The organism is Rhizobium sp. BR 314 (assembly GCF_047445805.1).
Taxonomy (GTDB): domain Bacteria; phylum Pseudomonadota; class Alphaproteobacteria; order Rhizobiales; family Rhizobiaceae; genus Rhizobium; species Rhizobium lusitanum_B.
On the sequence record NZ_JARWLA010000005.1, the window covers coordinates 1 to 57,671 of the forward strand.

At 59.4% G+C, this 57,671-nt stretch carries 51 protein-coding genes and 1 pseudogene (1 of these 52 running past the window's edge); 25 read left to right on the forward strand and 27 right to left on the reverse strand.

Annotated elements, in window-relative coordinates; genetic code table 11:
- The 6 genes and pseudogenes from QD461_RS08765 to QD461_RS08790 form a co-directional block, all read left to right on the forward strand.
- A pseudogene (locus tag QD461_RS08765) lies at window positions 1-370 on the forward strand (methyl-accepting chemotaxis protein); the annotation flags it as partial.
- A complete protein-coding gene (locus QD461_RS08770) occupies window positions 371-880 on the forward strand; it encodes a chemotaxis protein CheW (RefSeq protein ID WP_414087381.1) in 510 nt (169 codons plus the stop codon).
- Between the two features lie 39 nt (window positions 881-919).
- Window positions 920-1,744, forward strand: a complete 825-nt coding sequence (locus QD461_RS08775; protein ID WP_414087382.1) for a CheR family methyltransferase — start codon at window positions 920-922, stop codon at window positions 1,742-1,744.
- A 4-nt stretch (window positions 1,745-1,748) separates the two neighbouring features.
- Window positions 1,749-2,831, forward strand: coding sequence for a protein-glutamate methylesterase/protein-glutamine glutaminase (locus QD461_RS08780; RefSeq protein ID WP_414087383.1), 1,083 nt, complete (start codon window positions 1,749-1,751; stop codon window positions 2,829-2,831).
- A 144-nt stretch (window positions 2,832-2,975) separates the two neighbouring features.
- The gene (locus QD461_RS08785) at window positions 2,976-3,695 is read left to right on the forward strand and encodes a ParA family protein (protein WP_414087384.1); all 720 of its coding nucleotides are present in this window, start codon (window positions 2,976-2,978) and stop codon (window positions 3,693-3,695) included.
- 131 nt (window positions 3,696-3,826) lie between these two features.
- On the forward strand, window positions 3,827-4,720 hold the full coding sequence (locus QD461_RS08790) for a hypothetical protein (RefSeq protein WP_414087385.1): 894 nt from the start codon (window positions 3,827-3,829) through the stop codon (window positions 4,718-4,720).
- Window positions 4,721-4,820: 100 nt separating this feature from the next.
- Here QD461_RS08790 and QD461_RS08795 read toward each other — a convergent pair whose 3' ends face one another.
- Both QD461_RS08795 and QD461_RS08800 read right to left on the reverse strand, forming a co-directional pair.
- Window positions 4,821-5,978, reverse strand: coding sequence for a patatin-like phospholipase family protein (locus QD461_RS08795; protein WP_414087386.1), 1,158 nt, complete (start codon window positions 5,976-5,978; stop codon window positions 4,821-4,823).
- Between the two features lie 35 nt (window positions 5,979-6,013).
- Window positions 6,014-6,760 carry an acetoacetate decarboxylase gene (locus tag QD461_RS08800; protein ID WP_414087387.1) on the reverse strand — a complete coding sequence of 249 codons (747 nt, stop codon included), beginning with the start codon at window positions 6,758-6,760 and terminating at the stop codon, window positions 6,014-6,016.
- A 317-nt stretch (window positions 6,761-7,077) separates the two neighbouring features.
- Here QD461_RS08800 and QD461_RS08805 point away from each other — a divergent pair, with 317 nt between their 5' ends.
- The 3 genes from QD461_RS08805 (at window position 7,078) to QD461_RS08815 (ending at window position 10,290) form a co-directional block, all read left to right on the forward strand.
- Complete coding sequence (locus tag QD461_RS08805; protein WP_414087388.1) at window positions 7,078-7,866, forward strand: 3-hydroxybutyrate dehydrogenase; 789 nt, start codon at window positions 7,078-7,080, stop codon at window positions 7,864-7,866.
- 99 nt (window positions 7,867-7,965) lie between these two features.
- On the forward strand, window positions 7,966-8,880 hold the full coding sequence (gene ppk2 / locus QD461_RS08810; protein WP_414087389.1) for a polyphosphate kinase 2: 915 nt from the start codon (window positions 7,966-7,968) through the stop codon (window positions 8,878-8,880).
- 126 nt (window positions 8,881-9,006) lie between these two features.
- Window positions 9,007-10,290 carry a cystathionine gamma-synthase family protein gene (locus QD461_RS08815; protein WP_414087390.1) on the forward strand — a complete coding sequence of 428 codons (1,284 nt, stop codon included), beginning with the start codon at window positions 9,007-9,009 and terminating at the stop codon, window positions 10,288-10,290.
- Window positions 10,291-10,511: 221 nt separating this feature from the next.
- On the opposite strand, the gene QD461_RS08820 is transcribed toward QD461_RS08815, so the two are convergent.
- A complete protein-coding gene (locus tag QD461_RS08820; RefSeq protein WP_184703447.1) occupies window positions 10,512-11,369 on the reverse strand; it encodes a MurR/RpiR family transcriptional regulator in 858 nt (285 codons plus the stop codon).
- A 54-nt stretch (window positions 11,370-11,423) separates the two neighbouring features.
- The gene (locus tag QD461_RS08825) at window positions 11,424-12,467 is read right to left on the reverse strand and encodes a spermidine/putrescine ABC transporter substrate-binding protein (protein WP_414087391.1); all 1,044 of its coding nucleotides are present in this window, start codon (window positions 12,465-12,467) and stop codon (window positions 11,424-11,426) included.
- Between the two features lie 163 nt (window positions 12,468-12,630).
- On the opposite strand from QD461_RS08825, the gene QD461_RS08830 reads away from it, so the two are divergent.
- The 4 genes from QD461_RS08830 to QD461_RS08845 are packed head-to-tail and all read left to right on the forward strand — an operon-like array spanning window position 12,631 to window position 16,612.
- Window positions 12,631-13,725 carry an ABC transporter ATP-binding protein gene (locus QD461_RS08830; protein ID WP_414087392.1) on the forward strand — a complete coding sequence of 365 codons (1,095 nt, stop codon included), beginning with the start codon at window positions 12,631-12,633 and terminating at the stop codon, window positions 13,723-13,725.
- Window positions 13,725-14,624 (forward strand): ABC transporter permease, encoded by a 900-nt coding sequence (locus QD461_RS08835; RefSeq protein ID WP_414087393.1) that lies wholly within the window; start codon window positions 13,725-13,727, stop codon window positions 14,622-14,624. The genes QD461_RS08830 and QD461_RS08835 overlap by 1 nt, the downstream gene beginning before the upstream one ends.
- 10 nt (window positions 14,625-14,634) lie before the next feature.
- Entirely contained in the window at window positions 14,635-15,465 is an 831-nt protein-coding gene (locus QD461_RS08840) for an ABC transporter permease (RefSeq protein ID WP_184703451.1), read from the forward strand.
- A 1-nt stretch (window position 15,466) separates the two neighbouring features.
- The gene (locus QD461_RS08845; RefSeq protein WP_414087394.1) at window positions 15,467-16,612 is read left to right on the forward strand and encodes a P1 family peptidase; all 1,146 of its coding nucleotides are present in this window, start codon (window positions 15,467-15,469) and stop codon (window positions 16,610-16,612) included.
- Between the two features lie 140 nt (window positions 16,613-16,752).
- Here the strand turns inward: QD461_RS08845 and QD461_RS08850 are convergent, their stop codons facing one another.
- A complete protein-coding gene (locus QD461_RS08850) occupies window positions 16,753-17,655 on the reverse strand; it encodes a LysR family transcriptional regulator (protein WP_414087395.1) in 903 nt (300 codons plus the stop codon).
- A 135-nt stretch (window positions 17,656-17,790) separates the two neighbouring features.
- Between QD461_RS08850 and QD461_RS08855 the strand changes: the two genes are divergently transcribed.
- Window positions 17,791-18,564: an SDR family oxidoreductase gene (locus tag QD461_RS08855; RefSeq protein ID WP_414087396.1), complete on the forward strand. Its 774-nt coding sequence runs from the start codon at window positions 17,791-17,793 to the stop codon at window positions 18,562-18,564.
- 75 nt (window positions 18,565-18,639) lie between these two features.
- Here QD461_RS08855 and QD461_RS08860 read toward each other — a convergent pair whose 3' ends face one another.
- From QD461_RS08860 to QD461_RS08910, 11 genes are all read right to left on the reverse strand, one after another.
- Window positions 18,640-20,844, reverse strand: a complete 2,205-nt coding sequence (locus QD461_RS08860) for a DUF1217 domain-containing protein (protein ID WP_414087397.1) — start codon at window positions 20,842-20,844, stop codon at window positions 18,640-18,642.
- A 215-nt stretch (window positions 20,845-21,059) separates the two neighbouring features.
- Complete coding sequence (locus QD461_RS08865; protein ID WP_414087398.1) at window positions 21,060-22,796, reverse strand: pilus assembly protein TadG-related protein; 1,737 nt, start codon at window positions 22,794-22,796, stop codon at window positions 21,060-21,062.
- Entirely contained in the window at window positions 22,796-23,218 is a 423-nt protein-coding gene (locus QD461_RS08870) for a TadE/TadG family type IV pilus assembly protein (protein ID WP_414087399.1), read from the reverse strand. The genes QD461_RS08865 and QD461_RS08870 overlap by 1 nt, the downstream gene beginning before the upstream one ends.
- 579 nt (window positions 23,219-23,797) lie before the next feature.
- On the reverse strand, window positions 23,798-24,007 hold the full coding sequence (locus QD461_RS08875) for a hypothetical protein (protein ID WP_414087400.1): 210 nt from the start codon (window positions 24,005-24,007) through the stop codon (window positions 23,798-23,800).
- Window positions 24,008-24,080: 73 nt separating this feature from the next.
- Window positions 24,081-24,881 carry an ABC transporter permease gene (locus QD461_RS08880; protein WP_414087401.1) on the reverse strand — a complete coding sequence of 267 codons (801 nt, stop codon included), beginning with the start codon at window positions 24,879-24,881 and terminating at the stop codon, window positions 24,081-24,083.
- Window positions 24,878-25,732: an ABC transporter permease gene (locus QD461_RS08885; RefSeq protein ID WP_414087402.1), complete on the reverse strand. Its 855-nt coding sequence runs from the start codon at window positions 25,730-25,732 to the stop codon at window positions 24,878-24,880. Before QD461_RS08885 ends, QD461_RS08880 begins: the two co-directional genes overlap by 4 nt.
- Before the next feature lie 91 nt (window positions 25,733-25,823).
- Window positions 25,824-26,996: an ABC transporter substrate-binding protein gene (locus QD461_RS08890; protein ID WP_414087403.1), complete on the reverse strand. Its 1,173-nt coding sequence runs from the start codon at window positions 26,994-26,996 to the stop codon at window positions 25,824-25,826.
- Window positions 26,997-27,043: 47 nt separating this feature from the next.
- Entirely contained in the window at window positions 27,044-28,141 is a 1,098-nt protein-coding gene (locus QD461_RS08895; protein WP_414087404.1) for an ABC transporter ATP-binding protein, read from the reverse strand.
- Between the two features lies 1 nt (window position 28,142).
- Window positions 28,143-30,206: a hydantoinase/oxoprolinase family protein gene (locus tag QD461_RS08900; protein WP_414087405.1), complete on the reverse strand. Its 2,064-nt coding sequence runs from the start codon at window positions 30,204-30,206 to the stop codon at window positions 28,143-28,145.
- Window positions 30,203-31,882 (reverse strand): hydantoinase B/oxoprolinase family protein, encoded by a 1,680-nt coding sequence (locus tag QD461_RS08905; protein ID WP_414087406.1) that lies wholly within the window; start codon window positions 31,880-31,882, stop codon window positions 30,203-30,205. Before QD461_RS08905 ends, QD461_RS08900 begins: the two co-directional genes overlap by 4 nt.
- Before the next feature lie 112 nt (window positions 31,883-31,994).
- The gene (locus tag QD461_RS08910; RefSeq protein ID WP_414087407.1) at window positions 31,995-34,562 is read right to left on the reverse strand and encodes a LuxR C-terminal-related transcriptional regulator; all 2,568 of its coding nucleotides are present in this window, start codon (window positions 34,560-34,562) and stop codon (window positions 31,995-31,997) included.
- A 407-nt stretch (window positions 34,563-34,969) separates the two neighbouring features.
- Between QD461_RS08910 and QD461_RS08915 the strand changes: the two genes are divergently transcribed.
- The 4 genes from QD461_RS08915 to QD461_RS08930 all read left to right on the forward strand — a co-directional run bounded on the left by QD461_RS08915 (window position 34,970) and on the right by QD461_RS08930 (window position 39,071).
- Window positions 34,970-36,346 carry a DUF882 domain-containing protein gene (locus QD461_RS08915; protein ID WP_414087408.1) on the forward strand — a complete coding sequence of 459 codons (1,377 nt, stop codon included), beginning with the start codon at window positions 34,970-34,972 and terminating at the stop codon, window positions 36,344-36,346.
- 203 nt (window positions 36,347-36,549) lie between these two features.
- Window positions 36,550-36,897 carry a hypothetical protein gene (locus QD461_RS08920; RefSeq protein ID WP_414087409.1) on the forward strand — a complete coding sequence of 116 codons (348 nt, stop codon included), beginning with the start codon at window positions 36,550-36,552 and terminating at the stop codon, window positions 36,895-36,897.
- 51 nt (window positions 36,898-36,948) lie between these two features.
- Complete coding sequence (locus QD461_RS08925) at window positions 36,949-37,623, forward strand: response regulator transcription factor (RefSeq protein WP_414087410.1); 675 nt, start codon at window positions 36,949-36,951, stop codon at window positions 37,621-37,623.
- Window positions 37,620-39,071: a sensor histidine kinase gene (locus QD461_RS08930; protein ID WP_414087411.1), complete on the forward strand. Its 1,452-nt coding sequence runs from the start codon at window positions 37,620-37,622 to the stop codon at window positions 39,069-39,071. The genes QD461_RS08925 and QD461_RS08930 overlap by 4 nt, the downstream gene beginning before the upstream one ends.
- Before the next feature lie 97 nt (window positions 39,072-39,168).
- On the opposite strand, the gene QD461_RS08935 is transcribed toward QD461_RS08930, so the two are convergent.
- The 8 genes from QD461_RS08935 to lysA all read right to left on the reverse strand — a co-directional run bounded on the left by QD461_RS08935 (window position 39,169) and on the right by lysA (window position 48,266).
- Complete coding sequence (locus tag QD461_RS08935) at window positions 39,169-40,728, reverse strand: D-aminopeptidase (protein ID WP_414087412.1); 1,560 nt, start codon at window positions 40,726-40,728, stop codon at window positions 39,169-39,171.
- A 3-nt stretch (window positions 40,729-40,731) separates the two neighbouring features.
- On the reverse strand, window positions 40,732-41,241 hold the full coding sequence (locus QD461_RS08940; protein WP_414087413.1) for a L,D-transpeptidase family protein: 510 nt from the start codon (window positions 41,239-41,241) through the stop codon (window positions 40,732-40,734).
- An 11-nt stretch (window positions 41,242-41,252) separates the two neighbouring features.
- Entirely contained in the window at window positions 41,253-42,227 is a 975-nt protein-coding gene (locus tag QD461_RS08945; RefSeq protein WP_414087414.1) for an ABC transporter ATP-binding protein, read from the reverse strand.
- Window positions 42,224-43,237 (reverse strand): ABC transporter ATP-binding protein, encoded by a 1,014-nt coding sequence (locus QD461_RS08950; protein ID WP_414087415.1) that lies wholly within the window; start codon window positions 43,235-43,237, stop codon window positions 42,224-42,226. The genes QD461_RS08945 and QD461_RS08950 overlap by 4 nt, the downstream gene beginning before the upstream one ends.
- A 4-nt stretch (window positions 43,238-43,241) precedes the next feature.
- Window positions 43,242-44,138: an ABC transporter permease gene (locus QD461_RS08955; protein ID WP_414087416.1), complete on the reverse strand. Its 897-nt coding sequence runs from the start codon at window positions 44,136-44,138 to the stop codon at window positions 43,242-43,244.
- Window positions 44,138-45,073: an ABC transporter permease gene (locus QD461_RS08960; RefSeq protein WP_184703474.1), complete on the reverse strand. Its 936-nt coding sequence runs from the start codon at window positions 45,071-45,073 to the stop codon at window positions 44,138-44,140. The genes QD461_RS08955 and QD461_RS08960 overlap by 1 nt, the downstream gene beginning before the upstream one ends.
- A 157-nt stretch (window positions 45,074-45,230) precedes the next feature.
- Entirely contained in the window at window positions 45,231-46,802 is a 1,572-nt protein-coding gene (locus QD461_RS08965) for an ABC transporter substrate-binding protein (RefSeq protein WP_414087417.1), read from the reverse strand.
- Between the two features lie 132 nt (window positions 46,803-46,934).
- A complete protein-coding gene (gene lysA, locus QD461_RS08970) occupies window positions 46,935-48,266 on the reverse strand; it encodes a diaminopimelate decarboxylase (RefSeq protein ID WP_414087418.1) in 1,332 nt (443 codons plus the stop codon).
- A gap of 115 nt (window positions 48,267-48,381) precedes the next feature.
- Between lysA and QD461_RS08975 the strand changes: the two genes are divergently transcribed.
- The gene (locus tag QD461_RS08975; protein ID WP_414087419.1) at window positions 48,382-49,302 is read left to right on the forward strand and encodes a LysR family transcriptional regulator; all 921 of its coding nucleotides are present in this window, start codon (window positions 48,382-48,384) and stop codon (window positions 49,300-49,302) included.
- Between the two features lie 96 nt (window positions 49,303-49,398).
- On the opposite strand, the gene QD461_RS08980 is transcribed toward QD461_RS08975, so the two are convergent.
- The 3 genes from QD461_RS08980 to QD461_RS08990 all read right to left on the reverse strand — a co-directional run bounded on the left by QD461_RS08980 (window position 49,399) and on the right by QD461_RS08990 (window position 51,896).
- Complete coding sequence (locus QD461_RS08980) at window positions 49,399-49,704, reverse strand: hypothetical protein (protein WP_414087420.1); 306 nt, start codon at window positions 49,702-49,704, stop codon at window positions 49,399-49,401.
- A 119-nt stretch (window positions 49,705-49,823) separates the two neighbouring features.
- Window positions 49,824-50,936 carry an HPP family protein gene (locus QD461_RS08985; RefSeq protein ID WP_414087421.1) on the reverse strand — a complete coding sequence of 371 codons (1,113 nt, stop codon included), beginning with the start codon at window positions 50,934-50,936 and terminating at the stop codon, window positions 49,824-49,826.
- Window positions 50,937-50,990: 54 nt separating this feature from the next.
- Window positions 50,991-51,896, reverse strand: coding sequence for a LysR substrate-binding domain-containing protein (locus QD461_RS08990; protein ID WP_414087422.1), 906 nt, complete (start codon window positions 51,894-51,896; stop codon window positions 50,991-50,993).
- Between the two features lie 450 nt (window positions 51,897-52,346).
- Between QD461_RS08990 and QD461_RS08995 the strand changes: the two genes are divergently transcribed.
- The 6 genes from QD461_RS08995 to QD461_RS09020 all read left to right on the forward strand — a co-directional run.
- Window positions 52,347-52,517: a hypothetical protein gene (locus QD461_RS08995; RefSeq protein ID WP_184703480.1), complete on the forward strand. Its 171-nt coding sequence runs from the start codon at window positions 52,347-52,349 to the stop codon at window positions 52,515-52,517.
- 430 nt (window positions 52,518-52,947) lie between these two features.
- Complete coding sequence (locus tag QD461_RS09000; protein WP_414087423.1) at window positions 52,948-53,385, forward strand: SH3 domain-containing protein; 438 nt, start codon at window positions 52,948-52,950, stop codon at window positions 53,383-53,385.
- A 241-nt stretch (window positions 53,386-53,626) separates the two neighbouring features.
- Entirely contained in the window at window positions 53,627-55,033 is a 1,407-nt protein-coding gene (locus tag QD461_RS09005) for a TolC family protein (protein ID WP_414087424.1), read from the forward strand.
- A 2-nt stretch (window positions 55,034-55,035) separates the two neighbouring features.
- Entirely contained in the window at window positions 55,036-56,172 is a 1,137-nt protein-coding gene (locus tag QD461_RS09010) for an FtsX-like permease family protein (protein ID WP_414087425.1), read from the forward strand.
- 4 nt (window positions 56,173-56,176) lie between these two features.
- A complete protein-coding gene (locus QD461_RS09015; RefSeq protein WP_414087427.1) occupies window positions 56,177-56,905 on the forward strand; it encodes an ABC transporter ATP-binding protein in 729 nt (242 codons plus the stop codon).
- On the forward strand, window positions 56,898-57,671 hold the 5' portion of the coding sequence (locus QD461_RS09020; protein WP_184703484.1) for an HlyD family secretion protein. 153 nt of this gene lie beyond the right edge of the window; the window shows 774 of its 927 coding nt (coding positions 1-774); its start codon is at window positions 56,898-56,900; its stop codon lies beyond the right edge, outside the window. Before QD461_RS09015 ends, QD461_RS09020 begins: the two co-directional genes overlap by 8 nt.

Here is a 57,671-nt window from a genome sequence, read left to right on the forward strand (position 1 = left end):
GATCAACGAGATCAACGAGGCGATCCAGCAGCTCGACAAGGTGACGCAGCAGAACGCCGGCGCTTCCGAAGAGATGTCGGCAACCTCGGAAGAACTCGCCGCTCAAGCCGAAGAGCTGCAGGCCTCCATCGCCTTCTTCAAGGTCGATCAGGCCAATGCCCGCAAGACCCAGCCGGCGCACAATCCCATCCATCATGCGCTGGGTGCGGCCAAGGCCAAGCCAGCCGCCAGGGCGCCGGTTGCCAAGGCACCTGCCGCGCGTGCCGACAACAGTGTCGCCGCCCAGCAGGCCCGCCTCAAGGGCTTCACCCTCGACATGTCCATGGGCGGACCGGACGCCGACGACAACGACTTCAAGGAGAGCGCATAAATGGTTGCGACCAGCACGGAAGCTCAATATGTGACGTTCGGCCTCAGCGAAGAATGCTTCGCCGTTCCGGTCGAGGTGGTCCGGGAGATCCTGGATCACCAGGATGCCTTTCGCATTCCGCATGGGCCGGATTATCTCCTCGGCCTGCGCGATGTGCGAGGTCAGGGCGTGCCGGTCATCGACCTACGCCTTCGGCTTGGCATGTCGGCCACAGCCAAGACGCCACATACGCGCATTCTCGTGATCGACATTCCGATTGCGGAGAAGGTGCTGACGCTCGGTCTGGTCGCCGATCGTGTTTTCGAGGTGACCTCGTTCAAGCATCAGGCGATCGAAAGCGCCCCCGATATCGGGGTGCGCTGGTCTTCCGAATATATTGCAGGCGTGGTGCGCCGTGAAAACGATTTCGTCGTCATCATCGACCTCGCCAAGCTGTTCTCGTCCTCCGACAAGGTGTCGCTGATGGGTGTTGGCGTGGGTCGAAACGCTTCAGAATTTGCCGCCGTTTGAGTGAGACGTAACGTGCCAGCGCAGGATGCAAGAGACTACATGGACAACGGGCTGAGCCGGCGGAACTTCGACCAGCTCGCCCGCTATATCTATGATTACAGCGGCATCAAGATGCCCCCGGCCAAGCGCACTATGCTGGAGGGCCGCTTGAGACGGCGGCTGAGGGCGACCGGCATCGTCGACCTCGACGACTACTGCGACTATCTCTTCAAGCACGGCGGCATCGACCGAGAGGCCATTCACCTCATCGATGCCGTTACCACCAACAAGACGGATTTCTTCCGCGAGCCGAAGCACTTCGAACACCTCGAACGGTCCGCATTGCCCGAACTCATGGCGGCTGGCCACAATCGCCTGCGCATCTGGAGCGCCGCCTGCTCCGTCGGTGCCGAACCCTATACAATCGCCATGGTGCTGGAGGATTATCGCGAGGCTCGCGGTGCTCCGGACTACAGCATCCTCGCCACAGACCTGTCCACCGACGTTCTTAAGGCAGCGCGCAAGGGCATCTATCCAGTCGGGATGATCGATCCGGTCGATCATCAGAAGCGTACCCGCTACGTCATGGAGTCGCGCGATCCGCAGCGCGGCGAAGTTCGCATCCATCCCAAGCTGCGCGCGAAGATCGGCTTTGGCCGTCTCAACCTGATGGACCGCGCCTACGAGATCGGCGACAAGGTTCATATCGTCTTCTGCCGCAACGTCCTGATCTATTTCGACAAGCCGACCCAGGAAAAAGTGCTGGCGCGGCTCTGCGACAAGCTGGTGACCGGGGGCTTCCTTTATGTCGGCCATTCCGAGACGATCAGCGGGCTGAACCTGCCGGTGAAACAGGTTGCCAACACCGTGTTCAGGAAGGTGTGAGGCCATGGCCAAGAAGATCCGCGTACTCATCGTCGACGATTCCGCCAGCGTGCGTCAGGTCATGACACAGGTATTGTCGGCAGATCCGGATATCGAGGTGATGGGTGCCGCGGCCGATCCCTTTATGGCTGCGAAGAAGATTCAGGAAGAAATTCCCGACGTCATCACGCTCGATGTCGAAATGCCGCGCATGGATGGCATTACCTTCCTCCGAAAGCTGATGACGCAGCGCCCTATTCCGGTCGTCATGTGCTCCTCCTTGACCGAGGCCGGTTCGGAGACGCTGATGCAGGCTTTGGAAGCCGGCGCCGTCGATATCATCCTGAAGCCCAAGATCGCCGCCGCCGACCATCTGGCGGAGACGGGGGCAATGATCCGGGAAGCGGTGAAAGGTGCTGCCGCAGCCCGGCTGGGAACGGCACGTAAACGCGTGATCGCGTCGACTGAGCCGACGGCCAAGCTGACGGCCGATGTCGTACTTCCCCCGCCCACCGGCCGGGCCATGGCGAAAACCACTGAAATGGTTGTCTGTGTGGGGGCCTCCACGGGCGGCACGGAAGCGCTTCGCGAATTGCTTACTGCCCTGCCGGCCAACACGCCCGGAATGGTCATCGTGCAGCACATGCCGGAAAAATTCACCGCGGCTTTCGCAAAGCGCCTGAATAGCCTGTGCGAAGTGGAGGTCAAGGAAGCCGAACACGGCGATCCCGTGCTGCGCGGCCATGTGCTCATCGCTCCCGGCGGCAAGCATATGCTGCTCGAGCGGCAGGGCGCGCGCTATGTCGTCGCGATCAAGGACGGTCCCCTCGTTTCCCGGCATCGGCCCTCTGTGGACGTGCTCTTCCGTTCTGCCGCACGATCTGCGGCCGGGAACGCCATGGGCGTCATTATGACCGGCATGGGCGACGATGGCGCACGCGGCATGAAAGAGATGCATGACGCAGGCGCCTTCACTGTCGCCCAGGACGAGGAAACATCCGTCGTCTTCGGCATGCCCAAAGAAGCGATCGCCCATGGCGGCGTCGACCGGACGGTGTCGCTGGATCATATCGCCCGCGAAATCCTGGCCGCCGACAAGCGGCATTGACCGACGACCAAGGTGCAGGCTGGCCCCCCCGCAGCCCCACCTAAAATGGTTTGTTAACCATAAATGCGTAACCATCTCCGCGAGCCATGACAGCCCTTCGCCTACCCTATTGAGTTGCCACACCGACCAGCCCAGGAAGCACCTATGGCCGTTCTGACCTTTGCCAACACCAAAGGTGGCGCCGGCAAGACCACCGCCGTCGTCATCGTTGCCTGCGAGCTTGCCAGAATGGGCTTTTCCGTGGCCGTTCTCGATGCGGACCCGCAGCTCTGGATCTCCAAATGGCATGAGCGGCTGGGCGAAAGGGCACCAGCCTCTCTCTCCGTCGTTCCCTATGTAACTGCAGCCAATCTCGGCCAGCATGCACGCAAGCTGCGCGACGAAGTGGATTTCCTGCTCATCGACCTGCCGGGCGCGCGCAGCCCATTGCTGGCCCAGGCACTCGGCTATTCCAACTACGTGCTCATTCCCGTGCAGGGCTCCGCCATGGATGCGGAAGGCGCCACCAATGTCATCGAGCTGCTGCAATATCTCGAAGATCGCGCCGACATCCGCATTCCCCATTCGGTCGTACTCACACGCGTCAATCCGATGGTGACGACGCGCGCGCTGCAATCGGTGAAGGAGCTGCTGTACAGCCGTCGCGTCCATGTTCTCTCCACGCCGATCATTGAACGCGCCGCCTATCGTGAAGTCTTCGGCTATGGCCAGACCCTCTATACGATCGACACGGATAGCGTCAGCAATCTCGACAAGGCGCAACAGAATGCCCAGGCGCTTGCACAAGAGGTTCTACGTCGCGTCCTGCCCTACAGCGGTCGCGGCGAACGGACAAAATCCGATCAGTTGAAGCTCTCGGCCTGACCTCCGCCCATCCACAACGTCAACCAAGGCGAGAAAGACTGAGGACGAGGCATCGTGGCTTGACATATGCCGCCCCGGCAGAAACATGAGGCGGCTATTTGCCGATCTCCTCAAACAGATGGACGTGAACAATGCGCCCCCTCCTCCTGTTTCCCTTTCTGCTGTCGCTCGCCCCTCTTTCTGTCGCAGCGGCCGAAACGCCTTGCGCCGATCTCGTGAATGGCAGCGACATCATTCAGCATATGGATGGCTTTGCCGTATCCGAACTCCACGATGGCTGTGCAGTGACGAACGGGCTTTTCAAATCCGGCATCCGCCTGGGATGGTCGTTCGATCGTGCCGAGTTGAAGGGTGACGATCTCGTCGCCTTCCTCAAATCCATTTCGGCCAAGCCCGAGCATTTGCCCAGCTGGGGACGTTTCTCCGTCGAGGGTATACGCTTCGCCCCGATGATGGACAATGCCTTTGCGAACTACATTGCTTCTGTCCAGCAGTGGCCGATGGATATTTCCGGCTCGTTTCACTTCGATGCCAAGGATGGCTATCTCGATATTCAGGACGTGCAACTGACCAATCTGCGTCTCGGCAAGGCAGCGCTGTCGGCCGAATTTATCCTGCCCAAAAACACGAATGTGCAGTCTTTCGCGGAAGGCGGCTCTGCCGGCTTGACGCATCTGCGTTTCCGGCTCGACAATCAGGGACTGTTCGAGGGAATGGCGGTGCCGTCACTTGCTTCGTTCCTCCAGCAGATTACCGGGTCTGATGATCCTGCGCAGGGTATCAACCAATTGCGTAACAATGCCTCAACGGCGCTGCAGATGGTTCCGAACAGCCAGATCGATGCGGAATCCAAGAAGGCGCTTCTAAAGTTCCTGCAGGATATTCCCCACCCCGCCGGCTTCTTCACACTCGATCTTGCCTTCTCCAAGCCTTTGCAGATTGGCTCGCTTGGTCTTGACCCTGCACAGCTAGCGCAGACTGCCCTGGCCAACGCGAAGATTTCCGTGACCTATAAGGCTCGCTGATAGCGTAGCCTTGGATAGACTTCACCACACCCCAAGCCTTGCGAGGTGAACGTGACCACCAACGGGTGCCAGGCGGCACCCATTGTTCCCAATCGCAACCTCACACCGGATCTTCGCGGTGCAGATCATGGATCGCGACTGCGTCGTCCATCAGCGGCGGCAACAGCCATTCGGTGTGACGCAGCGTGCGCTTGGTATCTTCCAGGCCCATGTCCCAATGTTCGCGCATCGAGGTGCCGGAAAACTCGTAGTCCTTGGCGTGGCCTTCGTAGTTCTTATGCTGATAGATCAGGTGTACGATGTTGACGACACCGGCGTCGGAATAGTCAGCAATCAGTGCTTCTTCTTCCTGTGTCAGCTGATCTTTCGGCACACGCTTCAGCGCATTCAGCAACTTCATCTTGAGGCCGTGGATGCGCTTGAAGTTATCGGTGTTCTGCCGGGTACGGCTGGAATACATGATGTCCTTGTGACGCGACAGCACGTCGGGCATGCTGCGTGGCAGAACGCCACGGGCGCTGAACAGATCGACCTGGAACACCAGCGAGCTGCGATCCTCGTCCTGATCGAGCAGATATTGCAACGGCGTGTTGGAGACGATTCCGCCATCCCAATAATATTCGCCTTCGATGCGGATGGCCGGCAAGGCAGGCGGCAAGGCGCCGCTCGCCATGATGTGCTCGGGGCCGATGCGGATATGGTCGGTGTCGAAATAGACGAAGTTGCCCGTGCGGACATTGACCGCGCCGACACTGAAGCGCTTCTTGCCGTCGTTGAGCACGTCGAAATCGATCAGCATCTCCAACGTCTTCTTCAATTCCGCCGAATCGTAGAAGCTGGTGGCTCCTTCGGCACCTGGCAGTTCGAACCAGGGGTTGGGAAAACGCGGCTTGAAGAAGCCGGGCTGGCCCATCGTCATGGTCATCCATGAACTCGTGCGATTGCGAATGTCGCGGAAGACATCGCCTTCCGGCGTGTAGGCCCAGATCTTGCGGCCGGAGATGATCTGCCAGAATTGCTCGAGACGCTGCAGGCGGCGGCTCGGCTCGTTGCCGGCGATGATCGCGGCGTTGACGGCTCCGATGGAGACGCCGGAAAGCCACGTAGGTTCGCATCCAGCCTCGGCAAGCGCCTGATAGACGCCGGCCTGATAGGCGCCGAGTGCGCCGCCGCCCTGAAATACCAGGGCGACGCGATCATATTGCACGGCAATTTCCGGAATTGTCGGCGCTGCGGCCTTGAGGTTTCGTTCGAGCACGGTTGGTCTCCAGCAAAGGGAAAAATAGGGCTCTGTTACCGACGTTCGGCGAGGTAGTCGTGAACGACTTCACCCAATCCGAGCGTCAGATTAGCGGTGAAGTGCACAGCGGAGACCACCTCCAGAACCGGCAGCCGGGCGACATCGGCCATGACATGCGGCCTGAGGTCGAGGGCGGCGGGCGAGGTCCAAGCCTCCTTGATGGTGATGTCAGTAAGGTAGTAGCGCACCAGCTCACAGATGCGCGGCGTGGCGTCGACATGCGGCACGATCTTGATGAGGTAGTTGGGCTCCGACAAGGCGGCGAGAAGCGGCCCCTGATCGACCGGCTTGTGCTTGTAACCCATCGTTCCTGTGGCGCAGAGGACGCTGCCATAATGCAGCGTGCCGACGATGACTTCACCTTCGTTGACGATCTTCGGGTTGGCGAGTTTCTTCGGAAAGCCCCAGATCTCGCGACCTCCGGTGATCGGCGCATCGTCGTCGAGATACATCGAATGAACATAACCGCCGGCTTGCCCGCGATATCGCACGGGAATGACCTGTCCCGTCTCGGTATAGTCGCCGAATCCCGTGGAATCGGGCATGCGGATGAATTCGTATTTCACCAGCGGCTCGTCGATTTCGAGGGGCTCTGGCACGACCGTCTCCAGGGCCTCACGCGTGGTGCGATAGGTGATGATGATGTATTCGCGATCGAAGAATCGATAGGGTCCTGGCGGGTAGGAGGGGTTGGTCAGCGGCATTGCATAGGCATGCTTGAGTATGTCTTCGACCTTCATCGCATTTTCCGTCGTTAGAGAAAATAGCTGTGCGCCGCGGCGAAAACTTGCACGGTTGCATGACAGCGAAGTGTCAGTTGCCGGATGGTTGTCGCCGGAGCCGGATGATTTTAGGTCCGTCCGACCCAAAATCATCCGGCTCCAGAATCAAAGAAGTAGAGTGTGATGTGGTCCGAAAACCACCTACGCCTCTCGGCGTCACGCTCGAATGCCCGGTCGCACCTGTTATCAAAGCGACATACGACGCTGGCAGTGTGCGCTCACCTCGGCATTTTCAATTTACTCAACCTTGTCATAGAGATTGCGGGAGTTGCATCATGGGTTCGTTGACATCGAAGAATGCGCTGGTTACCGGTTCGACGAGCGGTATCGGGCTTGCGATTGCGCGTGCCTTTGCCGCTGAAGGCGCGAATGTCACCATCAACGGCCTTGGCGACGCCGACGCAATCGAAAAGGAACGTGCCGCCATCGAAGCCGACTTCGGCGTGAAGTGCCGTTATTCCGGCGCCAACATGATGAACGGCGAGGAAGTCACCGCCATGGTGCGACAGGCGGAAGAGGCCTTCGGCAGCCTCGACGTGCTCGTCAACAATGCCGGCATCCAGTTCGTTGCGCCGATCGAGGAGTTTCCCGACGACAAGTGGGAAGCGATCATCCGCATCAACCTGCTTGCCGCCTTCTACGCCATCAAGGCGGCCATCCCCGGCATGAAGGCGCGCAAATGGGGCCGCATCATCAACACGTCCTCGGCACATGCCCTGGTCGCCTCGCCGTTCAAATCGGCCTATGTTTCGGCCAAGCACGGCATTACCGGCCTGACCAAGACCGTCGCTCTCGAAGCCGCACGGGACGGCGTCACCGTCAATTCCATCGCGCCCGGCTATGTCTGGACGCCGCTCGTCGAAAAGCAGATTCCCGAAACAATGAAGGCGCGCAACATGACGGAAGAGCAGGTCAAGCACGACGTGCTGCTGGCCGCGCAGCCGACGAAGGAATTCGTGACCGTCGATGAGGTTGCCGCCATCGCCGTCTTCCTGTGCAGCGACGCCGCCAAGCAGATCACCGGCACGACGCTGTCCGTCGACGGCGGTTGGACCGCTGAGTAATAATCAGATCGTGGCCGGCGGATGCAGAACGCATATTTGCCGATCATCCCTCGGTCGCCGATTGCGACATCAACATGAAAACAGGGCAGGAGACGCTCAATGACCGACGAAACCCAGGATCCGCTCAGCCGCATCAAGGATGAAATCGTCGATAGTTTCGATGAAGAGCTGGAGATGCAGCTCGAAGAGGATCGCCTCGACGAGCTGGTTGCCGAGGGCCTGATCAGCGAAGGCGAGGCAACGCTTGAGCGCCGGGTCTATTTCCGCGAACTCTTCCGCCTTCAGCATGAGCTGGTGCGCTTGCAGGACTGGGTTCAGTACAAGAAGCTCAAGGTCGTCGTTCTGTTCGAGGGCCGCGATTCCGCCGGCAAGGGAGGCGCCATCAAGCGCGTGACGCAGCGTCTCAACCCGCGCGTCTGCCGCGTGGTCGCGCTGCCGGCACCGACCGAGCGCGAGCGGCACCAGTGGTATTTCCAGCGCTACACCGCTCACCTGCCGACAGCAGGCGAAATGGTGCTCTTCGACCGCAGCTGGTACAATCGCGCCGGCGTCGAACGCGTCATGGGCTTCTGCTCGTCGGAGGAATTGGAAGAATTCTTCCGCTCGGTTCCCGACTTCGAACGCATTCTGGTGCGCTCCGGCATCATCCTGATCAAGTATTGGTTTTCGATCACCGATGAAGAGCAGGAATTCCGCTTCAACATGCGCATCCAGGATCCGCTGAAGCAGTGGAAACTATCGCCGATGGACCTGCAGAGCCGCGTGCACTGGGAAGAATACACCAAGGCCAAGGAAGAGATGCTCGAACGCACCCATATTCCGGAAGCGCCATGGTGGGTCGTCCACGCCGTCGACAAGAAGCGGGCACGGCTCAACTGCATCGCGCATCTGCTGACACAGATTCCCTATGAAAACGTGCCGAAGCCAGAAATCATCCTACCGGAGCGCATGCGCAACGCCGACTATCATCGCACGCCAGTGCCGCCCGAAATGTACGTGCCGGAAATCTACTGACGCTATCAACCGGACGAGTCCGCTCGCGGCGGACTCGTCAATCAGCCAAAGACTATGGCATGCAACTACCTCGAGTGATGATATAATACGAATCTAATGTTCGTGTCGTCGGTTGAGGAGACCATCATGACTGCGCCGCATCCCTCGAAAACGCATATCGGCAACCACGCGCTTCACCCCGAAACCCAGATGTTGAACTACGGCTACGACCCGGAACTTTCCGAGGGCGCGGTCAAGCCACCCGTTTTCCTGACCTCCACCTTCGTCTTCAAATCCGCCGAGGATGGGCGCGACTTCTTCAATTACATATCCGGCCGCATCGAGCCGCCAAAGGGCGCCGGCGTCGGCCTCGTCTATTCCCGCTTCAACCACCCAAACAGTGAGATCGTCGAGGATCGCCTTGCCGTTTACGAGCGCGCGGAGAGCTGTGCGCTGTTCTCATCGGGCATGTCGGCAATTGCCACTACGCTGCTTGCCTTCGTTCGTCCCGGCGATGCAATTCTGCATTCGCAGCCGCTTTATGGCGGCACGGAAACGCTGCTTGCCAGGACATTTCTCAATCTCGGCGTTTCAGCAGTCGGTTTCGCAGATGGCGTCAACGAAGCCTCGGTGACGGCGGGCGCGGAAGAGGCAATGGCAAAAGGCCGTGTCTCGCTCATTCTCGTGGAAACGCCCGCCAATCCGACCAATAGCCTCGTCGATATCGCCATGATCCGCCGCGTCGCCGATGCCATCGGCGAAAAGCAGGGCCATACGCCGATTGTCGCCTGCGATAACACTCTGTTGGGGCCTGTCTTCCAGCGACCGATCGAGCATGGTGCCGATATTTCCCTCTATTCTCTGACGAAATATGTCGGCGGCCATTCCGACCTGATCGCCGGTGCCGCACTCGGCTCGAAAGCTGTGATGAAGCAGGTCAAGGCTTTGCGCGGGGCGATCGGCACGCAGCTTGATCCGCATTCCTGCTGGATGCTCGGCCGTTCGCTGGAAACGCTGCAGATCCGCATGGAACGGGCAAACAGCAATGCGCGTGCCGTCGCGGATTTCTTGCGCGACCACCCAAAGGTCGAGCACATTCACTATCTCGCCTATGCGGATCCGGCATCGGCCACCGGCCGGACCTTCGCCAAGCAATGCAGCGGGGCGGGCTCCACCTTCTCCTTCGACATCAAGGGCGGCCAGTCGGCTTCGTTCAAATTCCTGAATGCGCTGCAGATCTTCAAGCTGGCCGTCAGTCTGGGCGGCACGGAATCGCTTGCCTCACATCCGGCGACGACGACACATTCCGGCGTGCCCGTGGACGTCCGCCACCGGATCGGTGTTCTGGAATCGACGATCCGCCTGTCGATCGGGATAGAGCACCCCGACGACCTGATCGCCGATCTGACGACAGCGCTCGAAACCGCCTGACGACACGTTCATTTGCCGAAGCTATGTGCCGACGATATCAGGGCGTCGTCGGACACGGCACGTGTTTGAGCCAGCACCAAATGGACGCCTACTGCGAGAGCGCAGGCGGAGAGAAAGAGACGAGAAGGCCAGTTCTTGAATCCATTGTTCGGAACGGAACGTGGTCGAGCGTTCAAACTACGCCATGGTTCGTTACGGGAGCAAGACGCTCGCGCCGGCAGTCAGCTCTCGAAATCGCCGAATACGTCCTGCAAGCGGGTCAGCAATTCGACACGCTCACCCACCTTACCACTCAGCACGACAATGATGTTGCTGAGAAGGAGGTCCATCACGGCGGTCATCGTCGCGGCGCCATCCCAGAGAGGACCGTGCGAACCGGGAATGACCAGCGAGATGTCCGACACGTCTTCGGCCCAGGGGCAGAACTCATCCGTCAAGAGAATGACCTTTACGCCGGCGCGGCGCGCCTCTTCGGCGAGCGGTCTCGCTTTGGCTGCAAAGCGGCGGACATCATGGAGGAAGAGCACGCGACCTTCGACCGCTCCGTCGAGCAGTTCGGCATAGGTGCCATTCAATCCATCCATGAAGGAGACGCGTGACCTCGTGTAGGAAAGCTGGGCGGCGAAATACTGAGCGATGCCACGCACATTCTGGTAGGCGGCGACATAGACTTCGCTTGCTGCGATCAGCGCATCGATCGTCTGCTGCCATTGCGGCGCGGTCGTCAGCTCATAGATCATGCCGAGATTTTCGACCTGCTGTTGCAGCAGACCCGCGAGGAATTTGCCGTCGCGCAGATCATCCTGGAAGCGATCGAGAGACCCCTTGATCTGCCAGGCGGGATTCGAGCGGCCACCGCGCCGCAAAGCCGTCTTGAGCTCGTCGAGACCATCGAAGCCAAGCCGTCGCAGATAGCGACCGACGGTCATCTGCGAGATCTCCAACCTGGCTGCAATGGATTTCGCTGTCTCGAAGGGAAGTTCGGCGATGTTGCGCTCGATATAGCTGGCGATCAGCTTGTCGGATTTCGACTTGCGCATGTCAGCGCTCTGCACAAGCTTCAATATATCCTTCGACAATCTTCCCTCCGATGAAGCTCCGCCCGGGGCCGGACGGAGTATCGCACTATGACGTTACTGCGCTGTCTTGACTTTCGTCCATACGCGATCGAATTGACGGAGACCCGGTCCGAGATTCTCGAAGATCTGCAGACGTTTCATGGTTTCGTCAGTCGGATTGATTTCCTTGCTATTCTTGATGTTTTCCGGCGTCAATTGGCGAGCTGGCACATTGGGCGTGCCGTTTGTCTGCTGCGCGACATTCAGCGCTGCAACGTCCGGGCGGGTATAGAACTGCAGGAACTTGGTCGCGTTCGTCTTGTTGGGCGCGGTTTTCAGCACACACATGTCTTCCTGATACATGGTCGCGCCCTCCTGCGGGATGACATAGCCTAGATCCTTCGGATTGCCGAAAACGTTGATCATCGAGCCGACGAAGAAGTGAGCAGCGGCGATATCACCCGACTCCACCATCGGGCGGGAGTCGTAGGTGAAGGCCGCCACATAGGGCTTCATCTCGATGACCGTGTCCGCTGCCTGCTGGAGGTCCTCCGCCTTGATCGAATTGACCGAGTGCCCGTTGAGGATCAGGCCCATCCCAAGCACTTCGCGCATGTCGTCGAGCAGCGTGAACTTCAGGTGCTTCTCCTTGACGGTTGCGACCAGGTCCTTCCAGCCGGTAATGTCCTTGCCGAGAACCCGACGGTTGTAGAGAATCCCGACTGTACCGAAGGCGTAAGGTAGGCAATATTCACCCTTCGGATCGCTCTTAGCCCTCAGGAATTGAGGATCGATGTTCTTGAAGCCCCCGTAAGTGTTGATGTCAGTCTTTTCCAGGAGGTTCAGCTTCGCCATGATCTCCTGCATATGAATGGAAGGAAAGACGATGTCGTAGCCGGTCGCGCCACCCTGGATCTTGGCAAGCATTTCCTCGTTGGAAGAGTAGGTCGACAGATTGACCTTGATCTTGGTCTCCTCCTCAAACTTCTGGAGGACAGCCGGATTGATGTATTCGCCCCAGTTATAAATATTGAGCTCGTCGGCAAGAACCGTGGTCGGCAGCAATGCCGTAAGCGCAACAAGGCTCAGGCGCCGGAACGCGCCCTTCAAAATCGTCATTTTGGTTCCCCTTAATAGGATTATTATCCCTTCGGCGCGCTAGGCTCGGCCTCTGTGGAAGCTAAAACCGACCGCGTTGAGGGCGTTGACTTCGACGAAAAAATGATATCAACATATCGAAATCACGCAAGAGTTAATTTAATAACATTTCGGGGAACGAAGCATGCGAGATGCAATCGTGCGGCTGGCTTCAGCCGCAAAGGCCTTTTCGACTCCTGAGGGTCGGCAGGTCAAGGCGCTTGACGGTATCGATCTGGAGATCGGCCGCAACGAATTCATTACACTTCTGGGACCATCTGGTTGCGGTAAGACCACGTTGCTGCAGGCGATCAGCGGCTTCGTCGAGCTTGATGCCGGGCGCATCGTCATCGATGGAGAGGACATGACCGACCGGCCTCCCTATCGCCGTCCGGTCAACACCGTCTTCCAGAATTATGCGCTCTTCCCGCACATGAGCGTGGGCGAGAATACAGGCTATGCGCTTGAAGCCGTTGGTGTCGGCAAGGCCGAACGGATCGAGCGGGTTCGCGCCGTGCTGAAGATGGTCGGGCTCGAAGATATGGAAGGACGGCTACCGCGGCAATTGTCGGGCGGCCAGCAACAGCGTGTGGCCCTTGCCCGTGCCATCGTCGCACGTCCCAAGGTGCTGCTACTCGACGAACCGCTTTCAGCCCTCGATCGCCATCTGCGCGAAGCCATGCAGCTGGAGCTGAAGAACCTGCAGCATGAACTTGGCATCACTTTCATCTTCGTGACGCACGATCAGCAGGAAGCGCTGACCATGTCCGACCGCGTTGCCGTGCTGAACGGCGGCCGGATCCAGCAACTCGACTCGCCGCGGCAGATCTACGACCACCCCGCCAACACATTCGTCGCAAGCTTCATCGGTGCGAGCAACCTATTCGAAGGCCGCAGCGACGGCCAGGATTTCGTCACCGGCGAAGGTACGGCGATCCGCCACGCGCCGAATGCGGCAATTGCGGATAAGGAGCCGGCTGTGGCGCTGATCCGCCCGGAGAATTTCTTCCTCGCCACCTCTACCAGCACTTGCCCGGCCATCGACGTCACCGTGGAACAGATCGTCTATGTCGGCTCGTCCTTTGAAGTCTTCGGAAGAACGGCAGATGGCCGCAAGCTTCTGGCCCATGTTCCAGCTGCCCAGCGTGTGGCGGTCGGCCAGCTTGCCGCGGGCCAATCGGCGCGCTGGCACTATGATCCCGACAGTGTCCACCTGATCGCCACGAGAGGGGAAGCCTGATGACGATTGCTGCACGCCGGCGTTTCCAGCTCGGGCTACTGCTCGGTCCGGTCACGCTCTTTCTGCTGATCTTTTTTATCGTTCCCCTCGGCATCATGATGGTAACGAGCTTTCTGACGCCAGGCCTCTATGGCGGCGTCGAATGGGGATTCTATCCCGACAATTTCGGCCGCATCCTCGGCTTCGCCAATCCGGAATTCGAGGAATATGATCCGGTCTATATCGGCATCTTCTTGCGTTCCCTCCGAATTGCCGCCGTAACTGTGGCGGCGACGCTGATCGTCTGCTACCCGGCCGCCTTCTACGTCAGCCAGTTGCCGGACAAATGGAAGAATTTTTGCCTCTTCCTGATCACCTTGCCGTTCTTTTCCAGCCTCATCGTGCGGCTCTTCGTCTGGGTGATGATCCTGCGCCCGACGGGCCTGATCAACAATGCTCTGATGGCAACGGGCGTGACCTCCGCACCACTGGAGATGATCTACACGGACGGCGCGATCATCCTCGGCATGGTCTATGTCTTCGTGCCATTCATGTTCATGCCGGTCTATGCCAGCATCGAAAAGCTCGATTGGAGGCTTATCCAGGCATCGCTCGATCTCGGGGCTGGCCCGATCCGCACCTTCTTCCGTATCATCGTGCCGCTGACGACCCCAGGGATCATCGGCGGTTCGATCATCGTCTTCATCCCAGCTCTCGGCAATTTCGTCGTGCCGGCGGTTCTTGGCGGGGCCAAGGTCATGATGCTGGGCAATCTCATCGAGGCGCAGTTCCTCTCCGCCCGCAACTGGCCGTTCGGTTCGGCGCTCGCGATGATGGTCATGGCCGTCATGCTGGTCCTGCTCGTCGCCTATGTCATCGTCTCCGGCCGCCGCAATGCGACCGCAGCACTGACGGTCTGAGGAGGGGATCATGAAAATTGCACGCACCCTCTTCAACGGCGGTCTGGCGCTTTACACCATCCTGTTCTTTGCCTTCATCTATATCCCGCTCGTCCTGATCGCCGTCTATTCGTTCAATTCGAACCCGGTCAACATGATGAGCTGGAGCGGTTTCACGACGGACTGGTACGCCCAAGTCTTCGGTTTCAAGACAGCCTCTTCCGAAAGCGCGCTCTACATAGAATCGACCGATCAATTAATCGCCGCCGTCTTCAATAGTCTCAAGATCGCAATCTCCACCACAGCAATCTCGACCGTGCTTGGCACGGCCATGGCGATCGCGCTGCACCGGTTCAACTTCCTCGGCAAGCGCTTCTACCAGGTCGCCATGTTCATGCCGATGCTGATGCCCGATATCGTCCTTGGCATCGCACTCCTCATCTTCTTCGTCAGCGCCGGCATAAAACTCGGGCTCATGACGATCATCATCGGTCAATGCACCTTCCTGACGTCCTATGTTTTCATCGTCGTCTCAGCACGACTGGCCGGCATGGATCGGACGCTCGAAAATGCATCGGCCGATCTCGGCGCCAACGAGTGGATGACGTTCCGCCGCGTGGTGCTGCCACAGCTCATGCCGGGCATCCTCGGCGGGGCGCTGCTTGCCTTCATCATCTCGATGGATGATCTGGTGATCACCTACTTCATCGCCGGTGTCGACGTCACGACCTTGCCGATGTTCATTTTCGCTATGCTCCGTCGCGGCATCAAACCAGAGATCAATGCGATCGCAGTGATGATGCTGACCTTCTCCTTCCTCGTGGCCTCCCTTGGCCTTTATCTTCGCTCCCGGCAGAAATGACATGACAACAAAAACAAATACCCGCAAACCCCGCGGCCGCCAGCTAGGCCTGCCCTTTACCGGTCGCACCGGCGCAAACAATGCCATAACGGATGTGGCCGGCGTAGGCGTAGGCTTTCAAACGATCATCGAGAACGAGCCTCGCCCCGGCCGCGGTCGGCCGACGCGCACCGGCGTGACCGCGATCCTGCCGCACATGGGGTCTGAAACACCGGTTCCCGTCTATGCCGGCGTCCACCGCTTCAACGGCAATGGCGAAATGACCGGTACGCACTGGATTGAAGACGGCGGCTACTTCCTCGGACCTGTCGTTATCACCAACACCCATGGCGTCGGCATGGCGCACCACGCTACCATCAAGTGGATGATCGACCATTACGCCTCGACCTATCAGACCGACGATTTCCTCTGGATCATGCCTGTCATCGCCGAAACCTATGACGGAGCGTTGAACGACATCAATGGAATGCATGTCAGCGAGGCTGACGTGCGCGCCGCCCTCGACAACGTTGCGGCAGGCCCGGTGCAGGAGGGCAATTGCGGCGGCGGCACAGGCATGATCACCTATGGTTTCAAGGGCGGCACGGGCACCTCGTCACGCGTTGTCGAGTTCGACGGGCGGACCTATACGATCGGAACGCTGGTGCAGGCCAATCACGGCCAGCGCGACTGGCTAACGATCGCAGGCGTGCCGGTCGGCAAGCACATGCGAGACGGCACCCCGCAGAGCCAGCTTCAGGAGCGCGGCTCGATCATCGTCGTCATCGCTACCGACTTGCCGCTGGCTCCGCATCAGCTCAAACGTCTCGCGCGCCGCGCCGCTATAGGCATCGGCCGCAATGGCACGCCGGGCGGCAACAATTCGGGCGACATCTTCCTGGCCTTCTCCACCGCCAATGCGCACCCTATGGCACATAAGGCCGACGGGCACCTTCCCCTGCAAATCGTTAACGACGAGCCGCTCGACCCCGTCTATATGGCAGCGGTCGACAGCGTCGAAGAAGCCGTGGTCAATGCGATGCTCGCGGCCGAAGACATGGGCGGCACGCCTCACGACCGTTTTCTCATCCGGGCGATCTCACATGATCGGCTCGCGGGACTGGTGCAACAATATGGAAGGATGGAGCCGGAAGGTGTCCAATCCTAGTTCGATGGTTTGAAATGGGCTGCCGGTACGCTGGTTTCATCCGGTGCCGGCCGCCCTCGACAATGATGCCGCAAGCCCCGCCGCATCTCATGGCGTTGAACCCGCCTAGGGTGTGCAGCCTTGTGTTCAGGTGCTGTCGATTAGACCAGGATCGCGTCCCTCATCAGGGCTTGCAACCAATCGGAAAAAACCTGGACACGAAGCGAAAGATGCCGGCGGTGCGGATAAAGCAGCGTCATTTGCAAGGGTTCTGCGCGAAAATCCGGCATGACCTCCGCGAGTTCACCCGCCTGCAGATGTTGCTGGAGATCATAGGCGGGGTTCTGGATCAGCCCCAAACCGGCGATGCAACAGGCAATATAGGCTTCGGCGCTGTTGACTGTGACGCGGCCTCGCATTGGTACGCTCTGCAGCGAGCCTTCATGGATCCATTCCCAGGGCTCAATCCGCCCTGACGAGGGCGAGGCGTAGTTGACGGCCCAGTGGTGGGTAAGATCTTCCGGCCTCAGCGGGATACCGTGGCGAGAAAGATAGTCCGGACTGGCGACATTGATGAGTGGTAGCCGGCCGATCGGCCGCGCAATCAAGCCCGAGTCGCTCAACGGCCCGACGCGCAGCACGCAGTCGACGCTGTCCTCGACCAGATTGACGGCGCGGTCGGTGATGCCGAGGTCAATCTCGATATCCGGGAACCGATCGAGGAAAGACGGCAGCGCCGGAGCGATGATCAACCGCCCAATCCGGCCCGGCACATCGGCCCGCAGCTTGCCTGAGGGTTTCGCGCCACTCTGGCGAAACAGGTTTTCCGTTTCCTCAACGTCGGCAATCACCCTGAGGCAACGCTCGTAGAAGGCAGTGCCATCCTGCGTGGGCGATACTTTGCGTGTGCTGCGGTGGAGCAGCCGCGCACCGATACGGCCCTCCAGCTCAATAACCGCTGCCGACACGGAGGACCGGGGCAGGCCAAGAGTGTCGGCCGCGCGGGTAAAACTACTGCATTCCACGACGCGGGTGAAAATCCTGAAAAGGTCGATCCGGTCCAAGCCTAAAGCCACCCATTGTCCGTGGATTCTGACAGATGATGTCAAACTAGCCCGCTTTATCAGCGAAATCCAGACGATAGATTGGCCTCATGAACGGCAGCACGGTGTTGCCGCATCGCCCAAGGAGGCTCATCCATGACCGACCATTCCATCAAGGGGAAGACCGTCATCATCGCCGGAGGTGCCAAGAATCTGGGCGGCCTGATCGCCCGGGATCTTGCCGCTCACGGTGCAAAGGCCATTGCCGTCCATTATAACAGCGCGGCGGCGAAGGCCGACGCCGATGCGACCGTGGCGGCAATCAAGGCAGCAGGCGCCGAAGCCGCAGCTTTTCAGGCTAACCTCACCACCGCAGGCGCGGTCGAAAAGCTGTTTGCCGATGCCACCGCCGCTTTTGGCCGGCCCGACATTGCGATCAACACCGTCGGCAAAGTGCTGAAGAAGCCGATCGTCGATATCTCGGAGACAGAGTACGACGAAATGAGCGCCGTCAATGCTAAGTCGGCATTTTTCTTCCTGAAAGAAGCCGGCAGGACGCTCAACGACAACGGCAAGGTCTGCACGCTCGTCACCTCATTGCTTGGGGCATTTACGCCCTTCTATGCAGCCTACGCCGGTACGAAAGCGCCGGTCGAGCACTTTACTCGTGCCGCCGCCAAGGAATTCGGCGACCGCGGCATCTCGGTAACCGCGATCGGCCCCGGCCCGATGGACACACCGTTTTTCTATCCGGCGGAAAGCGCTGACGCACAGGCCTATCACATGGGAGCCGCCGCACTTTCGAAATTTACGAAGACCGGGCTCACCGACATCCATGACATCGTTCCCTATATCCGCTTCCTCGTCTCCGACGGTTGGTGGATGACGGGCCAGACCATCCTCGTCAATGGCGGCTATACTACCAAGTGAAGAGATCGAGCCGGCTTCCTCCCGCAGGATGGAGCCGGCCCGATCCAATCGCCTAAATGGATGAAGCTGATATCGCTACCGCGACTTGAGCTGAGCAATCGACAGCATCAGGTCACCGCTTATGCCGCCAGCGGAGCCACGAGTCAGGATCGACGAAGCGAGTGAATTCGTGTTCACGCCGTTCGCCGCGTCGTAAACCGCGGCAAAGCGCTTCAGGAGGTTGTTGACCTTGCCTGCGTCGTGCAGATCCTTTACCGAAACCATCTTTTCCAGCATCTTAGCCTGCCGGGTCACATCCATATTGGACATGGAAGACGGCAAGGAAAATGTGGTCTTGATGACGTTGTAGAGCGCGGGATCCGCCATGATATCGTAGACGGAATTGATCTGCGGCGCCTTCCGTTGGAAATAAAGCGCAAGCCGGACGCCATCGTTCGATTCCCCCTGCTGAGATTCCAGCGTCTGGTGAAGATAGAGGGTGTCCGTGGCAAGACGCGCGCCCTTGTTCTGGCTCGCCTCGATCTTGGTCGTCGTTAGATTTCCCTTGGAATCGAAGTTGAAGACGCTCACCATCGTTTTGAACTGCTGACCGGCCGGCGTATTCAAGAAGCCCTTCGCATCCTCGGGATCGGATGCAAAAGCCTTTTTAAGGGTAGCTTTATCGACCGTCTTGGGGTCGATGTTGTTGGCCACAAGGATGAAATTCGTCAGCTTCTTATCCGCCAGAAGATCGTCCACGGATTTGACCTTTCCGATCGACTTGATGAACTCGTTGGCGTCGTCCTTCACGTCCTTGACGGCTTTTTCTCGCATCTGGCCGGTCAATCCGAAGGTTTTCACCTTGGAATAGGATGAGATGAAGCTGTTCATCGAGGCCAGCGGCAGGGCCTCGACAGGCGAACGCAGATTGCCCTTGCTGTCGAAGTTGAACGCCTTTGCGAGCTCCAGGAATCTGGGATCTTTGAGGGTTGAGACGTAGCTCTTGCTGTCGTAAGGGTCGCTCTCCAGTACTTTCCTGAGCTTTTCTCTCGTTACCTCACTCTTGTCGATCCCGAAAGCTCGAAGCGCCATATCCTGCAGCGTCGGAAGATCCGCGTACTTGCTCTCGTTGGCGGCAAAGAAGTCAGCGATCGTCTTTATCTTGCCGACCCGCGTCTTGTAGTTGGCTTCGGCGTCCTTGAACAAGGTCTGCCGATTATCCGTGTAGTGCACCATGTACTTCTCAGACGTCGCCTTGATGCTATCGGCTGTCTGTGGTGGTTCGCCGGCTGGAAGCGATCCGTCCGGTGAGAACTTGAACGCGGCGATCATCTCGCCCATTCCCATGACGGAGGCATAGATTTTGTCGGAAACCGCCAGATTAAACTGCTTCGCCGTGATCTTCTGGCTGAGCCCGAACGCCGTCTTGATATAGGAGAACAGCCTGTTATCGCCGGTGAGGTCATCAGCCGATCGGACATTGCCGATGTGCTGTCGATAATAGTCGTCATTGCTGGTGGCCGAGGCCGAGAGGATCAGGGTCGGCACCGTGTTGTCGTAACGCGATATCAGCGCCTCTTTCTGCGCGGCAGTCTGGGCACTGGCACCGGAGAGTGTGCCATCCGGCTTAAAGCCGAATTCCGATGCGATAAGCTTGTATGTTGCCTGGGCGGAGCCCGACGCGAAATTGCTTGCTGTATTGACGAAGCTGTTGGGATCATTGACATCGCTCGTCAGGACAGACTTCAGAAAGCTCTTCGAAATGTGGGTCGCATCGAGGCCGTGAGCGGTCAGAAGGTATTCCCGCATCCTGGTGTTGTTGACGATGTCATCGACATTCGTCACCTGGTCGATCCACTTGCTGTAAAATGCGCTTTCCTTCTTGGCCAACGTCGTTTCATTGGCGAAGGAGCGCTCGTAAAGGCCGATCGTATCATTCTTCTGCGCGTCGCTTTGAGCCGTTGGCTTGGTGGAATTGGCAGTGAAATTGAACGCGGCCGCAAATTGCCGGTAGCGATTATCGGTCAGCTTGTTCGCAAAGCTCGTGCCATTGCTGAGATCGCTCGTCAGCACCTTCTTCATGAAAGCTTTGGCATAGGTCATATCCTCAAGGCCATAGGCCTTCATCGCATAGCTGTAGAGCTTGTGATCCGCGAGGAATTCATCGACATTTTTGATCTTGCCGATGTGAGTATCATAATACTGTTGATCGCTTTTGACAGTGGCCTGCTTGGCGATGCGCGCAAGCGTCGACGCCATATCCTTTGTCGCAGTCACGTAGCCGAGATAGGTTGAAATCATGGATCGCCCCCACAGCGCGCAATTCACCAACATTAGCCCCGGCGCGCACAATCGCAACCAGACCTTGCGCGAAGCTAGATCGGCAATCTCCAGGCCGGCTTCCGCCTCCCGTTTGAGGACAGGGATGCGGAGGCGACATCGTCTCACGGGTTGCTCGCCCGCCATGGTTCCGGCGGAGCTAGCGCAGATTAGCCGTGCGTCTTTAATCTCGGCCGTTATTGTACCAGCACCGGCTGCATGCATCGCGCATCGGTGACCTGTATGTCGGCCTGTCCGATACCGATGCCGAGAAGCCCGAGAAGATTGTAGAGAAGCTGGTCGACGGGCGCGGTGACGAGGGAAAGCGTGTCGGCGAGCGACGACAGCACGCCGCTCGGCGTTCCGATGGTGATGATCAGCAGCTGTATGCTGATATTGGCGTTCTTCAAGAGAGACGTGACCAGGGAGGTCGTGACATCCTTGGTCGAAACCGTCTTGACGGTACCGGCGGAAATCTCCGAGGGCTGGAAGGTCAGCCGCGTCGGGCTCATGTTGGCTATATCGATTTGCGCGCTTGCAAGAATTCTCAGCAGTAGGGAATCGATGATGGCAGCCTGAGTGACGCGTGGCTTCGTGCCGAAGTTCACGAAGGCCGAAGTATCAACATCGCCCAACGCGATCTCGGCGATACCCGGCACGGCATCAATTCCAACCACGGCATTCGGCATGTTACCGCCGACGCAGGTAATGGATGCCAGCCGAGCTTCGGCGGGGGCAAGCTCGACATAGAGCGGCACTCTGAGCTTCAATCCGGCGATCAAGGACAAGCCGGTAACCGAAACCTCGATGGCAGCCCGCACCTGCGGCGTACGAACAGTGGTGCCTGGTGCGCCCACGGCCGCGGACGGCGTTTGCTTTGCCATTTCGCCGATCGCCAACGTCAATTTGGCCGTCGCAAGATCGGGCAGTGCAACTCCCAGGTCGACGGCGATCTGCTTTTGCTGGTTGGCCGCCATCGCAGTCAAAGACAGAAAGCTCATCAGGCTGATATTGGAGTTCAGGTTCGGACCAGTGCCGATGATATTCTTGCCCTCGGGACCGAGGTTCAGGATATCCTCGAGTTTGAGGGTAAGCTTGGTGGTGCCGAGTGACTTGCCGAGGCCGTTGACGATGCTAACAACAGCAGGCGAGAGGCTCGTCATCTTACCGAGCGTACCCAGAACCTTGTCGTAGGGAACGCTGGTTGCCAAAAGATCGTTGTAGCTCCCCGCCGTAAGATTGAGATCGGTTGCCAGCAGGTTGAGGAAGCTCAGTAGGTTGACCTTCGCCCCGACCAGCGATTGGTAGTCGACGAGCTTGAGGGATATCTGCGTTCCAAGAAGGGATCCCAACAGCTGATTGAGGATGCCGCCATTGAGGCTCGCAAGCCGCGATCCGATGGAAAATGCCGCCACTGTATCGCTCGCTGCGGTACCGGTAGCGCTAAGTGTCGGCGAGTCGGCGAAGGACGACGCAAAGGGCATCACGGCTTTTTGCGTGAGCGTCACCTTTACAGCGTCATAGGGAGAACTCCCCGAGGAAGAAAAGCGGTTCTGAGGGGCAATCGTCGCATCCGCGGTGTAGGTTCCGAGAACCATGTTGGCGAGCGTTTCATACTGGCCCGAATTGGCCGCACTCGCCGTGATGGTACCGTTGGAAGTCAGATAGCTGCTGCCCGCCGCAAGCGCTGCCGTCGTTCCGTTCGACTGGAGATTGTTCAAAAGCGCGGTATTGGCGTTCGCAATATTGGAAGCTGCCGTGATCGCACCGATATCGCTGAGCTGCTGAAGGCGTTGCTGTTGCAGGGTCATCATGCCGTAGTCGATACCCAGGCCAAGGCAGTAGAGGATCAGGGGCGAGATGAGCGCAGTGGTGATCGCAACATTCCCTCGCCTGTCGCGGCAGAAGGCAAGACGCCTGAGAAGCTCATTCATTACATTCCCCCGATCCTGATGGTAGAATAGCGACGGATCGTCTGATCCGGCATCGCGAATGTATAGAGATTCCAGATCGGAAGGGCTGATGCGTCGTAGCTGGCGCTGACCGTAAACTGGTTGGCATTGGCCGGATCGGTCGCAACCGTGACGGTGAGCTTGTCCTTCGTCAGAAATGCATCGTTGATCGTCGAGCGATTGACGAAGTCCTGAACGAGCTGCGTCCGCTCATCCGCAGAAATGCCCGCGATCGCCGTCCGCGCGGCATCGGCCGTAAGCTGCTGCAGCGAGTGGGCCGCGGTTAGATAGATGGCGAAAGCAATAAAAGTGAGAAGCATGAGGAGGAAAAGCGGCGCGATAAGTGCAAATTCGACGGCGGCTGCGCCCCCCTCGGCCCTCCTGAAATCAGAAGCGCGTGTCATGATTCTATCTCCCTCAATCAACGTTCATCCGTGACGATGACGATCACGGAAAACCTTAGATTGCGGTCGTTAATTTTATATTTCTAAATATACTATTTTCTAATGTTTATATAACTAAATCATACAGGTTTGATTGGTAAAAGTTGATGTAAATTGCCGCTATCGCAGTATCTTCGGTAAATTGATCGAAAGACTTTTCTATTGAAGCAATCAAGGAATTTAATCGCATTGATTGCATCACTATCTTACACAATCATGCATCACTCAATGCCTAGCAGCCGACTGAGAAGCGACCGCCAGCGCTCAACTCATCGCCTTGGTGCAGTCCGGCCTATTGTTGATGGTGGGATGCTGGGAAATGTTACCCAACCATTCGACCGCAGAGAAATTGAAGCTGGCAAGGAGCGCCGACCCACTGCCAGAAAGAGAGAGGAATCGGGAGGATGGAGGCCACCTCTCTCTCGAAAAAAAGCGGAAACGCGCTAAGGGACTTCGGTTGCGGACTGGTCCCGCCAGCAAGGCAGGTGATCGGTCACGGGTGTTGGAACAACACGCAGACCATCATGTGCACCAAAGAATCTATTTCTTCTTCGGCACCAGATCCCAGCCGCCCTGCGTATTCCGCACAAAGCGATGATTGCCCTTGTAGTAGGAGACAGCACCCGTTCGACCCACCTTGACCGCCGTGGGCAGCAGTTGCGCGGCCGACTTCAAGCGTTCGACCATATCGAATGCCTCCTGTCGTTTTCCGGCACGGATCAACGTCATCAGCTTGGATTCCTGTTTCATCCTCTGTACTCCCGTTCATCGAGGATTAGGGGCGGACGGAATTTGCGGCTCGTCGTTCGTAACTGCATATCGATCATCTCACTCGGCGTTGCGTGAGCAGCGCGCGCAGGGCCACGGCCACCACGCAAACGCTGGAAAAAAGAAAGATTGCGCCCGACATCGCATAGATCGTCGGCGAGGCACCGGCGTTCATCTTGCCGAACAGCACCACCGGCAACGTGTTCTGCCGCCCCGCCAGGTAGAATGCCCGCGTGAACTCATTGAGCGACAGCAGGAACGAAAAAATGAAGGCGCTGATCAGACCCGGGCGGATGAGCGGCAACGTGATGTCATAGAATTGCCGGAACCGGCTGGCGCCAAGATCATCCGCCGCCATCAGATAGGTTCGTTTTACGGCCGCAAAACTCGTGAGGATCACGATGAAGGCGAAGGGCATTGCCCATAGCAGATGACCGGCAATGACAGTCAGAGCCGAAGCCTTCACGCCGATGCGACTGATAACGGTTGAAAGCGCCAAGCCCTGAATGACACCTGGTACGAACATCGGCAACAGGACGGTCAGGAACCATATGCTTCGGCCGCGTTGAAGCTCTCGATAAGCCAAGGCGGCACCGAGCGACAGCGCCGTCGCGATGACGGCAGTAGCAAGAGCAATAATGAGCGACTGGACGAGAGCGGCAACAAGCGCGTTTTCTCCTCCGAGCGCCATGTACCATTTCAGGGTCAGGTCCGAAAAATGCGGTAGACCCGGCTGCAGCGAAGGATTGAACGAGACGCCGAGCAGATAGAGCGGCGGCGCATAGATCGCCACCAGACCGAAAATTGTCAGTGCCCAGATGATGATACGTGGGCTCGTTCCTTCCCTGACGATCATTGGCTACGGTCCTCGAACAGGGAGGAGAGCCCAAATACCGCGTCGCCGAGCAGCACGAGTCCGAAGACTATCGCGAGCATCAAGGTCGAAATCGCGAAGGCCAGCGGGAAGTTCGCGACCCGCATGACGTCGTTGATCATCACCGACACAATCGACGCACCGGCACCCCCGAGCATCTGCACCTCCGTCGAAGAGCCCGCAACCATGACGAAGACAAACAGAAACCCTGCGAAGACACCGGAATAGGTCAAGGGCAGCAAAACGGTGCGCACCATGGTCCAGAAGCCGGCGCCGAGATCCCGCGATGCCGCGAGCGCGATAGGATCCACGCGGCGCATGGAGAGCAGCACCGGGAAGGTTGCAAACGGCAGGTAGGAGGCGACAAGCCCGACGATTACGGCGAAATCGCTGAACAGCAGCCAGTCTAGCGGCGCATCCGTGATACCAGCCTGCTGAAGCAGCGCGTTGATCACGCCGGTGCGCCCAAGCAACAATCGCCAGGAGAACGAGCGAATGAGATAGGAGGTGAAGAACGGGATCGTCAGAAGCGCCGCAAGCAGAACCGACAGCCGACGCCCCGCAAGGAAGTACATCGCATAGGCGGTGGGATAGGCGATGATGAGACAAACGCCCGCTGTTAGAAACGCCTTTCCGAGTGTGGACAGAAAGACGCTCCAGCGCCCTGCCTCCAGGATCGCGCCATAGGCAGCGAAACTGAGTTCGGGCTTGATCCAATAAGTCGCAGGATCCCAGGCGCAGAAGCTCCAGACCACGACGAGAACCAACGGCGCGAAGCCAAGCAGGAGGATCGCTGCAAGCGGAACAGTCATCAACAGGACTGATGTCTTCATTGTCTCGTTCCTTTCCTCTCGGCGTTGATCCCATCGGCGCGGGGCCGGCCTGTCCTTGGACAAACGAGCCAGCCCGCTCCATCCCGTCACATCAGGCGTTGCGCAGCTTCTGCCACCATTCTTCGTAGAGTTGGAAGTTGTCCGGGCGGCAATTCTGCCAATAGACTTTGCCGGAGAACTTCGCCTTCACATGGTCGGCGAGCTTGGTGACGTCGTCGGCCTTGTATTCATCCGGATGAGCCTTGGCATAGGCGAGATTGTTGTCGGTCGGCACAAGATAACCCCGCGCCTTGCCAAGTTCGCAGCCATAAAGACCGGCAAGCAGAGCATCGACAAACTTGTGGGCCGCATCTGCCTTGCCGCGCTCGGCAGCGCCCTTGAGCAGCACCGTATTGTTGCCCCAGCCCTCATAGCCTTCGACAGGAGCAGCGTACTCAACCTGAAGCCCGCGCTTGCGGCCTTCATAAACGATCGGCTCCCAGCCGGTCATGGCGTCGACTTCTTCGTTGGCGACAAGCTGAACGCCCTGCTCCCAACCATTCCAGAAGGTACGGAACTGGCCGTCCTTCTTGTGCTTGATCAGGAACTCCATGACGAGGCCAAGTTCGGACTCGGAAAGATTGCCTGGATCCTTGATCGGCTGGTTCTCGGCGCCCTTGAGATAGATGGCGGTGAAGATGGCGCTGTTGATCCAGGCATCTTCCATCGCAACGCGGCCCTTGAGCTTTGGATCGAAGATGACGCCGTAGCTGTCGACCTTGCCGAGCTTGTCAGGGCGATAGATGATAGAATCGGCGTTAACGACAGTCGGAATGCCGTATTGCTTACCTTCGTAGGTCAAGGTCGGTATATCCTTGGCCCACGGCCAGATGCCGCCAAAGTTCGGAATCTTCGAGACATCCCAAGGCGCAATCAGCCCTTGTTTGGCCAGTTCGCGCTCGGCACCGCCTTGGAAGCCGCCGACGTCAAAAAGGTCATTGGCGTTGCCGGCAGCCAGACGAGCGACGACCGGACCGACATCGTTACCATTATCGGTGAATTCCGGCGAAACGCCACTCTGGCGCGCAAATTCCTGCCATTTCTCGCCGATATCGAGGGTCGCCGTTGCCCAGAACGCAACCGTCGCATCATCGGCCATTGCGCGCGTTGCCCCAAGCCCGCCCACAGAAAGAGCGGCCGCCCCCGCCCCCATAAGCTTCAGCATGTCGCGACGCTGTATATTGCTCCTCAAGGCAGAGGAGACGAGATCATTGTGCTTGTTCATCGTGTCATTCCCTTCCCTCATTTTTGCTTGTATCGGCTAATCGGATTCTATTCGTCGGCTCCAGCCAGGGGCCGCATTCCGGAACGATCAATCAAGAGCGCAGCACCCGGCTTCAGATACACGCGCACGTTTTCGCCCGGCGAGGGCGGAGTTGCATCCGCGCTAGTCGTCAACACCACACGCTGGCTGTCGGCAAAAGCAAGCGTAACGTTGTGGCTCAATCCGCGATAGATGCTTTCGACAACCTTAAGTTCAATTATTTCTGCCGCATCTTCACCACCTGGCACGAGTTCCATCCGATCGGGACGGATGGCGACGAGAGCGTCCGATGGCGGTGTGGCCCCCGAAAAGGTTGCCGTCACCCGTTGGCCGGCAATTGTCGCAACGGCGGTGTGAGCGGACGCCGCGACACTTTCGGGCTTCAGGAGCGTATCGATGCCGACGAAACGGGCGACGAAAGCATTGGCTGGCGCATCGAAAAAACGTGCCGGCACATCGGTTTGCTCGATGCGTCCTTTGTGCATAACAGCCATACGATCGGACAGGCTAAGCGCCTCGTCCTGATTGTGAGTGACCAGAATGAAGGTCGCTCCCGTGCGTTTGTGGAGCCGCCCGAATTCGTCACGCATCTGCTGGCGCAGCCGCTCGTCCAAACCGGTCAAGGGTTCGTCAAGCAGAAGGATGCCCGGCTCCATGACGAGCGCCCGAGCGAGCGCGACACGCTGGCGCTGACCGCCGGAGAGAATATTGACATCGCGCTCGGCAAAGCCGGAAAGCTCGACGAGTTCGAGCGCGTCCTCAACCTTCGCCTTCAATGAGCCGCTGGAGAGACCCCGCAACTTCAATCCGTAGCCAACGTTCTGAGCGACGTTCATATGCGGGAAGAGCCCGAGCGACTGGAAAACGGTATTGACCGGCCGGCGATTGGCCGCAACGCCGGCCATATCCTTGCCGTCGAACTGCACCCGACCCGCCGTGGGCTTATCAAAGCCGCCGATGAGCTTCAAAAGCGAACTCTTGCCACAACCCGAGGAGCCGAGAAGAGTGAAAAACTCCCCCGCCCTTATATCGAGCGTCACATCATCCACCGCCCGCACAGGCCCATAGCTTCTGACGATATGGTCGAGGCCGATCGCTATCGCCATATCAGATGTCTCTCCCACCTGATTCACGAATAAGCAGCAGACCCTCTTCGGTTACTTCGAGCTCCTGCCCGGCAACGACCAACGACGTCGCCGTTGCCTCCTCGATGATGAGCGGACCGGCAATACCCTTCAGGGGAGGCAGTTTTGCACGCTCGTAGACCGGGCATGATAGCCAACCCGCCTCGCCACCAAAATAAACTTCGCGGCTGCCCTTCGAAGCCACATCCAGAGACCGATTGGCAGAGGACAATTTCGGTATGGCTATGACCGGCCCGTGCAAGATCGCTTCGAGATGAATCATGGTGATCTCGATCGGCGAGGCCCGCAGGCAAAATGCGTAAGCCCGCTCATGGACCGCATGAAAGCGCTCGGCAAAGCTCTCGACATCGTCCTCAAGCTCGAAGCGCGCAAAGACGCCGTGCTCCTGACCCTGATACCGGGCTTCCACACGGCAGGCATAATGAATGTCGGCACCATTGCCCTTGGCAAAATAGGTAATTGCTTCGCGCTTCAATTCGTCGAATCGGCCTTTCAGATCGCTGACGGCCTCCGGCATGAGGGCGGAGAACCAGGTGCCGCGGAAATCGGCACGCGGCTCGGCAGCCAACATCCCCCAGGCCGAGAAGATGCCGGGATGCAGCGGCACGACCGTCGTCTTCACGCCGAGATCGCGGCCGAGACGCGCGGCAAGAGCAGGCCCGGCGCCACCGGAAATCACGAAAGCCGCGTCGCGCGGGTCGTGGCCACGCTGAACGGTCACGAGCTTCAGCGCATTGATCATGGATGCATGGGCAATCTCGACGATGGCAAGTGCTGCATCCTCAACGGATAGTCCAAGCGGATCTGCGACGGTTGCGATCGCCGCCACAGCCTTGCTCTTGTCGAGCTGCATCTGGCCGCCGGCAAAGCTGGCGGGATCGAAAATACCAAGGGTCAGCAAAGCATCCGAGAGCGTTGGCTTGCTGCCGCCGCGTCCATAACAGGCAGGCCCGGGCGTCGAACCGGCGCTTTCAGGCCCGACGCGAAGCGCGCCGCGTTCGTCGATGCGGGCGATGGAACCGCCGCCGGCCCCGATTTCGACAATATCAACCACAGGCACCTGCACAGGATAACCGGGAGCGATGCGGGTATGTTCGAGCTTGTATTCGCTGTCGAGCGTTGGGCTGCTGTCATGGATCAGCGAGCATTTCGCAGTCGTGCCGCCGACATCGAGCGACAGCACTTCCGATTGACCGAGCAGCGCACCGATACGCGCCGCACCGGCAACGCCGCCGGCAGGACCGGACTCGACCAAAGTCAGCGGGCTCATCTGCGCCTGGTCGAACGTCGAAATGCCGCCGTTGGACTGCATCGCGTAGTAAGGGCAGGTCAGGTCGCGCTCCATGAGCGCGCTCTCGAGACGCGCAAAATAGCGCTTGATAATCGGCTGCACATAGGCGTTCAGCACAGCGGTGTTCGAACGCTCATATTCGCGCCATTGCCGCGAAACCTGATGGCTGGCGCAGACCGTAACGTCAGGGAGGGCTTCGGCGAGCGCCTTTGCACAGGCAACTTCGTGCTCGGGATTGACGTAACTATGGAGGAAGACGACGGCCACGGCCTCGACATTGCGTGCCCGGCACTCCCGGATGATCTCGTCGATATCGGCAAGTTCGATGGGTGTCAGAACGCGACCCCTGGCGTCCATACGCTCGCGGACCTCGAAACGGAGACTGCGTGGCACGAAAGGCTCAGGGCTCTTGAACTGGAGATTATAGAGATCGGGGCGATTGCCGCGACCGATTTCGAGTACGTCGCGGAACCCTGCTGTCGTGACGAGCGCCGTCGTGACGCCCTTGCGCTCGGTGATCGCGTTGATAACGGTCGTCCCACCATGTGCAAAGAAGATGACGTCGCGCGTCGAAAGACCGTCTTTCTCTTCCGCAAGCTCGATGGCCGAAAGTACGCCTGCGGATTGGTCATGAACTGTCGTCAGGCTCTTGGCGGTAAAAACCTCACCGGTACGCTCGTCGTAGCCGACGAGGTCGGTAAACGTACCGCCCACATCCGTCGCTAGCCTGATCATCCCGTCATCCTCTCTTCCAGTCCATAAAGCGTCCGCGCCGTCTCCTCCGAAATATAGCCATCTTCAACATCGCGGCGGACATGCTCGGCCTCGCGCGCACGCGCCTCGCCCCATCCTCCTCCGCCGCCGGTAATGATGCGCACGAGATCACCGCGCTTCAGCGCGATGTGCGGCTCGCGACCAAAGCTCGTCACCCGACCGGCGGAATCTTCCACCTGCAGCAGGTTGAGCGTTCCGGACTTCCCCCCTTCAATCCCCCAGGGAGCAGTTTCAGTCCGCCCGAAACTGCAATAGGCCGAAGCCCCATCCTCGAGAATCTCGTAATCGCGGATAACCCCGAAACCGCCGCGCCGGCGACCGGCACCCGAACCGCCCTCGACATTGAGCGCATAGCGGCGAACAATCAGCGGGAATCGCGCTTCGATCACCTCGACCGAATAGTTGTAGGTGTCGCCATCCGTAAGCGCGATCAGGGCATTCGCGCCATCCGCATCCTTGCTTGCGCCCCAGCCGCCATGCTGCGGCTCGATATGGATGAAGGGTTGGCCGGCAGCATCCTTGCCCGAGATATAGACGACACAGAGACTCGTATAGGACCCGGCCGAGAACCGTTCCGGCATAAGCTTGGCAAGCGCTTTCCAAACCAGCTCGGACGCATGGACCGAACCCTCATAGTACCAGCCCGTCGGAGAAGGCTTTTCGGCGGTGAAAACGGATCCTTGCTGTGCAATCACGGTAAGCGGCCGAAACCATCCTTCGTTGGATGGTGCCTGTGGCGCCACCAACGCCTTGAATATGGTGCGCACCGCCGATTGCAAAGCCCCGGCGGCACAATTGATCGGCCCCTGCACCGCTGGCGGGCAGCCGGTGAAATCAGCGGTCAGTCGATCCCCGGCGATCGTGATGGCAACGTTCACCACGATCGGATCTGTGGTGACGCCATCGCCGTCGATGATGTCCTGTGCCTGGTAGATGCCATCCGGCAAGGCGGCGATGGCGGCGCGCGCCTGCTTCTCGCTGGTCGCAAGCAGATGGTTAAATGCGGCCTCGACGATGTCGATACCATATTTGCGGCAAAGCTCGCCCATCCGCCGCGCGGCGACGCGAACGGTGGCCACCTGTGCAGTAAGATCGCCAATGGCGATATCCGGCAGGCGAACATTTTCACGGATGATGCGCAGGACCTCGCCCGAGAAGCGATCGTTGTGCACGACCTTGACGCCCGGCAGCCTCAATCCCTCCTGAAAAACGGAGATGGCATTTGGCGCAAGCGAGCCGGGGACGGAGCCGCCGACATCGAGATAGTGAGCAACGTTGATGGCATAAGCCATGATACGGCCGTCGAAGAAAATCGGCTTGACGATGGCGAAATCGCAGGCATGCGTACCGCCTGAGTACGGATCGTTCGTGAGCAGGATATCGCCGTCTTCGAGATCGTCGCCATAAAGTGCGAGCAGCGATTTGACCTGGGTGCCGAAGGTGCCGGTGAACAAGGTGATGCCGTTCATCTGCGCCACAAGCTCGCCATTGGGCGTGAGCAGGCCACAGGCAAAGTCCAGCACTTCATAAATAACGGGGCTCATCGAGGTACGGGCCATCACCACGCCCATCTCGTCGACAGTGGCGGCCAGCTTGCCTTCGATGATTTCCTGAGTCACCGGGTCGACAACGATCACGAATCTACCCTCATCATTATATTCGTACCGGTTCAGATTAGGTGTTTTTCGCGCCGCCGAAAGCCTTCCCGATGGGTGGGAGGAAACGCCCCAACCCACCCGTTCGGGTAGGTTATCGATTGAGCATGCCCTTTTTGCGCGCCGCCGTTACCGCCGCCGTCCGCGTCGAGACATTGAGCTTGGTGAAGATGTTCCGCAGATGGAACTTGATGGTGTTGTCGGACAGAGAAAGCGTTCTGCCGATTTCCTTGTTGGAAAGCCCGGCGCTTAGCAGCTCTATTACCATTCGCTCGCGTCCCGTAAAGAGCGAAAGGTCACCACTGCCGGCTGCTTGCTGCGTGGTATCGACGGTGTTCAGCAGCGACTGAAGGCGCTTGCGCGTTACGTTCGCAACGGTCGGATGGTTGGCAAGCAGGCGAAGCTCCCCGAGCCCCGCCGCGTGATCGAGATAGAGCAGCGCGCGATAGTCGCTGAGCGACATCGTCAGAACGAGATCGGAAAGGCGGGCGGCCGCCACATCTGCACGTCCTTCGGCTATCAAGATCTGTATTTCGATAAGCGCAAGCTCGATTCGACGCGGAATATGCGGGCGCTGAGCCTGCCGCATCGTAAGCTGATCGAAAACCTCGCGCGCCTTCGTAGCTTCGCCAAGCGCCAGATAGGCCCGCATCCAAAAAATAGCCGGTGTCGCGCCACGTAAATGAATGGACAGCATATTGGAGCGATCGGATCTGATCGTCTGCATGCCGAAGCCGCTGGCTTCCGCATGACGGATCGCCTGATCGAGATCTCCCGATGCCATCAGCAGCATCGCCCTTTCACGATCAATCAGGCGGGTGAGCCGGTCAAAACCGCGGCGTCTGGCCACTGCGCGGATACGGTCCATGGCTACGTGAGCGGCGATTGGATCATCCCCCATCCGCAAGGTTCGCTGCTCTGCCATGAAGCCGGCTGCGAGAAGATCGAACCACGTGTCGTGGCGTTCGAGATGCGGCAAGGCCCAGCCGAGCATCTCGGCCGCGGCCTCCGTCTCGCCCCGCATAGAGAGAATTTCCGCCTTTAGCACTTGGCCAACGGCGTCAAGATCACTGCCGGCCGCGATGTTGGTCTGCGCCTCGCGGATCAGCTCATCATAGGCGGACAAGGCGCTCGCGCAATCGCCGGAGAAAAAGAAGGCTTGGCCGATGTGTGTGTAAAGGTGCATGGCGCCGAAGTCCGCGCCGCCGTCGCGAAAGGCGCGAAAGGCGAGGTGACCATAATGCAGCGCCCGGTCGAGCTCGCTGCGGATCAGGAAATTATAGGAGAGCATGTTGAGCGCCAGCGCGCGATGGATGAGCTCCATGCCATCGGGCTGCTGCAGATCGTTCTCCAATGCCGACAGATCGGCCGCGCTCGCCCAATGGTCGGTGTAGAGCGCCAGAAGAATCCGCACGACACGCAGATCTTTCGCCAGGACCTCGTCACCGGCGGCGGCACGTTCGGCTATGACCAGATAGTGATTGGCGGCCGCAAGTTGCGCTGCCTTGGCGTTGAAAATCGATAGTCCAAGCGTCGAAAGCGGAAAACGGCTGAGATCTATTTCCGAGGCCCGCCCGCTTAATGCCTGAAATAGCGTTGTACCGCCGCGCGTGGTGGCATAAACGCGCCGCCAGCCGCCTGCAGTTTCGACGATGCGCGCGGCAAGGTTGGCGTCGTCGGCCGAAAGCGCATGTTGCACAGCCCGCTCGATATCGCCCTTAGCCTCGAACCAATGCGCCGCGCAATTGAGGATGCGTTTGGTATCGACGCCTCGCAGGCTGGCGGTTTGCTTGAGGAATTCGTTGAAGACCGGATGGTAGCGCATCCAGTTCCCGGGACCGGCAAGCAGGGTGACGGGAAGAGCATAATCATTGAGCCTCTCGATCAGCCCTACCCTTTCGCTACTGTCGAGAACGACCTCGAGGAGCGAGCGGTTGAAGGCCGGCAGAGCGGCGGTCTCAATCAGAAATTGACGAATTTCCTCCGGCAGATGTTCAAACACCTGCTCCGAGAGATAGGCGCCCATGTCGGCGCTACCGCCGTCGAAAGAGGCGAGAATTTTGTCGCCCTGCTCGGACTCCGATACGAGCAGGCTCACCATCTGCAGCGCCACTGCCCAGCCTTCGGTACGACGATTGAAGGAGCCGACCTGCTCCTCGGTCAGATGCGTCCCCTTGCCGAGGAACAATTCACGCGCTTCGGCATCGGAGAAGCCGAGTTCGCCAGCACCGAACTGTTTGAACTCGCCGCGAAGGCGCAGGGCCGACAAAGGAAACCGCGGCGGGCTGCGGCTCACGAGCACCAGTTTGACATGTTCGAGAGAGACATCGGCGAGGATCTTCGCCATCAGCGCTTCGACGGCATCTGTCTGGGCGAAATGATAGTCGTCGAGAAAGATGACCAGAGGCCCGGCGATCTTGCGCAGCCGCGTTGCCAGCACGGAGAGAAGAGCCGTTGCCGGCAGATTGCCGGCATCGCCGCCATCCTCGTCCAGAAGTGTCTGCAACGCGTCGATAAGAGCGAGCAGAAAGGTTTCCTGGCTGGTGTGTTCCGCGTCGAGTGACACCCAGCATAGATTGACGCCATCTTCCTTGAGTTGCTCAAACCATTGAACGGCAAGGGAAGTTTTGCCGTAGCCAGCGGGCGCGACGATGGTCGTCAACCGGCGCAGCCCGGCTCGCCGGAGCTGCCGCAACAGGTCGCTTCGTTTAATGGTTTGCTGCCCGCTAGAGGGGGGAGCAAATCGATTCTGTCCGCTCATGGGGCGGGATGATGCTGTCTTGGCAGGCAGTTGGCAACCCGAGGGAAAACGTTTGCAAAGCTCTTAAATCGTTATTTTTTTGTGTCACTTAACGAGCTGTTGGCGACAGCGCCTGTTTATGCCCGCAAAGACGCTAAAACTCACCTGCCGGATCCCCAACAAGTCGAAAGCTGCCGCAAAATAGCCGCGCAAAACCGTCAGGAAAACACCCCTTGCTGCTCCATTTTGAGCCATAAACGGTCCGTTAGGAATTTATTGACCATAATGCCAGGTAAATCGATGCCGCTGGCGCGGCGCCTCTGATCTGTATGTCTGTAACAAGGGCGAAAGTCGTATCCGTGCATCACGCGATCTTTTCCATTCCGGCGGCAACCCTCGCCATGAGCTTCTCGTTTGTCGCTTGCCGGGTGGCACTGGTTGCGATGCTGGTTTTCGGCGCTCTAGCGGGATCCGCCAAAGCCGCAACCGATGACCGGGCGCTCAAGCTGTTCTTCACCCATACCGGAGAAAGAGCGACGATCGTCTTCAAGCGCGGTGGGAAATACGATCCACGTGGCCTTGCGCAGATCAACCGCTTCCTGCGTGACTGGCGCAAGAACGAGCCGACCAAGATCGATCCGGGTTTGCTCGATCTGGTCTGGGAGGTCTATGGCCGCAGTGGCGCGCGCGAACCCATCCACGTCGTCTCCGCCTATCGCTCACCATCCACAAACAGCATGTTGCGCAACCGCTCGCGCAGCTCCGGCGTCGCAAAGCACAGCCAGCACACCCTCGGCAAGGCGATGGATTTCTATATTCCCGGCGTGAAGCTCGCGACGCTGCGCGGAATAGCCATGCAGATGCAGATCGGCGGCGTCGGCTTCTACCCCAATTCCGGCTCGCCCTTCGTTCATCTGGATGTCGGCCGGGTCCGCGCCTGGCCCAGAATGTCGCGCCCGGAGCTTGCGAGGCTCTTCCCGAACGGGCGAACTCTGCACGTGCCTGCCGATGGCAGGCCGCTTCCGGGCTATGAGCTGGCGCTTGCGCAATCGAAGAAGCGGCCGAGCAAGCTCATGGCCGTTGCCGCCGACGATGATGATGACGATACACCTGCGCCCGCGCCTGCTCCGATCGTGACGGCCTCCATAACCAAGACAGCCAGCTCGCCCCTTATGACGAGCATGTTGCCCATTCCCCAAAGCCGCGCCGTGAACGGGCTGGAAGCCCAGCTTGGCAAGCGGGTTGCCGAGGAAAATGCGGTTCAACCCTTCACCGACCTGACATCCTATGCCGTCCCTCTACCGACGACACGGCCGGTGAGCATTGCTGTGATCCCGGCGAATGCGCCCGAAAGGCCGGCCCGAACTGTGCTGGCAAACCTGGTGGTCGGACGGAACGACGCCGGCAAGCTGCTCGTTGCGGAACCTCCGAAGAATTCGAACGACAACGCGATGGAAAAGCTGCAGCCCATGGCAAAGCTTCCAGCCTCCGCGACGCAGGACGTTTCGGGCGGCGTCGGCGCCATGTCCACAGGCGCAATCGTCGCCTGGGCATTGCAACCTCCAGGCATCGCAATGGATATGACGCTTCCTGGCCTGGTTGGGGCTCCCATTCCCCTGGATCAGGACACCGGCAATATTCGAGACGGGATCATCGTAACAGAGGATGATGATTTCGATGTCGAAAGGTTCGGCTTCGAAGGCTGACCTCAAGGCGCGATACGCATTGCCACCGTAAACGTCGTTGCAAACGGCTTTTCGCTTGCGAAAAGGCATTGCTCGCGCTTGAGATGGTGACTGACGGATATCCGATTGAGATCGGACGCCCGGCCGCGACCAGGACAAGCCGGCTTTTGTAATGTCGACGTAATCTTCCAATCCTAGAGGCTGCTTCCAAACTGGATTCAGCCATGCTGCTTCGTCGCCTCCTTCCCGTTCTGCTTGCCATCGGCGCCTTGGCGCTCACGGGTTGCGTTTCTGCGATGATGAAGACCTATGCGCCGCCGCCCGCCCAGATCGTAATGCTGCACTACGGCCCGCCGGCTAGCTTACGGGCTCTTGACTTCGAGCAGCATGTCCATGGATGGCACAAGGTTGCCGCCAATGCCGCACCGACGGCGCCGAATCATCCGATTTCCCCGGATCGGCGCAAGACGGATCCCGCGCCAAGGGAGGGATATATCAAGCGCGCCAAAATGCTCCTATACCTCATACGCTCTCGCCATTGGCGATCATTGCCTTATGACCAGACGTCGTGAGCCGGATGCAGCCTTTGCGAAAATGATGCGAATCGAAGTCGGGTAAAGATCATGCACATACTGCTAGTCGAAGACGAACCGGAAATGGCATCAGTGCTGATGACAGCATTGAAACGCCAGGATGTCGTGGTCGACCATGCCTCCAACCTCGCCGATGCGGAAGCGATGGCGCGCTTCGGCACCTATGACGCGATCGTGCTCGACAGGCGCCTGCCTGACGGTGAAGGACTTACTCTGATCCCGCGCCTGCGGGCGCAGCACATCGAAGCTCCGGTAATTGCCCTCACCGCCATGAGTGATCTGCGCGACCGCATCATCGGGCTCGATGCAGGCGCCGACGACTATTTGGGCAAACCCTTCGCGACCGAAGAGCTTGTGGCCAGGCTGAAGGCCTTGCATCGGCGCCCCTACGTCCTGCGCGCAGATCAGTCCATTGTCGGCCGTCTGACCTATGATTTTCGCTACCGCGAAGCGCTGATCAACGATCAGGCGTTAGAGCTGCCACGCCGAGAACGTCTGGTTCTCGAAACGCTGATCCGTCGGCCCGGCCGCACCGTCATGCGCGGCATGCTCGAGGAAGCGGTCTACGCCCTCGACGACGAGATCGGCTCCAATGCGCTGGACGCTCATATTTCCCGCCTGCGCCGCAAGCTGGACGATGTGTCCGCCGGTATCGAAATTCGCGCCGTCCGCAATCTGGGTTATTTGCTGCGAGCCGTTCCATGAAGCCGGAGCGCGCCCGCTCGCTGCAATGGCTCCTGGTGCGACGTTTGATCCTGCTGCAGGCCGGAATGCTGCTTTTCTTCATTGTCCTGTTGATCGTCGTGCTGTCGGTGGTGAAGCCGAGGCTGATGATCGACAATGAGGCAGCGGTGACCGCCGTTACCGGCGCGGTCGATCGCGACAAGGACGGCAAGCTCATCGTTCACGATACCGACGAGCTCACGCAGTTTCGTGCAGAGCATCCGAAGGTCTGGTACATTATACACGACGCAACGGGCCAGACGGCGCGTTTGGGCATAGCGCCGCCCGACTATGACCGTGATCTCGGCAGTCTTTTAAGTTCGGTCGACCACGCGAGCGTCGGCTTTGCCGGCAAACGTGACGGGAAGGAGATGCGGCCGGAGGCCTTCGTTCAGAAGGTGGATACCAAGGCCGGACCTGTCCAGGTCGTCACATCGACCTTTCATTCGCGATCGGACTCTGAAGGTTTCGACATCAGTATTACCGCCATTGTCGACATGGCGCGCAAGCCTGACGGCACCGCCGATTGGCCTCGGGTCCTCCCCGGCCTGCTGGCCTCCCTCGGCATCGTCCTTCTGCCGATCATTCTGGCCATGGGCGTGACGACGCTGGTAACGACGCCCGCCGTCGTGCGCCGTTCGCTCACGGGACTGATCGGCGCCGCCAATCAGGCAGCACGCATCGATTTCGATACGCGCGCCATGCAATTGCCTGTCAAGAACGTGCCCCAGGAGGTCGTCCCGCTTGTCAGCGCCTTCAACCAGGCCCTCGGCCGGCTTGCACAGGGCATCGACAGCCACAACCGCTTCCTGACGGATGCCGCGCATGAATTGCGCACGCCGATCGCCATTCTGCGCACACGCGCCGAATTACTGACGGACGAGCCGGAGACATTACGGCTGCGACAGGACATTGAGCGCCTCTCGCACCTCGCCCAGCAGCTGCTGGATCATCAATCACTGGATCGCCCCAACGAGCATCGCCGGGTCGTCGACCTTGCGGAATTTGCCGGTCGGGTCGCGGCCGACCTGGCGCCCCTTGCGATCGAGGCTGGCTATGATTTCGCCTTCGAGCCCCCGGACGGAAAGGTCGAAGTCGAGGTCAACGCGCTGCAGATCGAGCAGTTGCTTGCCAACATCGTTCGCAACGCCATCGAACATGGCGGCGGCAAGGGCACTATCACCGTCCTGGTCGATCGGGCGGGTGGCCTGGAGGTTCACGACGAAGGCCCGGGAATTCCGGTCGAAGAACACAAGAACGTCTTCGAGCCATTTTACCGCGTACATCCCCACTCTCACGGCGCCGGTCTCGGGCTCAATCTCGCCCGCCAGATCGCGCAGTTGCACGGCGGTAGCATCACGATCCTGAACGGTCCGTGGCAAGGCGCACGCGTCCGAGTTCACTTGCCATTGCACCGTCGAACAGCTTGAACCGCTGCTTTCACCGGCAGCGGCCATCATAGCCGGGCAGTAGGCACCTGATCGGTGCCCTGAAAGTGGGTTCGAACGGCTCGAAACTGGGGCTGGGTCAGATCCGGCGGTATTCGATGTTGCGGGCCAGCCAGCATCCGAGCGTCAGACCGGACACCTCACCGGAGGAACCGCGCCTGATCTGCACGGTCCAGTCGCCCGGCGGGGCTGCGTCCATGGAACGGCGCGTCGTGATGACCCAGAGATCATCCGCCAGCGGATACATACTCTCCACCGGCCCCAGGCCGAGCATGCCTTCGAAGCCGACATAGGCTGCGCCATCCCGCGCTTCGATTTTGAGCTTCGCGCCGATCTCGTCTGAAACATAGGAGCCGGCGATTCCGGCCCCATCGGCCCATTCCACCGGCGCAACCGGCTTTGCCTCGACAGAGAGATTTTCTCCCGGCCGCTCCATAAGCAGACGTTCTCCATCGCGCCGCAGCACAATGTCACGTGCGCGCAGAACGCCATCCGCCACGGGCGTGCACAGGCTGGGGGCCGTCGCGTAGTTGAGCCGCACGCCATCCTTTTGCTCTTCGGTGCGAAGATAAAGCCCTTGCGCATCGTCCAGCCAGAGGCCGGACCAGCCCTCGGCCGGAACGGCATCCTCGCCGATACGGCAGCCAAGAGCAGCTTCCATCAGCGACCAGGCTGCTCGCATGGCGCTCGCTTCGTGATTGAAGATGACCACAATCGACAGCCGCTCGGAGGCAATATGCATTCGATAAGAGCAGAAGCCGCGCAGGCCGCCGCCATGGGACGTTATGTCATAGCCGGCAAGCGGCTCGCGGCGAATTCCATAGCCATAGGAGGCAGGCTTGCCGTCGGCGAAGCAAACGGGAACGCTGATCCGATTATAGAGGCTTTTCGGATCATTACGAGTCGCGTCGATGTGGCGCTCCCAAGCCAGCATGTCGTCAAGCGAAGCCGAGATGCCAGCATCTCCGAACCAGAAGATACCGCTCTTAGCGGGCAGGAAGCCAACGGTATCATTGCCCTCAAAGCCGATGACGCCATCCAGCCTTTCGCGGGTATCGGGCGCAAGGACCGCACCGGTCATGCCAGCGGGCCCGAAGATACGCTCGCGCAACAATTCGCCGAAATCCCGACCGCTCGCGCGACGGATCAGCTCTGCCAGAAGGCGGAAATTTCCGTTGCTGTAGGAGTAGGCCATGCCCGGCGCGAAATGTCCCGATCGTGCCTGCGAGAGCAGACGCAAGCCGTCCTCCTCGGTGAACACGGCTTCAGGCGCAGCCCCCTGCAGAACTGTCAGAGCCCAATAATCGCGCAGGCCGGACTGGTTGTGACAGAGATCGGCCACCCGCGGTAGCGGACCTTCAAAACTCGGCAGAAGCTCCGGCAACAGCGGATCGAGCGCCTCCGGACCATCGAACATATCCAGCAGCAAAGCGCAGGTCATGTGCTTCGAGATCGAACAGATCGGCAGGCGGCTTGCCGTCGTCATCGGCAGGCGCCGCTCCATATCGGCAAACCCCCAGGCGCGGCGGGCAATCACTTCGCCGTCCTTCACCACGCCGACAACACCGGCCGGGCCGCGATAACGATCCGGCAGCATGTTCAGCGCATGTTCCAGCGCCTCATGATTAATTCCGCTCATCTCTTATCCCTGAAAGCAGAGCCGCGTGCCGGGCTCGGCCATGGCCAGAAACTCCTGAAGATGCTCAAGCGTCAGCGCGGCGCAGCCGGCAGTCGGGCCATAACCATCGCTGGCGACATGCAGAAAGATGGCGCTTCCGCCACCGGGGATCACCGGATCGTCGTTCTGGCCGAGCACCACGACGATGTCGTAGAGATCATCCTTACGCCACATCTCCTCATGGCTGGCGGCAAAGGGCAGGCGTACCGGGCGATTGTAGTCGGGATGGTCGGCGGCATCGCACCAGCCGTCCTGCGGATCGATAATGGCGGTTTCGAACGCGGAGACTGGAGCCGTCTTAAGCTTGTCGGCCCGGTAGAGCACCCGGCGGATCGGCCAGCAGCCGATCGGGCTCACATTATCGCCTTCGGTCTTTTCGGCGCGGATACCGCTCTTGCCCACCGCTGCACGCCAGACCTTATCGCCATAGCTCGCCTGCCAGCCTTCGCCGGCGCGTTTCACGATCAGATCCAAGTCCACCTCCTTCAACCCTCTAACGGAAAATGACAGGCGACCATCCGGCCGTCCCGCTGCTGTGGGGCAGGGTCTTCTACCCGACAAATATCCTTGGCAAAAGGACAGCGTGTGTGAAAACGGCAGCCCGATGGCAGATTCATCGGGCTCGGAATTTCGCCCTTCAACACGAGCTTTTCCCGGCCGCGCTGACGTGGGTCGGCAAGTGGCACCGCCGAGATCAGGAACATCGTATAGGGATGCAGCGGCTTGGCGAAGATTTCCTCCGTTCGCCCAACCTCCACCAGACGGCCGAGAAACATCACACCCACGCGATCGGCAAATTGCCGAACGACGCTCAAGTCATGTGTGATAAAGAAGTAGGTCAGACCCAACTCTTCCTGAAGATCCGAGAGCAAGTTCAGCACCTGCGCCTGGATCGAAACATCGAGCGCGGAAACAGACTCGTCACAAACGACGAAATCCGGGCTGTTGGCAAGGGCACGGGCAATGCCGATACGCTGACGCTGCCCGCCGGAAAACTGGTGCGGATAGTTGCGCAGATATTGCCGCCGCAGCCCCACCATGTCGAGAAGCTCGGCGCAGCGCTCGCGGATCGCTTCTGAGGAACCATAGCCATGGGTCCGCAACGGCTCACTCAGGATTTCCTCGATGCGCATGCGCGGATTGAGCGAGGCATAGGGGTCCTGGAACACGATCTGCAGCTTCTTGCGCAAACTGCGCATGCCGCCATCGTTCAGCTCGGTCAGTTCCCGACCGCGATAGCGGATCGTGCCGGACGTTGCCTCCAGCAGGCGCAGCATCACTCGACCGAGGGTGCTCTTGCCGCAGCCGGATTCGCCGACGAGCGCGAAGGTCTCCCGCTCATAAATATCGAGAGAGACGCCGTCGACGGCGCGCACTATGCGAGCACCGCTGCCGAAAAATCCACCGCCTACCGGATAGTGCTTATTGAGATCACGAGCTGAAAGTACAATGTCGTTCACGATGCCACTCCTTGCCCGCTCGTTTCCTGTTGCGCATGCAGCCAGCAGCGCGCGACATGCCCCTGTCCAAGGCCTGCAAGCTCGGGCGGCTGCTGACAGATCGGCAAGGCGTCGCCGCAGCGTGGGCCAAAACGACAGCCGGGCGGCAACTTGGCGAGATTGGGCACCATGCCCGGAATGGTGGGCATCCGTTTGGAGATCCGCGTGGCACTTGCCTTGGGGATCGATGCCAGAAGTCCGCGGGTATAGGGATGGGACGGGCGCTCGAAGAGGTCGAATACATCGGCCTGCTCGACAATCTGGCCGGCATACATGACATTCACCTCGTCGCACATTTCGGCAATGATGCCGAGGTCATGCGTGATCATGATGATCGCCGTGCCGACGCGGTCACGCAGATCCAGCATCAGCTTCAGGATCTGCGACTGTGTCGTCACATCGAGCGCTGTCGTCGGCTCGTCGGCGATCAGCAGCTTCGGCTCGCAGATCAGCCCCATGGCGATCATGGCGCGCTGGCGCAGTCCTCCGGAAAGCTCGTGCGGATAGGCATCCAGTCGCGCCTTCGGCTCGGGGATGCCTACCAGTTCGAACATTTCCAGCACGCGGTCGCGGATCTCCTTGCGCTTAAGCCCATGATGGATCGCCAACGGCTCGCCGACCTGATCCCAGATCTTGCGCACCGGATTGAGTGATGTCATCGGCTCCTGAAACACCATGGAAATCTCGCTGCCGCGAACGCGGCGCATTCCATCCGGCGTCAACGTCGCAAGGTCCGTGCCGTCGAGCATGATGCTCTTCGCACTGACCTGACCCTGCGGCCTGGGCACAAGTCCCATGAGAGACAGGGCGGTCATGCTCTTGCCGGAGCCGGACTCGCCTACCAGCCCAACGATGCGTCCACGTCCCACATCGAAGGAGATGTCGTCAAGCACACGGACGTTGCCGCGGTCGCTGCGGAATTCGGTGCGCAATTCACGCACGCTGAGCACTGTATCGGATGCGGATGCCATCGGTTCAGTCCTTCATGGAGGGATCGAGCGCATCGCGCAGCCCGTCGCCGATAAAGTTGAAGGCAAGCACCGTGAGCAGGATCGCGACGCCAGGAGAAATCGCCACAAGCGGCGCCTGAAACAGATATTCCTTGCCCTTGGCGACCAGCAGACCCCAGCTTGCCTCCGGTGGCTGCACACCGACGCCAAGGAAGCTCAGGCTCGATTCCCACATGATCGCTTCCGGGATCGAGAGCGAAAACAACACGATCAAGGTCGGGATCACATTCGGAAAAATGTGGCGGAACATGATGGTCGCCCGGCCGGTGCCGCCCGCCCGCGCCGCTTCGATAAATTCCTTCTGCTTCAAAGCCAGCGTCTGCGCACGCACCACGCGCGCCACGCCGGCCCAGCCGACCAGCGCGAGGGCAAGGAAGATGTTGAGCAGGTTCGCGCCCATCGTATACATCACCACCATGGCGAGGAGCAGCGAGGGAAAGGCGATCATCATGTCGGCGAGCCGCATAACGATGAAATCCGTGCGATTGCCGAAATAGCCGCTGAGGATGCCGAGAACGGTGCCGATCATCAGCGAGATCAGGCTCGGTACGATACCGACTATCAGTGAGATGCGCGCGCCATAAAGAATGCGCGTCAGAACATCCCGGCCGAAATTGTCGGTTCCGAGCCAATAGGTCGTGGAAGCCGGTAGCAATTGCTCGTTCAGCGCCACGCGATAGGGATCGTGAGGACTGATCCATGGCGCGAAGATTGTCAAAAGAACCAGCAGCAGGACGAAGGCTAGTCCCGCCATGGCCATGCGGTTCTTGCGGAAAGCGCGCAAGCTATCGCCCACAAGACTCGCTTCCTCGACGGCTTCGGGAGCGTTCTCCCCAGTGATGACTTCGGCAGGGAGGCTCATCAGGCGTCCTTCTTCATCTCGGAGCGAATACGGGGATCCAGGACGGAATAGAGAATGTCGGCGATCAGATTTCCAAGGATCACCAACGCTGTGGCAAAAAGCACCGAACCTTGCAGCAGCGGCATGTCGCGCGACTGGATCGCATTGACCGAGATGCGGCCGACCCCGGGGATGCCGAAGATCGCTTCGGTGATGACTGCGCCGGACAGAAGCGTCGCCACCTGGATAGCCATGATGGTCACCACGGGAATCAACGCATTCTTCAGTGCATGGCGTGAGATGACCCGAAGTTCTCGCAGACCCTTCGCGCGGGCGGTGCGGATATAATCATGGCGCATGACTTCCAGAAGGCTCGACCGGGTGAGACGGGCGATGACGCCGGCCGAGCTCCAACCCAGAACGATGGCCGGCAGTATCAGATATTTCCAGCCATAGAAGCCCGAAACCGGCAGCCATTTGAGTTTCAGTGCGAAAATATACTGCAGAAGCAGTGCCGACCAGAAGATCGGCATCGATACGCCAAGCAGCGAAAACCCCATGAAGAAGTGATCGAGCAGACTGTCGCGCCGCACCGCTGACAGAATACCAGCCGGAATGCCGATGATCCACGAAACGACGGCGGCACAGCCAGCCAGCAGCAACGTCGCCGGAAATGCGGTCAGGATCAGGGTCGTCACGCTACGATTGAGCTTGATCGATGTGCCGAGATCGCCATGCAGCGCATCCCAGAGAAAACGCAGATAGCGGGTAAGCAGAGGATCGTCGAGATGCATCTGCGCACGAATACGCGCGATGACATCAGCACTGGCGTGCTCCTTCATCATCAGTGCCACCGGATCGCCCGGCACCACGTTCAGCATGACGAAAAGAATGGCAGTGATCCCGATGAGCACCGGAATCGAAACGAGAATGCGTCGGATCGCAAACATCAGCATCGGTGAAGTATTCTTTCAGCGGCGCCCGCGCGAAAGGGCGAATGGACGGTAGCGAGGGACGCGAGCGTAGCCGCACGCGCCCCACCGCATAAGCCCGCGCCCGAAATCTTTCCAAGCATGGAACTATGCGGCCGGCATGGCTTGTCGGGGCCTGGTCTTATTCGACCTCGACCTTATAGTAGCTCATATCGCTCCAACCGTTCCACGGAACGACGAAGTTCTTCACGCGCTTCTGCACGACGAAGCTGTGGTCGAGGCTGAACAGCGGCACCCAGGCGGCGTCCTTGCCGACGATTTGCGCCGTCAGATCCTGATAGAGCTTGCAGCGGGCTGCCGGGTCCGTCAGGCTGCGTGCCTTCTCGACCGATGCGAACACTTCCGGATCATTGTTGTTGTAGGCGCGGACCTTGCTGCCGCTCTCCGAGAAGAACGTGTAGAAGAAGTTATCGGGATCGTTGAAATCGGCCGACCAGACCTGGGTATAGGCGTCCGAATCCCCCACCTTGCGAGCTGCCAGCCAGGCAGCCTCGTCGGTCGTGACGATATTGGCCTTGAAGCCTGCCTCCGCCACCTGCGCCTGGATGATCTGGTTCATGTCGGACCATTTGGGCGACCAGCTCGATACCTGCTGCAGATTCACGTCCACGCCATTCGGATAGCCGGCCTCGGCGAGCAGTTCTTTTGCCTTGGCCGGGTTGTGCTCGATCGGGGTGGCGGCCGCATAACAGGTCAGGCCACGCGGCATGACGCCGTCTTCCAGCTTGCCCTTGCCGTAAAAATTCTTGTCGAGGATCGCCTGCCGGTCGATCGACATCTGGAAGGCGCGGCGGACGCGCGGATCGTCGAACGGCTTCTTTTTCTGATTGATGTTATAGTAGTAAAGTCCGACGCGCGGCCCGGAGCGGATCAGCGACTTCCACTGGTCGCTTCCGTAGAAATAAGGCGTCTGTGTCGGAGCGTAGTCGAGATCGAACACATCGATTTCATCGGATTCGAACAGCATCCGCAGCGTCTCGGAATCGGAAACGACGCGGATGAGTAGCTTGTCGAGCTTCGGCCGGCCACGGAAATAGTTGTCGTTGGCCTCGAGCGTCTGGCTGTCGTTCAGCGTATAGTCGCGCAGTATGAAGGGGCCGGTGCCGTTGGTGGTTTCCGGCGTCAGACCGAACTTGTCGCCTGCGGCCTCGGTGAAGGCGCGGTTGTAGATCGAAGCCTGCGGACTTGCGAGCAGTGCAAGAAAGGCGGCGTAAGGCTGGCTAAGTTGGATCTGGACGGTGTATTTATCCACCGGCTTCAAGCCCGAAACGCTATTGGCCTTGCCGTCGAGCCGGTCCTTCGAACCTGCAACGAAGGTGAGGATATCCGTGCCGAGCGCCTTGGTTGCCGGGTTGAGCATCCGATCGAAGGTATAGACCACATCGTCGGCGGTCAGTTCGGCGCCATTGTGGAACTTCACACCCTGACGCAGATGAAAAGTGTAGGTCAGGCCGTCGCTGGAAATCTCCCATTTCTCGGCAAGACCAGGCATCAGGGCGGATTCGCCGGGCTTGGTGGTTTCAGCTTCGATAAGGCGGTCGAAGATGTTGAGCGGAAGCGTGTAGTCATCCGATGTCATCTGGCCGTCAGCGGTCTTCGGATCTTCCGTGTAGGACACGCGCAACATGTTCTCTGCTAGAACTGGTGAGAACAGGGTAAGGCCGACCAGACCGGTCGCCAGCAGCAATTTCATTTTTGTATTCACATTTCACCTCTTGGCGGTTTTTCGGTTTCCCGGCAGCGGCCGCGAACACGGCCTCTGCACCAGCGACTTGATTTCTGTCTCGCGGGGCCTGTCGCACAATCCCACGATTAATACTACCATTTAGCCGACGGAATTTTCGCCAGTCAGCCATGATCCGGCCTGTTCGAGTTCCAGCGCATCGGCAATGTTCGTCCTGCGCCGAATGACGCGGAATTGCCCGCCGTTGACCAGGACTTCGGGAACGAGATCGCGTGAATTGTAGGTCGACGACATCGCGGCGCCATAGGCCCCCGCATTGTCGAAAACAACGAGATCGCCGGCGACGATTGTGCCCAACCCCTGATATTTTCCGAAATCGTCCGAACTTTCGCAGATGGGACCGACGACCCGGCAGACATCGTTACGTTCGACCAAGCGCGGCGCCTCCACCGTCAACAGAGGATGCTGCGCACCATAAAGAGCCGGGCGCATGAGATCGTTCATGGCCGCGTCGATCACGGCAATCGGTACACCGGCGCTTTCCTTCAGATAGAGGACTTCGCTGACCAGGATGCCAGTGCGCCCCGCCAGCCAGCGGCCCGGCTCCACATTCAGCGCACAGCCAAGGTCGCCGACTGTCTCCGCGATGATCGAGGCATATTCCACAAGGTCGGGGCCGGCCAACGCGTCATCGCCAATCCCCAGTCCGCCACCCAGATCCAGTCTCTCGATGGCAAGCCCTGCTACGCGCAACTGCCGCACAAGATAGGCCAGCGCCGCCCAAGCGTCGCGGAAGGGAGAGAGGTCGAGAATCTGCGAGCCGATATGCACGGCAAGGCCAACCATGTTCAACTCGGGCAGCATAGCGGCTTCCGCGTAAATGGCCGGAACCTCGCCAATGGCAATGCCGAACTTGCTGTCCTTCTTTGCCGTCGTGATTTTGGCATGGGTACGCGCGTCCACGTCCGGATTGACACGTAGGGCAACCGGCGCGCGGATGCCCGTTTCGCGGGCCACTTCTGCTACAATTTCCAGCTCGGCCTGGCTCTCGACATTGAGTTGATGCAGACCGGCCTCCAGGGCGGCGCGGATCTCGGCCCGCGTCTTGCCGACGCCGGAAAAGATGATGCGTTCCGGCGGCGTTCCCGCAGCCAGCGCTCGTGCCATTTCCCCGCCCGAAACGATATCCATGCCGGCGCCGAGGCGCGCGAGTTCCGCCAGCACATGGATATTGCTGCTGGCCTTGACGGCAAAGCAGATGGAAACATTCGAAGCCGCGATAGCCGTTTTCAAATTCACGTAATTCTGCCGCAACGCGCCCGCGGAATAACAATAGAAGGGTGTGCCGACGGCACCGGCGATGCGGTCGAGCGACACGTCCTCTGCGTGCAGCCGGCCGTCGCTTCCGCGAGCAAGCCAGCGGCTCGGCATTTCAGTCTTGCTTGTTTGGGAAGAGGCAATCGTATCGGTCATGATGTGCATTCAAAGTTGCGGTTACGGGAAGATTTCAGATTGCGACATGATTATGAAATGCTTCTTCTGCCATTTTTATTCATTTTCGATATAAGGCGGCTAAGGAGGATCTGATTTGAAACTCAATCAGCGACAAATCGACGTATTCAACGCAGTGATGGTCAACAAGAGCGTCACGGCCGCCGCCATACGGCTGGGAAGCTCGCAGCCGACGCTCAGCCGCGAAATTCGCGAGATAGAACAGCGCCTCGGCTTCGAGCTTTTCCAACGCTTCGGCAAGCGGCTGACACCGACCGAGCAGGCGGTACTGCTGCATGAGGTGGTGCTGCGCTCCTTCGTCGGAATGGACGAGATCAATCGCGCGGCGACCGCCATTCGCACCCGCAGCGCGGCCAATTTCCGCATTGCCACCATTCCCGCCTATGCCGAATCAATCATTCCGCGGGCAATTCAGTGTCTGCTGCGGGCACGCCCGCCAGTGCATTTCTCGATCCATTCCCATGAGGAGCCTTCGTTGCGTCACGAAATGACGACCCAAGTCTTCGACCTGGGCCTGACGGAAAGCCTCGCCGAACGCGAGGGGACAGCAAGCGAAACCATCATTGCGGGCGACATGGTTTGCGTCTTGCCGCATGGACATCGTCTGGCGGGTCAAAGAGAGCTGGCGCCCACGGATTTCACCGGCCAGCCCTTCATCTATTTCGGCCAGAATGACCCCTATCGCCATAAGCTCGACGAGGTGTTTCAGTCGGCGGACGTCGCCCGCGACTACGCCGCCGAAACCACGACGGCAACGAGCGTCTGCGCCATGGTGGCCGCCGGCGTGGGTATTTCGGTGATCAATCCGCTGACTGCGGCAAGCCATACCGGGCGCAACGTCCTGTTCCGGCGGCTCTCAGTTTCGGTGCCTTATCTTCTTTCGGTTTGGCGGCCCGCCCGCAGCACCCGCACGGCCCAGGCGAAAAAATTCGTGACTGCCCTGCGCGACGTTGCAGCCGACATGTCTGCCGGCCTTCAACAGGCCCTGGATGCATAGGTGCGTCGCGATTTAGTACAGCTGCCGCGGGCCTGAAATAGATGAAGGCCGGAGCGAACGCCCCGGCCTCTGTTCAATTAATTGCAGCTGTTCCGCTTAGTTGTTCAGAGCGCCGCCGACGATAGCACCGAGCGCGAAAGCGGCTGCCGGATACCACAGGCCGTCGCCATGACGGCGATAGCCGGGCCGCCGATCTCGATAACCGCGATAGCCGTGATAGTAGCCAGGCCGATCATTGCCGCGATGAGGCCCCCATCCGGGCCGGCCGTGTCCACGAGGCGGTACGTCGCGACGATATTCGCCGTGACGATCGTGGTGCCGGCGCGGCCACTCCTGGGCATTGGCAAGCTGCGCGGCAAGCGTTGCTGCCGCAACGACGGCAAGAAAAATCTTCTTCATCATAGGCTTCCTCGTTATTAACAAGGGAACCTTAGTAACCGTAGGGTGAACGAAAGGTAAAGAAACTCCCTTAAACGTAGAGCCTACAGCTTACAGATTCTGAACAGAGGCAGGTTCTCGTCTCATGCAACGGTTGCATCTCCAGCGGGCAGAAGCCGGGCCATGGCACTTAATAGATCTGTCTGCGAGATCAGGCCGAGCACCCGCCGCTCGGCATCCACGACGATAACAGCATGGGTGCGCCCATCGGTCAGGACAGGCAAAAGCGACAGGGCGGGATCGGTGGCATCGGCAGTCTCCGGCTTTGACAGTGCCCGCTCGATGCTGCCGATGCCTTCCGAGAGCTCGCGCAGGCCGACCGTTCCGATCAACCGCCCTTCCCTATCCTTTACGGGCAGCGTGCGAATGTTGTGCTTTAGCAATAGATGCCGGGCATGATCCGGCTCGGCGTCCTCGCCGATGGCAATGACATCGCGCGACATGACGTCGGCGCAACGAATATCTCCGTGCGATCGCACCGCCGCCTGCAACTCGACCTGGCGCAAGAGACGGCTGAGGTCGGCACGGTCAATATCGAAAGTCTCGTCAAATGCTTCCAAGGCGGAATCGACGTCTTCCTCGCGAAAGCCCACGCGCAACGGCGGCGGCAGATCTTTCGTCTGATGGGTGTTTTCCACCGGTCTGGCTGCGACATGCGGATAGTTGCGCTTTCCAAGTTTATGGAACACTAGTCCGAGGCCGACGAGAATGCAGGAATTCAAGGCAACCGGTATGAAGGGAAACAGGAAGCCCCAACCTGCAACAACCGGGCCGCCGAGAACTGCCGTCAGCGCCGCTGCACCACCCGGCGGATGAAGGCACCGGGTAAGCGACATTGCGGCTATCGCCAACGAAACGCCGACCCCGATTGCGATCACCGGATCATGAATGAGATAGGCCGCAATGATACCCATCATGGCGGAAATCGTATTGCCGCCGATGATCGACCACGGCTGGGCAAGCGGACTTGCAGGGACAGCGAAAAGCAGCACTGCGGACGCGCCCATCGGTGCGACGATGAGTGGAAGATGCGGCCCCTGCCCGAAGAAATAGCCGCTGATGACGCCGGTAAGTCCGATACTGATCAGCGCGCCGAGACAGGCCATCAACCGCTCGCGAAGCGTCGCGCCGGCTAGGATCGGGGAAAACAGGCGGAACCGGCTGGTTCTCGCCTTCTGTGGGGCTGGACGCTGCATGATGAAACCAGTCTAGAAGAGATATGGCGTGATTGAATGAATAACGAAACCCAACTAATGCGCCACCCGTCGTGAGCCGCTGGCTTTGGCGGTGACGAGCACCTCGCGAAACGCATTGAATGCGTTCGGACGGTCCTGCCGGCGAGAGATGAGCATGGTATCGACGGTGGCAAGCTGGTGCGTCGACGAAACCATCGGCCAATGCATGAGATCGAGGACCGACTTCGGCATGACACCCGCGGCGTTGCCGGCAGCAACGCTTGCCAGGATAGCGTGATAGGAGCCGAGTTCGGCCGTCTGTAAGGTGCTCGACCCGCTTGCCCATCTTTCGGCGATCCTGCGATAGGTACAACCGGGTTCCAGCGCGGCGATTGTCTCGATCCTCAGGTCTGCTGCCGAATGGATCGGCGGGTGGCCTGACGGCAGGACAAGCAGCAGATCCTCGGCGAATACCGGCTCCGCTTCGAGCTCTTCAAGTTCGGTTTCAAAACCTGGGCCTTCGTCCAGCATTTCATCGGGCAGCCGGGCGATCAGCGCGCAGTCCAAAACACCGCCAAGAACATCTCTGGCCAGATCCCGGGAAGCGCCGAGAGAGAGTTTAAGCGACACATCCGGCCACATCTGCTTGAATTGGTTGAGGGCGGCCGGCAGCCGGCTCGCTGCCGTACTTTCCATTGCTCCCAAACGCAGGCTCCCCGACGGACGAAGGGACCTGACCGCTTGCCGTGCCTCTAGCGCGAGCGCTGCAAGCTGGTTGGCATAGGTCCGAAACGTCTCGCCCTCCTGGGTCAGCGTCATCTTCTTGCCGTCACGGCTGAAGAGCAGGACGCCGAGGTATTCTTCCAGCAGCTGGATCCGCGTCGTCACATTCGACGGTGCGCGGCCAAGCACCTTGGCAGCCTTTGTCACACTATTGTCACTCGCGACTGCAAGGAAGATTTCGATCGATGAAAGGTCCAACAGAAAATCTCGAATTGCGAATTATATTGACATATCGTTCCCTATATAAAAATCATTATCACAGCTCAAGTCTGTTTCCATGCGGTGGCGGAAGTGGTCTTGATATCGAAAAGACCGATGCGCTGCATCATCCCCCTTCTGGAAACGGTTTGGGGGCGCTGAGCTTCGCCACTCGCTCCCAGCCCTCCACGAAACCTCCACGCAGCATCGATAGGATTGCAACACGCTAGGTGTCTTATCGACATCGGCGCTTCGTCCCGCGGTCTGCCCGACGAGCGTTCACATGAGAGACCGCAGGAGCGACGAGTAACGCTCCCTGCCGGACATTCAACGGGATACTTCGATGCCGACAAAGAGCATAGCCCAACGTCCTGCGGCTAGAGTGCTGCCGCCGTTGCTTCGTCAATACAGGTTCGAAGCTATCCAATTCGAGCCAAAAAGGACGCCCGAATGTTCAGATTTCTGATGCTGGCGGTACTGGCAGCAATGCTGTTGACTGCGCTCCTGTTGATGGGCGCGACGGCAGCGCTGACCGGAGCCTGGATTCGACTGGCCGTTCCCGTGGCCATCCTTGTCGCGACTGTTGTCGCGGTGGGATTCGCGCTAAGCGAACAGTCTTGAGACACCATGCCACGAAAGAAGCGGACGCCGTTCCGAAAGGCGGCGTCTGCTCGCGAGCGCAATGACAAATGGGTCTTGAAGGGCTCTAATATTATCCTAGCCCCTTCAAAGCCTCTTGCCACAGATCGAATTTGCAGCCACTCTGCAACCTGCGGCAATCATCAATAGGCTGTTCACCTTCATAGATCCTGTGCAAAGTCTCCACGAAATCCACACAGAAAGAGGCTATGCGTCCAGCGGTGGGAGGTCGCATATCATTTCGGGCCTCGCCGGAGCATGACGATTTGCAGGGACCATTATCATATTGTTTCCAGGGCAATGATAGCTTTTGGAACGGGCGGGCTGATCTCCGGGCGGAATCACGGGGCTTGTGGCGCGCCGCACATGAAGGTAAGCGATCTTCGATCGATCGAGAAGGACGTCGCCTAACATGAACCGCCAGTCCAGGACTCAAAAGGTGCTCCTTGCGATCGCGCTGACGATGGCGTCGGCCATGGTCGCCTACCCGGCTGCAGCAGGATTTGTCAGGACCAACGTCGTGCTTCGCGCTGGGCCAAGTGCGCAAGTTCCGGCCGTGGGCATGGTGATGGCCGGTTCCCGCGTTCATCTCTACGGATGCGAAAGCGGATATAAATGGTGCGACGTCAGCGTTGCGGGTCGGCGGGGCTGGATGTCGTCCCACTATGTTACCATTGCCTATCGTAACTCGATGGTGCTGCTGCCGACCTATGTGCAAATGACGCAGAAGCCGGATATCGCTGTTGTCCCCTTCAACATCGATAGCTATTGGTCGAGAAATTACTCAGAATTTTATTTCTATGACGAGATCGGCACTTGGCGCAACGTTGACTGGGGTCGCGATGAGTAGCGCCGAGAACTTAAGCCGTTTCTTGCCTTGGCCGTCCGGGCAGGGTCGCAGCCGTTGAACGCATGGAGCCAACAGTGGTGCGAAAACAACAACGTACCCATGTTCGCGCCGACGGCTGCGAGATGGATTGCTCAGTGATGACGCTATGACGAATAAAGTAAATAGTATCGAGTGCCGCTCACGCGAAATGGGTCACATAAGCAATACTGCCTGTTCGATCATCCGCCGGACGTCCCGAAGGATGTTCCTATCCGTGGCATGCCTGTCGCTTGCTCTGTCCGCCTGCCAATCCACGGATCTGGCGCAGGGGGTAACGGCTCCGGCTTTGCCCAAAGCTTATGATGGGGCGCCTTACAGGGCTGCACCGGCAAGGGCAAATACCATGGCGTGGTGGGACGGCTTCCACGACAGGACGCTGTCGTCGCTTGTATCGCGCGCCGAGAGCATGAACCTGACGGTCGCCATGGCGCATCAGAGCCTCACAGCTGCCAGAGCGCTCGCCAATTCTGCAACGGCAGGCTATCAGCTGGACACGTCGGTGTCCGGAATGGCCAATGCCGCGACGGGTTCGCGGATCAAGGACGATTTCACGCGCAGGCCGGTCCAGCTCAATCTGGATGCCAGCTGGGAAATCCCCCTTTTCGGGCAGGATAAGCAGGCGCAGAAGATGTCCGACCTCAGCGTGGCGATGGCAACCGAAGATGTCGCCGCAGCCAAGGTGGCCGTAACGGCCGAGATCGCCAGCAATTATGTGCATCTGCGCGCACTTCAGAAACGTCGGCTCGACACGGCAGAGCTGGTTGGCCTCCTGGAGAACAACGCAAAGATTGCCGGCGTGAAGGAGCAGGCGGGGCTCGCAACCGCGGTCGAAAACGAACCCATGCGGGCGGGCCTGGACACCGCGAAGTCGACACTGCTGCTACTCGACAGCGAGATCGCCAATACGCGCCAGCAGATTGCCACACTCCTGGGGACTGCCACCCCCGATCCCGCGCTTATGAGATACGAACCGCAGCCCGTCGCCGCCGCCGGCATGGCCGAGGGGCGCCCGGCCGATCTGCTGCGCGCAAGGCCTGATGTGCTGCGCGCCGAATACGCAGTCGGGCAGGCTGCCGCGCAAGTGGGTCTTGCCAAGGCCGATCTCTATCCGAAACTGCGCCTGAACGGCACCATTGGGATCGGAACCCCTGTATCGAACTCGATTCTGGGAGCGTTTGCGGGGCCGTCCATACAGTTGCCCATATTCGACTACGGTCGACGCAAGGATGCGGTTGCAGCTCGTGAAGCCGAGTTCCAACAGTCAGTCCTCGTCTACAGGCAGACCGTACTCACCGCCTATGAGGAAGCCTCGCGGGCACTGCACGAACTCAACGCAGCACGAGCTCGCACGGCTCTTTTGCGCTCGCGCCTGCAGCGCATGTCGAAACTCAAGTCCAGCACCGAGATCCTCGTCCGGGAGGGTCTTGCCGAAAAATCGAAGTCCATTGCCGGCTCTATCGACCTTCTTGATCTACGCTCGTCTCTGACCGAAAGTATCGAAGCCGAGGCCAGAGCCACGATCGCCTTCTACAAGGCAACGCGCGGCATGCAGCCTGCCGTTTCCGGTGACGATGCGAAGCGTCCCGCCAAGTTGGAAGGACGCAAATAATCATGGCTGTGGCGATCGCACGCAAGACGCTTCTTTACGAATGGCGGCGGTTTCTGCCGGCCGTCGCGGCGGTTGCGTTTTCCGGCCTGCTGATGACGGCCCAGGGGGCGCTGCTGCTCGGCATCGTCAGCGCGAATTCGCTCTATGTCACCCAGTCGGACGCCGACTATTGGCTCGGCTTTCCCGGCACACAAAGCGTTGAACTGGGCCGCACCATACCTGCCAGCGTGCTGACGAACCTCTATGCCGAGCCGGCCATCTCCCATGTCGAGCCACTTCTTCTGGGCTCTGGGGATTGGCGTGGCATTCACGGCGGCGGCGGAGTCAGCGTTACGGTCGTCGGCATCGACGTACAGTCTGATAGCATCGGGCTGGCGCGGGTCGTGCCGGCCAAACTGCGCAATCGCCTCCGAGAGCCGGCAGCGGTCGTTGTCGACACGGCCGACAGCGACAAGCTTTCGATCGGACCGGGCGGCCTCGCCGAAGTGAATGGCCGTACAGTGCATGTCGTCGGTTTCATCGATGGCCTGCGCGGTCTTGGCGGGGTCAATGTCGTCGGCTCGCTTGATACTGCACGCATCCTCGATCAGTCCTTACCGGCGGATGGCGGCGCGACCTATTTCCTGTTCAACGTCGCCAAGGAGAGCGAACAGGCACGCGTTCTGCGGCACCTCAATCAACGCGCCCCGATTGAGCGTTTCGAAATCTGGCCCGCGAAAAAACTCGCGGATATGTCGACCAGCTACATGCTCTTCGATTCCGGTGCCGGTATCGCTTTCGTCTTCGCGACGCTGATCGCCGCGACCATCGGCGCGCTCATTACCAGCCAGACCCTGATGGCCGCCGTTGCGGGCACGATCCCGCAATATGCCACGTTGCGCGCGCTGGGCGTGCCCTTCAGCGGACTGAGGAAGATTGTCATTGAGCAGGCCGCCTGGGTCGGATTGTCAGGATTGGTCATCAACGGCGTGCTGAGCGTCGCCATCGGTTTCATCGCCATGATCTACAAGGTACCGTTCGAGCTTGACAGCGCCGTCATCGTGTCGGCATCGCTTGTCGTGCTCGTGGTTGCCATTTTGGCTTGCCTTCTGGCCGTACACCGGCTACGCCAAGCCGATCCCGCAACTTTGTTGAGGTGATGTGATGCAGCCAGCCATATCAGCCTCGAACCTCTATAAGTCGTTCACCGTGCAAGGCATGCGGACGAACGCGCTCGTCGACATGTCCGTCGATATCTTTAGCGGCGAATTCACGGTACTCAGCGGCCCTTCCGGATGCGGAAAGAGCACACTTCTCGCGACACTTGGCGGCATGACGGAGCCGGATAGTGGCAGCATCCGGGCTGGCAATACGGTGCTGTCCGCCTCGTCCGACAACGAGCGGGATGCCTTTCGCCTGCATAATTGCGGCTTCATCTTCCAGGGCTTCAATCTCTTTCCGGCCCTTACAGCTCTCGAGCAGGTGCAAGTGCCGCTCGATTATCTGAACGTGCCCGAGGAAGAGGCCCGGCTTAGGGCGCGCGATGCGCTTGAGCGTGTCGGGCTGCTCGAACGCCAGCATTTGCGGCCTTCACATCTATCCGGCGGCGAAAAACAGCGTGTTGCGATCGCAAGGGCGATCGTCAAGGACCCGGCCATCCTGTTTGCCGACGAGCCGACGAGCGCTCTGGATAGTACCAATGGACTGAGGATCGTGGAGATCCTGCAAGAGACGGCAAGACAATTGGGAACGGCAGTTCTATGCGTTTCCCACGACACCCGTCTCTTTTCAAAGGCAGACCGCGTTCTCAAGATGGAGGACGGACGACTGCTGTCTGACCAGCGGCCCGTTTCCGGGCGCGGCATCGATGTACGAGAGGACTGGCATGGATAAGTTCAAGCGTTCCCATCGCGTTTTCGCGACCGCAATATTAGGGACATCCGTGACCCTATGTGTCCTTTGGTTGACCGTCGGCATGCCGAAAGCCGGCGAAAGTGCTGAGGCAGCCGAGGCCGCATCACCAGCAATTGCGGCGGCCGCGCGCGGGACCGTCGATGTGGAAGGCGGGCTCTATCGTATAACCGCGGTGCGCGACGGCGTCGTTGCCTCGGTTGAAGCAGCCGAAGGCGCCTATGTCCGCAAGGGCGACGTTCTCGCCGTGCTCGACAGCCAGCAGGAGGAAGCCTCGGTACGCATCGCCGAATCCGAGCTATCCCAGGCGGAAGACCGCTTCAAGCTTCTTCAACTCAAGTCGAAGAACCTCGGGAAAACGCTTGAGAGAATGCAGCGTGCCGCAGCCGGCAAGGCCGTTTCCGATCAGGCCTTGAGCGATGCGCGCGATGCTTACGAAACCCAGACGATCGAAACGAACTCTGCATCCTCAGCCTTGTCGGTCGCGCGCGAACGGCTTGAAATAGCCAAGCGGGAGGTCAACGTGCGGTCGATGAAAGCGCCAGCCGATGGCGTTATCGTCCGTCAGGCGGTGAAGGTTGGAGAAGCGGTTTCCGTCCAGGCAATGACCGAGATGTTCGTCCTGCTGCCGGATGGACCTAAGATCGTGCGCGCAGACATCCCCGAGGAATATCTCGGCTCTGTCGGTCCGGGCATGGCTGTCGAAATCGCCGCCGAAGGACGGACGACACAGTCGATCTCGGGCAAG

What these genes read in the sequence shown, in the direction of transcription:
- QD461_RS08770 (WP_414087381.1), top strand. Translation starts at nt 371, where the DNA reads ATGGTTGCGACCAGCACGGAAGCTCAATATGTGACGTTCGGCCTCAGC.
- QD461_RS08775 (WP_414087382.1), top strand. Translation starts at nt 920, where the DNA reads ATGGACAACGGGCTGAGCCGGCGGAACTTCGACCAGCTCGCCCGCTAT.
- QD461_RS08780 (WP_414087383.1), top strand. Translation starts at nt 1,749, where the DNA reads ATGGCCAAGAAGATCCGCGTACTCATCGTCGACGATTCCGCCAGCGTG.
- QD461_RS08785 (WP_414087384.1), top strand. Translation starts at nt 2,976, where the DNA reads ATGGCCGTTCTGACCTTTGCCAACACCAAAGGTGGCGCCGGCAAGACC.
- QD461_RS08790 (WP_414087385.1), top strand. Translation starts at nt 3,827, where the DNA reads ATGCGCCCCCTCCTCCTGTTTCCCTTTCTGCTGTCGCTCGCCCCTCTT.
- QD461_RS08800 (WP_414087387.1), bottom strand. Translation starts at nt 6,760, where the DNA reads ATGAAGGTCGAAGACATACTCAAGCATGCCTATGCAATGCCGCTGACC.
- QD461_RS08805 (WP_414087388.1), top strand. Translation starts at nt 7,078, where the DNA reads ATGGGTTCGTTGACATCGAAGAATGCGCTGGTTACCGGTTCGACGAGC.
- ppk2 (WP_414087389.1), top strand. Translation starts at nt 7,966, where the DNA reads ATGACCGACGAAACCCAGGATCCGCTCAGCCGCATCAAGGATGAAATC.
- QD461_RS08815 (WP_414087390.1), top strand. Translation starts at nt 9,007, where the DNA reads ATGACTGCGCCGCATCCCTCGAAAACGCATATCGGCAACCACGCGCTT.
- QD461_RS08825 (WP_414087391.1), bottom strand. Translation starts at nt 12,467, where the DNA reads ATGACGATTTTGAAGGGCGCGTTCCGGCGCCTGAGCCTTGTTGCGCTT.
- QD461_RS08830 (WP_414087392.1), top strand. Translation starts at nt 12,631, where the DNA reads ATGCGAGATGCAATCGTGCGGCTGGCTTCAGCCGCAAAGGCCTTTTCG.
- QD461_RS08835 (WP_414087393.1), top strand. Translation starts at nt 13,725, where the DNA reads ATGACGATTGCTGCACGCCGGCGTTTCCAGCTCGGGCTACTGCTCGGT.
- QD461_RS08840 (WP_184703451.1), top strand. Translation starts at nt 14,635, where the DNA reads ATGAAAATTGCACGCACCCTCTTCAACGGCGGTCTGGCGCTTTACACC.
- QD461_RS08845 (WP_414087394.1), top strand. Translation starts at nt 15,467, where the DNA reads ATGACAACAAAAACAAATACCCGCAAACCCCGCGGCCGCCAGCTAGGC.
- QD461_RS08855 (WP_414087396.1), top strand. Translation starts at nt 17,791, where the DNA reads ATGACCGACCATTCCATCAAGGGGAAGACCGTCATCATCGCCGGAGGT.
- QD461_RS08860 (WP_414087397.1), bottom strand. Translation starts at nt 20,844, where the DNA reads ATGATTTCAACCTATCTCGGCTACGTGACTGCGACAAAGGATATGGCG.
- QD461_RS08865 (WP_414087398.1), bottom strand. Translation starts at nt 22,796, where the DNA reads ATGAATGAGCTTCTCAGGCGTCTTGCCTTCTGCCGCGACAGGCGAGGG.
- QD461_RS08870 (WP_414087399.1), bottom strand. Translation starts at nt 23,218, where the DNA reads ATGACACGCGCTTCTGATTTCAGGAGGGCCGAGGGGGGCGCAGCCGCC.
- QD461_RS08875 (WP_414087400.1), bottom strand. Translation starts at nt 24,007, where the DNA reads ATGAAACAGGAATCCAAGCTGATGACGTTGATCCGTGCCGGAAAACGA.
- QD461_RS08880 (WP_414087401.1), bottom strand. Translation starts at nt 24,881, where the DNA reads ATGATCGTCAGGGAAGGAACGAGCCCACGTATCATCATCTGGGCACTG.
- QD461_RS08885 (WP_414087402.1), bottom strand. Translation starts at nt 25,732, where the DNA reads ATGAAGACATCAGTCCTGTTGATGACTGTTCCGCTTGCAGCGATCCTC.
- QD461_RS08890 (WP_414087403.1), bottom strand. Translation starts at nt 26,996, where the DNA reads ATGAACAAGCACAATGATCTCGTCTCCTCTGCCTTGAGGAGCAATATA.
- QD461_RS08895 (WP_414087404.1), bottom strand. Translation starts at nt 28,141, where the DNA reads ATGGCGATAGCGATCGGCCTCGACCATATCGTCAGAAGCTATGGGCCT.
- QD461_RS08900 (WP_414087405.1), bottom strand. Translation starts at nt 30,206, where the DNA reads ATGATCAGGCTAGCGACGGATGTGGGCGGTACGTTTACCGACCTCGTC.
- QD461_RS08915 (WP_414087408.1), top strand. Translation starts at nt 34,970, where the DNA reads ATGTCTGTAACAAGGGCGAAAGTCGTATCCGTGCATCACGCGATCTTT.
- QD461_RS08920 (WP_414087409.1), top strand. Translation starts at nt 36,550, where the DNA reads ATGCTGCTTCGTCGCCTCCTTCCCGTTCTGCTTGCCATCGGCGCCTTG.
- QD461_RS08925 (WP_414087410.1), top strand. Translation starts at nt 36,949, where the DNA reads ATGCACATACTGCTAGTCGAAGACGAACCGGAAATGGCATCAGTGCTG.
- QD461_RS08930 (WP_414087411.1), top strand. Translation starts at nt 37,620, where the DNA reads ATGAAGCCGGAGCGCGCCCGCTCGCTGCAATGGCTCCTGGTGCGACGT.
- QD461_RS08935 (WP_414087412.1), bottom strand. Translation starts at nt 40,728, where the DNA reads ATGAGCGGAATTAATCATGAGGCGCTGGAACATGCGCTGAACATGCTG.
- QD461_RS08950 (WP_414087415.1), bottom strand. Translation starts at nt 43,237, where the DNA reads ATGGCATCCGCATCCGATACAGTGCTCAGCGTGCGTGAATTGCGCACC.
- QD461_RS08955 (WP_414087416.1), bottom strand. Translation starts at nt 44,138, where the DNA reads ATGAGCCTCCCTGCCGAAGTCATCACTGGGGAGAACGCTCCCGAAGCC.
- QD461_RS08960 (WP_184703474.1), bottom strand. Translation starts at nt 45,073, where the DNA reads ATGCTGATGTTTGCGATCCGACGCATTCTCGTTTCGATTCCGGTGCTC.
- QD461_RS08965 (WP_414087417.1), bottom strand. Translation starts at nt 46,802, where the DNA reads ATGAAATTGCTGCTGGCGACCGGTCTGGTCGGCCTTACCCTGTTCTCA.
- lysA (WP_414087418.1), bottom strand. Translation starts at nt 48,266, where the DNA reads ATGACCGATACGATTGCCTCTTCCCAAACAAGCAAGACTGAAATGCCG.
- QD461_RS08980 (WP_414087420.1), bottom strand. Translation starts at nt 49,704, where the DNA reads ATGATGAAGAAGATTTTTCTTGCCGTCGTTGCGGCAGCAACGCTTGCC.
- QD461_RS08985 (WP_414087421.1), bottom strand. Translation starts at nt 50,936, where the DNA reads ATGCAGCGTCCAGCCCCACAGAAGGCGAGAACCAGCCGGTTCCGCCTG.
- QD461_RS08995 (WP_184703480.1), top strand. Translation starts at nt 52,347, where the DNA reads ATGTTCAGATTTCTGATGCTGGCGGTACTGGCAGCAATGCTGTTGACT.
- QD461_RS09000 (WP_414087423.1), top strand. Translation starts at nt 52,948, where the DNA reads ATGAACCGCCAGTCCAGGACTCAAAAGGTGCTCCTTGCGATCGCGCTG.
- QD461_RS09005 (WP_414087424.1), top strand. Translation starts at nt 53,627, where the DNA reads ATGTTCCTATCCGTGGCATGCCTGTCGCTTGCTCTGTCCGCCTGCCAA.
- QD461_RS09010 (WP_414087425.1), top strand. Translation starts at nt 55,036, where the DNA reads ATGGCTGTGGCGATCGCACGCAAGACGCTTCTTTACGAATGGCGGCGG.
- QD461_RS09015 (WP_414087427.1), top strand. Translation starts at nt 56,177, where the DNA reads ATGCAGCCAGCCATATCAGCCTCGAACCTCTATAAGTCGTTCACCGTG.